The organism is Chryseobacterium sp. JUb7 (genome assembly GCF_024806495.1).
Lineage (GTDB): Bacteria > Bacteroidota > Bacteroidia > Flavobacteriales > Weeksellaceae > Chryseobacterium.
Window position 1 is genome coordinate 1 of the sequence record NZ_JANUFF010000005.1, and the last position, 57671, is coordinate 57671.

General features: G+C 34.3%; 55 protein-coding genes and 1 tRNA gene. 22 read left to right on the forward strand and 34 right to left on the reverse strand.

What is annotated here, in order from left to right; all coding sequences use genetic code 11:
- Positions 1 to 545: 545 nt before the first annotated feature.
- The 8 genes from M2373_RS10800 to M2373_RS10835 form a co-directional block, all read right to left on the reverse strand.
- Positions 546 to 905, reverse strand: coding sequence for a VanZ family protein (locus M2373_RS10800; protein ID WP_259111080.1), 360 nt, complete (start codon positions 903 to 905; stop codon positions 546 to 548).
- Positions 898 to 1275 (reverse strand): glycine cleavage system protein GcvH, encoded by a 378-nt coding sequence (gcvH, locus tag M2373_RS10805; protein WP_259110523.1) that lies wholly within the window; start codon positions 1273 to 1275, stop codon positions 898 to 900. The genes M2373_RS10800 and gcvH overlap by 8 nt, the downstream gene beginning before the upstream one ends.
- A gap of 111 nt (positions 1276 to 1386) precedes the next feature.
- Positions 1387 to 8508 carry a cell surface protein SprA gene (sprA, locus tag M2373_RS10810; protein WP_259110525.1) on the reverse strand — a complete coding sequence of 2374 codons (7122 nt, stop codon included), beginning with the start codon at positions 8506 to 8508 and terminating at the stop codon, positions 1387 to 1389.
- 6 nt (positions 8509 to 8514) lie between these two features.
- A complete protein-coding gene (gene ruvA, locus M2373_RS10815; RefSeq protein WP_259110526.1) occupies positions 8515 to 9099 on the reverse strand; it encodes a Holliday junction branch migration protein RuvA in 585 nt (194 codons plus the stop codon).
- 183 nt (positions 9100 to 9282) lie between these two features.
- Positions 9283 to 9927, reverse strand: coding sequence for an HAD family phosphatase (locus M2373_RS10820; RefSeq protein WP_259110528.1), 645 nt, complete (start codon positions 9925 to 9927; stop codon positions 9283 to 9285).
- A 29-nt stretch (positions 9928 to 9956) separates the two neighbouring features.
- Entirely contained in the window at positions 9957 to 12251 is a 2295-nt protein-coding gene (locus tag M2373_RS10825) for an NADP-dependent malic enzyme (RefSeq protein WP_259110531.1), read from the reverse strand.
- Between the two features lie 17 nt (positions 12252 to 12268).
- Entirely contained in the window at positions 12269 to 13120 is an 852-nt protein-coding gene (locus M2373_RS10830) for a BadF/BadG/BcrA/BcrD ATPase family protein (RefSeq protein ID WP_259110533.1), read from the reverse strand.
- A gap of 85 nt (positions 13121 to 13205) precedes the next feature.
- On the reverse strand, positions 13206 to 13469 hold the full coding sequence (locus M2373_RS10835) for a hypothetical protein (protein ID WP_259110534.1): 264 nt from the start codon (positions 13467 to 13469) through the stop codon (positions 13206 to 13208).
- Positions 13470 to 13711: 242 nt separating this feature from the next.
- Between M2373_RS10835 and M2373_RS10840 the strand changes: the two genes are divergently transcribed.
- The 4 genes from M2373_RS10840 (at position 13712) to M2373_RS10855 (ending at position 17438) form a co-directional block, all read left to right on the forward strand.
- A complete protein-coding gene (locus tag M2373_RS10840) occupies positions 13712 to 14170 on the forward strand; it encodes a GtrA family protein (RefSeq protein WP_259110536.1) in 459 nt (152 codons plus the stop codon).
- A 3-nt stretch (positions 14171 to 14173) separates the two neighbouring features.
- On the forward strand, positions 14174 to 14902 hold the full coding sequence (locus tag M2373_RS10845; protein ID WP_259110538.1) for a 1-acyl-sn-glycerol-3-phosphate acyltransferase: 729 nt from the start codon (positions 14174 to 14176) through the stop codon (positions 14900 to 14902).
- A gap of 42 nt (positions 14903 to 14944) precedes the next feature.
- Positions 14945 to 16390 carry a sugar MFS transporter gene (locus M2373_RS10850; RefSeq protein WP_259110540.1) on the forward strand — a complete coding sequence of 482 codons (1446 nt, stop codon included), beginning with the start codon at positions 14945 to 14947 and terminating at the stop codon, positions 16388 to 16390.
- A 91-nt stretch (positions 16391 to 16481) separates the two neighbouring features.
- Complete coding sequence (locus tag M2373_RS10855) at positions 16482 to 17438, forward strand: DUF3810 domain-containing protein (protein ID WP_259110542.1); 957 nt, start codon at positions 16482 to 16484, stop codon at positions 17436 to 17438.
- Between the two features lie 399 nt (positions 17439 to 17837).
- On the opposite strand, the gene M2373_RS10860 is transcribed toward M2373_RS10855, so the two are convergent.
- The 5 genes from M2373_RS10860 to M2373_RS10880 all read right to left on the reverse strand — a co-directional run bounded on the left by M2373_RS10860 (position 17838) and on the right by M2373_RS10880 (position 25393).
- Positions 17838 to 18926 carry a hypothetical protein gene (locus tag M2373_RS10860; RefSeq protein WP_259110544.1) on the reverse strand — a complete coding sequence of 363 codons (1089 nt, stop codon included), beginning with the start codon at positions 18924 to 18926 and terminating at the stop codon, positions 17838 to 17840.
- Positions 18927 to 19250: 324 nt separating this feature from the next.
- Positions 19251 to 20888 carry a CocE/NonD family hydrolase gene (locus M2373_RS10865; RefSeq protein ID WP_259110545.1) on the reverse strand — a complete coding sequence of 546 codons (1638 nt, stop codon included), beginning with the start codon at positions 20886 to 20888 and terminating at the stop codon, positions 19251 to 19253.
- A gap of 229 nt (positions 20889 to 21117) precedes the next feature.
- A complete protein-coding gene (locus tag M2373_RS10870) occupies positions 21118 to 23298 on the reverse strand; it encodes a CocE/NonD family hydrolase (RefSeq protein WP_259110547.1) in 2181 nt (726 codons plus the stop codon).
- Positions 23299 to 23377: 79 nt separating this feature from the next.
- Entirely contained in the window at positions 23378 to 23575 is a 198-nt protein-coding gene (locus M2373_RS10875; RefSeq protein WP_259110549.1) for a hypothetical protein, read from the reverse strand.
- 129 nt (positions 23576 to 23704) lie between these two features.
- Positions 23705 to 25393 carry a helix-turn-helix domain-containing protein gene (locus M2373_RS10880; protein ID WP_259110551.1) on the reverse strand — a complete coding sequence of 563 codons (1689 nt, stop codon included), beginning with the start codon at positions 25391 to 25393 and terminating at the stop codon, positions 23705 to 23707.
- 362 nt (positions 25394 to 25755) lie between these two features.
- On the opposite strand from M2373_RS10880, the gene M2373_RS10885 reads away from it, so the two are divergent.
- The 8 genes from M2373_RS10885 (at position 25756) to M2373_RS10920 (ending at position 30913) form a co-directional block, all read left to right on the forward strand.
- Positions 25756 to 26022: a hypothetical protein gene (locus M2373_RS10885; protein ID WP_259110552.1), complete on the forward strand. Its 267-nt coding sequence runs from the start codon at positions 25756 to 25758 to the stop codon at positions 26020 to 26022.
- A gap of 46 nt (positions 26023 to 26068) precedes the next feature.
- Entirely contained in the window at positions 26069 to 26710 is a 642-nt protein-coding gene (locus tag M2373_RS10890) for a hypothetical protein (protein ID WP_259110554.1), read from the forward strand.
- Between the two features lie 482 nt (positions 26711 to 27192).
- On the forward strand, positions 27193 to 27600 hold the full coding sequence (locus tag M2373_RS10895) for a hypothetical protein (protein WP_259110556.1): 408 nt from the start codon (positions 27193 to 27195) through the stop codon (positions 27598 to 27600).
- Positions 27593 to 28492 carry a hypothetical protein gene (locus M2373_RS10900; protein ID WP_259110558.1) on the forward strand — a complete coding sequence of 300 codons (900 nt, stop codon included), beginning with the start codon at positions 27593 to 27595 and terminating at the stop codon, positions 28490 to 28492. The genes M2373_RS10895 and M2373_RS10900 overlap by 8 nt, the downstream gene beginning before the upstream one ends.
- Entirely contained in the window at positions 28485 to 29162 is a 678-nt protein-coding gene (locus M2373_RS10905) for an ATP-binding cassette domain-containing protein (RefSeq protein WP_259110560.1), read from the forward strand. Before M2373_RS10900 ends, M2373_RS10905 begins: the two co-directional genes overlap by 8 nt.
- Before the next feature lie 9 nt (positions 29163 to 29171).
- Positions 29172 to 29705 carry a hypothetical protein gene (locus M2373_RS10910; RefSeq protein WP_259110561.1) on the forward strand — a complete coding sequence of 178 codons (534 nt, stop codon included), beginning with the start codon at positions 29172 to 29174 and terminating at the stop codon, positions 29703 to 29705.
- Positions 29706 to 29707: 2 nt separating this feature from the next.
- The gene (locus M2373_RS10915) at positions 29708 to 30034 is read left to right on the forward strand and encodes a thiol-disulfide oxidoreductase DCC family protein (RefSeq protein ID WP_259110562.1); all 327 of its coding nucleotides are present in this window, start codon (positions 29708 to 29710) and stop codon (positions 30032 to 30034) included.
- Positions 30035 to 30055: 21 nt separating this feature from the next.
- Positions 30056 to 30913: a GLPGLI family protein gene (locus M2373_RS10920; protein WP_259110563.1), complete on the forward strand. Its 858-nt coding sequence runs from the start codon at positions 30056 to 30058 to the stop codon at positions 30911 to 30913.
- A 185-nt stretch (positions 30914 to 31098) separates the two neighbouring features.
- Here the strand turns inward: M2373_RS10920 and M2373_RS10925 are convergent, their stop codons facing one another.
- Genes M2373_RS10925 through M2373_RS10935 form a run of 3 tightly spaced genes read right to left on the reverse strand, consistent with a single transcriptional unit; the run spans position 31099 to position 36395 of the window.
- A complete protein-coding gene (locus M2373_RS10925; protein ID WP_259110564.1) occupies positions 31099 to 31935 on the reverse strand; it encodes a thiopeptide-type bacteriocin biosynthesis protein in 837 nt (278 codons plus the stop codon).
- The gene (locus M2373_RS10930; RefSeq protein WP_259110565.1) at positions 31936 to 34149 is read right to left on the reverse strand and encodes a lantibiotic dehydratase family protein; all 2214 of its coding nucleotides are present in this window, start codon (positions 34147 to 34149) and stop codon (positions 31936 to 31938) included.
- Between the two features lie 5 nt (positions 34150 to 34154).
- Positions 34155 to 36395: a CocE/NonD family hydrolase gene (locus tag M2373_RS10935; RefSeq protein ID WP_259110566.1), complete on the reverse strand. Its 2241-nt coding sequence runs from the start codon at positions 36393 to 36395 to the stop codon at positions 34155 to 34157.
- A 457-nt stretch (positions 36396 to 36852) separates the two neighbouring features.
- Here M2373_RS10935 and M2373_RS10940 point away from each other — a divergent pair, with 457 nt between their 5' ends.
- From M2373_RS10940 to M2373_RS10970, 7 genes are all read left to right on the forward strand, one after another.
- Positions 36853 to 38364 (forward strand): thioredoxin domain-containing protein, encoded by a 1512-nt coding sequence (locus M2373_RS10940; protein ID WP_259110568.1) that lies wholly within the window; start codon positions 36853 to 36855, stop codon positions 38362 to 38364.
- 149 nt (positions 38365 to 38513) lie between these two features.
- Entirely contained in the window at positions 38514 to 38690 is a 177-nt protein-coding gene (locus M2373_RS10945) for a bacteriocin-like protein (RefSeq protein WP_259110569.1), read from the forward strand.
- 34 nt (positions 38691 to 38724) lie between these two features.
- Positions 38725 to 38916, forward strand: a complete 192-nt coding sequence (locus M2373_RS10950) for a bacteriocin-like protein (RefSeq protein ID WP_259110571.1) — start codon at positions 38725 to 38727, stop codon at positions 38914 to 38916.
- Positions 38917 to 39006: 90 nt separating this feature from the next.
- Complete coding sequence (locus M2373_RS10955) at positions 39007 to 41199, forward strand: peptidase domain-containing ABC transporter (protein ID WP_259111083.1); 2193 nt, start codon at positions 39007 to 39009, stop codon at positions 41197 to 41199.
- A 70-nt stretch (positions 41200 to 41269) separates the two neighbouring features.
- Positions 41270 to 41491, forward strand: coding sequence for a bacteriocin-like protein (locus tag M2373_RS10960; RefSeq protein WP_259110573.1), 222 nt, complete (start codon positions 41270 to 41272; stop codon positions 41489 to 41491).
- A 34-nt stretch (positions 41492 to 41525) separates the two neighbouring features.
- Positions 41526 to 41714 carry a bacteriocin-like protein gene (locus M2373_RS10965; RefSeq protein WP_259110574.1) on the forward strand — a complete coding sequence of 63 codons (189 nt, stop codon included), beginning with the start codon at positions 41526 to 41528 and terminating at the stop codon, positions 41712 to 41714.
- Positions 41715 to 41753: 39 nt separating this feature from the next.
- Positions 41754 to 43052: an HlyD family secretion protein gene (locus tag M2373_RS10970; RefSeq protein ID WP_259110575.1), complete on the forward strand. Its 1299-nt coding sequence runs from the start codon at positions 41754 to 41756 to the stop codon at positions 43050 to 43052.
- A 61-nt stretch (positions 43053 to 43113) separates the two neighbouring features.
- On the opposite strand, the gene M2373_RS10975 is transcribed toward M2373_RS10970, so the two are convergent.
- From M2373_RS10975 to greA, 7 genes are all read right to left on the reverse strand, one after another.
- Positions 43114 to 43187, reverse strand: a tRNA-Met gene (locus M2373_RS10975).
- Between the two features lie 44 nt (positions 43188 to 43231).
- Positions 43232 to 44518: a TlpA disulfide reductase family protein gene (locus tag M2373_RS10980; RefSeq protein ID WP_259110576.1), complete on the reverse strand. Its 1287-nt coding sequence runs from the start codon at positions 44516 to 44518 to the stop codon at positions 43232 to 43234.
- Between the two features lie 60 nt (positions 44519 to 44578).
- Positions 44579 to 44788, reverse strand: coding sequence for a signal peptidase (locus M2373_RS10985; RefSeq protein ID WP_259110577.1), 210 nt, complete (start codon positions 44786 to 44788; stop codon positions 44579 to 44581).
- A gap of 5 nt (positions 44789 to 44793) precedes the next feature.
- Entirely contained in the window at positions 44794 to 46743 is a 1950-nt protein-coding gene (locus M2373_RS10990) for a T9SS type A sorting domain-containing protein (RefSeq protein WP_259110578.1), read from the reverse strand.
- A gap of 78 nt (positions 46744 to 46821) precedes the next feature.
- Positions 46822 to 48009: an ATP-dependent Clp protease ATP-binding subunit ClpX gene (gene clpX / locus M2373_RS10995; RefSeq protein WP_259110579.1), complete on the reverse strand. Its 1188-nt coding sequence runs from the start codon at positions 48007 to 48009 to the stop codon at positions 46822 to 46824.
- Between the two features lie 73 nt (positions 48010 to 48082).
- On the reverse strand, positions 48083 to 48472 hold the full coding sequence (locus tag M2373_RS11000) for an HIT family protein (RefSeq protein WP_259110581.1): 390 nt from the start codon (positions 48470 to 48472) through the stop codon (positions 48083 to 48085).
- 84 nt (positions 48473 to 48556) lie between these two features.
- Positions 48557 to 49027 carry a transcription elongation factor GreA gene (gene greA, locus M2373_RS11005; protein ID WP_103294252.1) on the reverse strand — a complete coding sequence of 157 codons (471 nt, stop codon included), beginning with the start codon at positions 49025 to 49027 and terminating at the stop codon, positions 48557 to 48559.
- Between the two features lie 109 nt (positions 49028 to 49136).
- Between greA and M2373_RS11010 the strand changes: the two genes are divergently transcribed.
- The 3 genes from M2373_RS11010 to M2373_RS11020 are packed head-to-tail and all read left to right on the forward strand — an operon-like array spanning position 49137 to position 50755.
- Positions 49137 to 49589 (forward strand): hypothetical protein, encoded by a 453-nt coding sequence (locus tag M2373_RS11010; protein WP_259110584.1) that lies wholly within the window; start codon positions 49137 to 49139, stop codon positions 49587 to 49589.
- Entirely contained in the window at positions 49589 to 50038 is a 450-nt protein-coding gene (dtd, locus tag M2373_RS11015) for a D-aminoacyl-tRNA deacylase (RefSeq protein WP_259110585.1), read from the forward strand. The genes M2373_RS11010 and dtd overlap by 1 nt, the downstream gene beginning before the upstream one ends.
- 30 nt (positions 50039 to 50068) lie before the next feature.
- A complete protein-coding gene (locus M2373_RS11020; protein ID WP_259110587.1) occupies positions 50069 to 50755 on the forward strand; it encodes an FKBP-type peptidyl-prolyl cis-trans isomerase in 687 nt (228 codons plus the stop codon).
- Positions 50756 to 50838: 83 nt separating this feature from the next.
- Here the strand turns inward: M2373_RS11020 and M2373_RS11025 are convergent, their stop codons facing one another.
- The 11 genes from M2373_RS11025 to M2373_RS11075 form a co-directional block, all read right to left on the reverse strand.
- Complete coding sequence (locus M2373_RS11025; RefSeq protein WP_259110588.1) at positions 50839 to 51351, reverse strand: hypothetical protein; 513 nt, start codon at positions 51349 to 51351, stop codon at positions 50839 to 50841.
- Positions 51352 to 51403: 52 nt separating this feature from the next.
- Positions 51404 to 51943, reverse strand: coding sequence for a hypothetical protein (locus M2373_RS11030; RefSeq protein ID WP_259110590.1), 540 nt, complete (start codon positions 51941 to 51943; stop codon positions 51404 to 51406).
- A 232-nt stretch (positions 51944 to 52175) separates the two neighbouring features.
- A complete protein-coding gene (locus M2373_RS11035) occupies positions 52176 to 53549 on the reverse strand; it encodes a DUF4153 domain-containing protein (RefSeq protein ID WP_259110592.1) in 1374 nt (457 codons plus the stop codon).
- A 33-nt stretch (positions 53550 to 53582) separates the two neighbouring features.
- The gene (locus tag M2373_RS11040) at positions 53583 to 53873 is read right to left on the reverse strand and encodes a hypothetical protein (RefSeq protein WP_259110593.1); all 291 of its coding nucleotides are present in this window, start codon (positions 53871 to 53873) and stop codon (positions 53583 to 53585) included.
- 5 nt (positions 53874 to 53878) lie between these two features.
- The gene (locus M2373_RS11045) at positions 53879 to 54364 is read right to left on the reverse strand and encodes a ubiquinone biosynthesis protein COQ4 (RefSeq protein ID WP_259110594.1); all 486 of its coding nucleotides are present in this window, start codon (positions 54362 to 54364) and stop codon (positions 53879 to 53881) included.
- 20 nt (positions 54365 to 54384) lie between these two features.
- Positions 54385 to 54651, reverse strand: coding sequence for a hypothetical protein (locus M2373_RS11050; RefSeq protein WP_259110595.1), 267 nt, complete (start codon positions 54649 to 54651; stop codon positions 54385 to 54387).
- 20 nt (positions 54652 to 54671) lie between these two features.
- Positions 54672 to 55514 (reverse strand): metallophosphoesterase, encoded by an 843-nt coding sequence (locus M2373_RS11055; RefSeq protein ID WP_259110596.1) that lies wholly within the window; start codon positions 55512 to 55514, stop codon positions 54672 to 54674.
- A 42-nt stretch (positions 55515 to 55556) separates the two neighbouring features.
- Positions 55557 to 55847, reverse strand: a complete 291-nt coding sequence (locus M2373_RS11060; protein ID WP_259110597.1) for a hypothetical protein — start codon at positions 55845 to 55847, stop codon at positions 55557 to 55559.
- Between the two features lie 65 nt (positions 55848 to 55912).
- Positions 55913 to 56203 carry a transcriptional regulator gene (locus M2373_RS11065; protein ID WP_259110598.1) on the reverse strand — a complete coding sequence of 97 codons (291 nt, stop codon included), beginning with the start codon at positions 56201 to 56203 and terminating at the stop codon, positions 55913 to 55915.
- 1 nt (position 56204) lies between these two features.
- On the reverse strand, positions 56205 to 56822 hold the full coding sequence (locus tag M2373_RS11070) for a hypothetical protein (RefSeq protein WP_259110599.1): 618 nt from the start codon (positions 56820 to 56822) through the stop codon (positions 56205 to 56207).
- Between the two features lies 1 nt (position 56823).
- Complete coding sequence (locus M2373_RS11075; RefSeq protein ID WP_259110600.1) at positions 56824 to 57441, reverse strand: hypothetical protein; 618 nt, start codon at positions 57439 to 57441, stop codon at positions 56824 to 56826.
- Between the last annotated feature and the right edge of the window lie 230 nt (positions 57442 to 57671).

The window sequence follows — 57671 nt, forward strand, 5'->3', positions numbered from 1 at the left end:
TAAAAGCTCTTCTGCGCTACTGACATACTCTCGTTTTCAGTGGGGCAAAAGTACACCCTTTAACCCCATACTTCCAAATCTATTTAACATAAAATATTCAATTGTGGGGAAGTATTTCATGTAAAATACTGATTTGTAAAATTTTATAACGAACCCAATAGTTATCCACAATGAGTGGATTGTATTTTGAAGGAGTTCTGAATGCGTTTTAGATGCTTTAGAAGAGGTTTACAGAATGATAAATCGATCTATTCATGTATTATTTTCAAACTTTGCAGATTTTTGAGGCTTTGGAGGTCGGCAATCTTTAATATCTATTATAAATATACACTAGTGTTGATTGAAAATACTGAAATGTCTTTTATCACAAGGACCCTAGCCACGATAGGAGCATTTGTCTGAGCTCATTTTGATTATTTCGGCGAGCCAAAGGCTCGCCGAAATAATCAAAATAGCGAGTGCGGATAGCGGGATCAAGCTTCTAATAAAAAAGCAGATGTTTTTTATATCGCTACCTCATCGCAATGATGGCAATTTTTGTTTGATTAAAAGAATCGTTTGATAAGTACCTTATATATATAGTAGCCGATGAGACAACCAATCGTGTCTGCTACGACATCCAGAGATTCCATAGATCTCCCCAGGCCCATTTCTTCCTGAAGGATTTCTGTAAGGAAAGCGTAGATAAGGATAATTTGAATGAAATAAGAAAATTTGATTTTGGGAAAGGCAGCCATAAAGCAAAATCCCAGTGCTGCAAATATACTTAAGTGCAGGACTTTGTCGATGCCGCTGAACATAAACCAATATTCGTGGTTTTCTTCACCAGGTTTCAAGAGCATATAAGTAAGAAATGCCCAATAAATGGGCAAAATCTTACTGAATATTTTTGAAATACTATCCAATGATAGCTTGGTATTCTTCTGCAGAAAGTAATTCTGAATGATCAGCACCGTCAGCAAGTTCTAATTTGATGATCCATCCGTTTCCATAAGGATCTGTATTCAATAGTTCAGGCTGAGCTTCCAACTCTGAATTAAACTCAATCACTTTTCCAGCGATTGGCAAGAATAAGTCTGAAACAGTTTTTACCGCTTCTACACTTCCGAAAACTGCGCCTCCTTCTAGATCATCATCTACAGTATCTACATCTACATAAACGATATCTCCAAGCTCGCCTTGTGCAAAGTCTGTAATACCAATTGTAGCAACGTTACCTTCGATCTTAATCCATTCGTGATCTTTCGTGTACTTTAATTCTGATGGTGTGTTCATTTTTAAATTTTTATTTTGTACAAATGTATTCAAAATTCTATAAGGTTCAAATATCAGATATAAAAAATGTCCTTCAAAATTGAAGGACATTGGAATTAAATATATTTTGTTTTATAATCCACCTGAATCACCAAATGTAAATGTCGCTGAGATTCCGGCTCTTATTGTTGATAGCGGGAACGCAGTGGAGATTTTATATTTGGAAGTCATCTGTTCGTAGAATACTCTTAAGTTAAGATTTTCCGAAACATTATAATCGGCAGAGACTCTTACATTCAGTAATTTCTGACCTCCTGTAATCTGAGAGTCATCCAACAATATATTGGTGATACTCGTTTTACTATCTCTCAATGAAAAGTCTCCCCTGATATTAAGATCACTTCCTTTTGCCTTTCCTCTTCCTCTTACATTTGTCATTCCGAGTCTGAAGTTTCTGATGATATATCCTACTTTCACCACGTATTCAGTATTGGCATCTTCAGTAAGCGTATGGTTTACCAAGCCTAACAATAATGTTCTGATTCTGTTGTACTGCAATCCGAACTGGAAATTGTTTCTCATGGTAACATCTACTCCGATCAATGGGGAGAAGTTCTCTACATATCCTACCTGAGCAAAAGTAAACGGATTGATATAATCATTATTAATATCTCTTCCTGTACTTAAGTCTGAAGTCAGTGTATTGAAATAATCTATACTCGACTGAATACCTGTTGCAGTGTAAGTTGCTTTATACCCATGTAAAATATCAAATTTGGAGAACTGACCATTGATAATCGGAACATTTCTTAAACCTGAATAAGTGATATTCCAGTTTGGCAATGGCAGACCTGCTTTTTTAGGGTTCCCCATCTGTTTTGGAGATTTTCCTTCTACCGCAGCTCTAAATGCAGGAATCAAAACATAGGCATTGGCAATACTATGTCCTTCTGTAAATCCGTCTGTTCCGATAGGACCTCCCATTTGCTGAGACAATACTCTGGCATTATCTCTAATGGTCTGATAAATTGCCTGCCCATCGCTAAATGCTGTCTTCAGAAGAATAACAGAATTCGAATAGGTTACCATATCGCTGGCAAAAGTATAGTCTGGATTCGGATTTCCTGCCGCATCTCTGTAATTGAAACCTGTATGTGTAAAGTTTCGGTTGTAGGTATGCAAGCCATTAAGATCTATTCTAAAATCATTAATCGGTACAACCTGCAAATTCGCCCGGAGCTCTTTTGTTGACATCTTGACGTATGGATCCGTCATATACTGGGAATCACTCACCCAGCCATTTTCCATCACCAGTCTTCTGATATCTGCCTGTGATCCTAACAGGAATCCGATGGAAGGACCTCCTAATGTCTGACCATACCCATACCAGTTCGGTGCAGATAACAATCCCGGAAGTACTGTACCATTATTTTCAGAATAATTAATATCTAACTGTTTGAATGAAGTTAACAAATATGCTGCGCTCTGAAGCGGTGTCAGTCTGTTTTTAAACTTATACTGTTTGTAGTTATATCTTTTCTTTTCCCATTGCTGAGTGTAGGCATTATTCAGGGAATCAATCTCCTGTTTACGCTTCTGAAGCTTAGCCGTAATATTTTTAAAATACTTAAACTGTCCGAAGAACTTTGTAAAGTCTGCCGTAGCAGTTCCCTGAATAATATTTGTATTCTGACCGATAGACCCCAAACTTGCAGGTCGATTGGTATCCGGATCCACAAACCCTAACAATGAAGTAGACCTTGCATTCCAGTTGTAGGTAAACCCATACTGTACCTCAGCATCGATAAAGTCAAGATACGGCAGATACTGGAAAGGTAATTTATAGTTCAACTGCACTTTATGATTATATAGAACAGGTCTTCCGGCTCTGAAAACATTTCCGAAGATCGAACTGTTATCCATCATATTCACATCCATATTATCATTCAGTGTTCTTGTCACTGAGTTGATTTCTAATTTCAATGATTTTGTAAAATTAAAGCCTAATCCATACTGCCATCCAAAATAGAAGTTTCTGTTTTTGATTGCTGCGAAATCCTCTGCCATATTTCCACTTAGAATCGCTTCAACATTTCTGAACTCAAGCTCGTTATAATTTCTGTCGATCTCGGTTCTGAAAGAAAGTCTTGTCGGAATCGGGTTAAAATTAAATTCTTTCACCCATTTCAGATATTTTGTAGACTTTGCCGTATCGCTGATCATTTTATTAAACGGCTTCAATACCCAAGGTTTGAAAGTGTAGTTGTAATCAATATATCCTCTAAGATACTGTCTGTAATTTTTCTTAGTATAGATATCTCTGAAATGATCATCATTATACATCGCCGTTACAGAAATATTTTCAACATCATAGAACTTAGGTTTCTTATTTTGGTTCACCCTTTCTTTATGCATGTTTACAACCCCAAGACTTCTTTGCTGAGTATATGTTCTGGCTACTTTTTTCAGCTGGGCTTTATTCGCTGCCTTATTAAATTCAACATCTGTATCCAAAGGATTATATTTCGGATCTTCAATGGTCTGCGAATAAGAGTAATTAACCGGAATTTTCATTCCGCTCTTCTCAGGAAGGAATTTATCTACATTCACTGCCGTATTGATACTGAAAGCAGACTGTGTAGACTGGTTTCTTTCTGCAGGTTTAGAATCAATACTACCAAAACCTACCGAAGTATATGAGGCACTTGTATTTACCGTTGCAAAATCTCCAAGGTTGAAATTCAAGCTTGCATTTCCTGCATAACCGCCATCATTTTCAATTTCTGAAAGACGGATTTCATTTACCCAGAGAGTTCTGCTTATAGAAGTACCTCCGGCTCCTCTTTCGGATCCATTTCTGATACCTACCATAATAGTCGTTACGTTTCCTAAACTTGGTCGTCCTTTGATATATAATTTTTTAAACGTATCCCCTTCTTCAAATAAAGGGTCCATTCTTCTTTTTGCAATATCATTAGGGAAGCTTTTATCTCTTCTTATTTTCGCATCTACTAAATTCTGAATTTCCAGATCCACTTCGTTTTCAAATGGCCAGATATCCATTGGCGCTGTAGCATTATTCGCTGTAATTTTCAAAGAAGCTTCATATTCATAATAGTTATCTGTAGCATCACTTCCTAAACGGATAAAGAATTTTGTTTTTTTATCGATTTGTCCACCAAGCGGATCACCGTTTCTAGGATCAGTATGAGCATGTACAAAAAGTTTTAATTTTTTATACCTTCTCATATCAAGAGTTGTATTTTTAAATACCCCTTTTGCCTCGGTACTTACCAGATCTTTTACATTTAAGTATAGAGAAGCTTCATTCTGTCTCTGTGCACCTGCATTTCCGCTTAATACCTGTCTGTCGATTCCCGGAGGCAAAACATATGGAGGCTGGTTTAATGCATTCTCTTCAATGTTTACACTTCCTACTTCAAAATTATTAAGATCTGTTACATCATTTAATCCTTCATTGGTAGCTTCATCTGCCACAGTATCTGTTCCATAGACTGCAACATTCTTAGGATATCTTCTCCAGTCTGATCTTACCAAATCCATAGTTCCGAATCTCAAGGTTGATGTCTGATCAAAGCCTTTTAAGATCATTCTTGCAAATCTTACGTTATTAAGAACAGACGGATCATGATCTCCCTGAGCATCAGGCTCATTGTATTTAGAAACCGGAACTCTGAATAAATACCATTTTACATCAGCACTCTGTCCATTTTGGAACTGAGCCTTTACTGTCTTAACATCAACAACATTATTTTGTCCCAATGTTAAACTTCCCTGATCCAAATTAACAACGTATTCGTTATAGTTTTCATTCTGATCCAGGTTATAATCTTTATTGATATCTTCTGCATCCGGGGTCTGAGTAGACACCTCCAAAGAGCCACTCTGAGAATTTCCTTCCGGACCTCTGAAATATTTATATCTCTGAATAAGTGATGAAGCCTGACTTCCTGTAAATTTATCCGACATGTAGAATACAAAGTCATCTACTGCAGGGTCAGCAATATTAGTCACAGGGTTTACAAAAGTATTCCCGAATTTCATTGCTTCCTGATCAGAGCTTAAACCATCATATCCTAAATCCTGCGCTCTTCTGTCATCACCTTCACTTGCGAAAGCATACAAAATTGGAGGCTGTTTAGGCTGGGTTCCCCAATTTGAAGTCGTCGTAGTAGATGGAGCTGAACCTGTTGGTAATCCGTTTTCGTATTGCATTAATCCATCTTTCAGGATATCTTCAGAAACGTTTCCTAAGTGAAGTAGTAATTTAGGATTTGTTCCTAATGTATTTCCATCAGCATAAGGATCCATTAGCCAGAATTCCACATATTCGATATTCGAATTCACAAAGTTGGAAACACTGATCGGTCTCATGATACCAGCCCATCTCTGCTGAGTAGTTTCACTTCCCGGATTTACGTTATACGGTCCTTTTTCCTGTGGATAATATGAAACATCAAATGTGTTGGTGAAAGTCTGTTCACCCGCCACAAAATCTCTGTTATTATAGATTTCTGAGAACTGAACCCTTCTTGAGGCGTGATTCGAAACCGACTGCGGAGTAATTCCTGCAGGCGCTCTCCCTCCTACTCCCCAGAATCTAGGGTCAATATTATACCAGGACAATAACCCTCTTCCATAACCATTGGTAAGGTTATCGTTGGAACCCGCTCCCTGGAACAGCGGATCTCCCTGATTCTTTTCAGGTTTTGACGCCAGACTCCATGCTGTTGGTTCTTTTAAGGAAATTTTAGAGGTGGTCTGTTCAAAATCGTCAATATAGGATTGATCGTTGGTACCTTTATTCAGTCCCGGTAATAAATAGGCTGCTTCCATTTTAAAGTTCAAATTGGAAGGTGCTTCTGTATTGACGAACGGAATTTTATCTGTTAATCTTGTCAGGAATGGCAGCTGATTATTATACATCAAATTGATTCCCGCCATGGTATTGTTAACCGCTTCCTGTCCGAAGTTTACTTTTTGAGTAAGCGGAGATTCTGAATAATTAACTACGGTTCCTCCTAAAATAAAGTTTTCACTGAATCTTCTTTCTAAGTTTAATCCTAAGAACCTTTTTCTTTGTGTATTAAACGTTAACTGGTTTTCTAAAGACACGTTGATCGCCTGTCCGGATTGTTTTACCGCTTCATTAATGATCGTAACGGTACCCAACATATAATCCACCGTATAGTCAATACCTTCCGTCAGCTGAACCCCATTTGCAGAAACCTTTACAGATCCCTGAGGAACGTTTACTGCTCCTAAAGAAATCCCTTGTCCCTGAGTTCCTTTATAACGACCTTCCATTGTATATCGCTGAGCAAGATTACTGGAAGTCGCGACCTGTTTTTGTTGTGAATAAAGGTCTGAGAAAACATATTGCGGGTTATTACTTCCCAGCACACTGGCCATATAGCTACCAAAAGGCTGAACTTTAGTAAAGATTATCCTGCCGGTTTCGGGCCGTACCGTAATTCCGTTGACAAAGTCAAAAATACCGTCACCTGTTGAGCTTCCGTTATTCTGTAAATCGCCGTTCATATTCAGACGATCCCAGTTTAATAGTTTCAATAAATTGGTATCCTGAACATTCGTATTCGGAAGGTAATTTACTTTACCTCCGGTTTGTGGATCTCTGTAGAAAACATTAAGGATAAACCCATCCTGATTCACCTGTCCGGCATCTAATGCATAAATGTTTTTCATCATTAGATTCCACATTGGTGATGTAGTTTTTACAGTAGTGTTCGGTTTCAAAACTTTGGTCATCAAAACCTGGCTTTCTTCCGAAAACTCCCCTACTTTATAAACCTGGTTGCTTCCGTTAACTGTATATGAGTAAGAAACCGCTAAAAGCTGGTTGTCATTTAATTTCTGGTTTAATGAGATATACCCTAACTGCGGCTGGAAAATAAATTCATTAGAATTTAACCTTCGGGCTTTTCTGTTGAATATAAAATGTTCACCATCCTGATAAGTTTCGTTACCCCCAGTTGCTACGGGTAAATTGACTCCTTTAATTGCGTTATAAGCCGTGTTAGCATCTCTAAGACCACTTCCTAAGCCATTAATTGCAGAATAAAGGTTAAATCCTGGCTGATCATTATTAGGCAGTCCGTTTCCGTCTCCTAAATCCCTGATCCCAACGATGCTTTTCTGGTAAGATAAATTACTGTTTCCCTGATCCAGCACCCATACTTCTATTCTGGTGATGCTTACTTTGGAATTGATCTGAGGATAGTTGAGCAAAGCTCCATCATAGTTATTCAGGAAATAATGTCCTAAAAAGTAGTGTTGATTATCTTCATAATCTATAGCATTCATTTTGAAATTACTCATGGTACCACCACCCTGCACAACAATATTTCGGGCCTCTCCCTGCTGTTGGGACAATACAACTGTACCATATGTTTTACCAAGCTGAAATTCAGTTTTAACCCCGAATAACGATTGAGAACCACGTATCAAACTAGTTGACAGTGGCATGTTTACGTTACCGAATTCTACTCTTTTGATGATTTTATCTTCACCTCCCGAGTTGGGCTTATCAACATCCTGAAGACCTTTTGTCTGCAGATCTTTCCAGCTTCCTTTCGCCTGCCACACCAAATTCATTCTGTTTTCAAAAGCAAAGCCACTTTGGGTATCGTAATTAGCTTTTAACTGAAGATTTTCACCTACCTTACCCAATAAACCTAGCTGAATTCTCTGATCGATATCAAAGGTAAAGCTGGTTCTGTTTTGAGGTAAAATAAGCGGATTATCGATTTTTTGATACAAACCAGCAAAATCGAAAGATGCATATCCGTTAGGAATAATTTCAATCTTATTACTTCCGAAAATCGTTTCAAAAAGTCTGTTGTTGATCGTTAAGGATGGTATTAATCCTTTTTTGGCAGCACCGCTTTTATCTTTCCTGAACATTAAATTGTACCGGTCAGATTTTTCCTTATAATAATCCCTTGACTGCGTTGCCAGCATGAATTCTTTATAATCCTGCGGAGACATTGCCGTCGGTGGCCCCGTAATTGTATTACCTACTTTAGGATATACGTAATACATTCCTGTTTTTATATCATAAAAGGCTTCATACCTGGTAGGATCTGCCAGTTGATAGTCTTTCTTTATAATTGCTGTGTCACGCGCGGGCGGCCTCTGTTGTGCAAAAACAGTTGTCGAAACGCATAAGAACGACAGAAACAAAAATATTTTAAGATATTTATTATTTTTCACCAAATGTTAAATGTTTTTTAAAATTTGTTTAACCAATTCTTCTACAGAAATAGCCGGATCCTGCTTTAATATTCTATCAGCAAGCTTCTCACTCATTCGCTTAGGAATTCCTAAAACTTCTAATGCAGATAACGATTCTTCCTTGATTTTATTATTTACAAATGTAGAAATATTTTCTTCCGGATTGCTGAATTTCTGCACTTTGTCCTTAAGGTCTACAATAATTCTTTCAGCAGTTTTAGCACCTATTCCTTTGGCTTTTTGGATCAGTGCACTGTTTTTGGAAAGAATGGCTGAAGCGATCTCTTCGAGGCTTAAGGTAGAGAGTAAAATAAGGGCAGAAACAGCTCCCACTCCATTAACACTTATTAACAAATTAAACATTTCTTTTTCCGAACGACTGTTAAACCCAAAAAGCAAATGGGCATCTTCGCGAATGATCTGTTGAATAAAAAGAAAAGTTTCCTGATTTAGGGTCAGCACTTGTGAGGTCATCAAGCTAATACCTACATAGTAACCAACTCCTTGTACATTGATCACTGCGTAAGTAGGCGTAAGTTCCTGGACTATGCCTTGTAAAGAAAATATCATTATTAATTTTTAAAACTCCCAAATATAGTAATTTAAACTAATTAATGTTTTCATTTCACGCGCGAATGATTTTTAACTTAATTTTGATATAAGATTTTAAAGAATCGTGCTAAAAGCAAAAGACTCCAAAATTTGGAGTCTTTTACAAGTATACTGTTTTGAAATTATTTAATTTGAAACGTTTTAACTGATCTCAATTGCAGAATAGTCATTGATCACACAGAAACAGCCATTATCCATTAATTCCTCTTCAGAATGGGTTGTTGTAATTCCCAGAACTTTCAAACCGGCATCTTTAGCCGCTTTTACTCCTCCCATTGAATCTTCAACAGCCACTGCCTCTTTGCTGTCAATCTGCAGTTTTTCCACAGTTTTTAAAAATATTTCAGGATTAGGTTTTCCCTTTACCACTTCAATTCCTCCGGTGATTTCCTGGAAATAATTTTTAATATTCAATCCGCCCAAAATAAAATCAATACTGGAAGGAATCCCCATCGTGGCGAGTCCCGTTTTGATCTTTTTCTGGCTTAATTTCTGAAGAAAAGGTGTTAAACCATTCACTTCTTTAATATGATTTTTATATAGATTCTGATAAGCTTCTTCTTTTTTCAGACCCAGCTCATGAATTCTGTCTTTGGATAAATCATTTCCGAAAAAACGAACGATCATCTCATCCAGTGTTCCATGATTTTGGGCTGAGAAATTCTCGGGCTCTATAATAATATCATGTTGTTTTAAAAATATAATCCAGGATTCTTCATGATAAGGGATGTTATCAACAAGAGTACCATCCATATCAAAAATAATCGCCTTTTCATTAAACCTCATCGTTTTCAAAATTTGTGTTGTGTTTATAATTATTTACTTTCCTTTTTTTCTCTTTTTTGAGCATCAAGAACAGCAATTGTAGCTAAGTTTACGATTTCGTCTACGCTTGAACGCATCTGTAAAACATGTACAGGCTGTTTTAATCCCATTAAGATCGGTCCTATAACCTGAGCAACTTTCATACCTCTGATGATTTTGTATGATAAATTAGCACTCTCAAGATTCGGGAAGATGAAAGTATTTGCCGGTGTTGTTTCTAATTTTGAGAAAGGATAATCACTTAAATGATCGGCATTCATTGCAAAATCCGGCTGGATTTCTCCATCCACGATCATTTTAGGATATTTCTCATGAAGAATACCTACTGCTTTAGCTACTTTTTTAGAAGTCTCGGAAATCGCTGCAAAGTTTTCGAATCCTAGCATCGCAATTCTTGGTTCGATAGCAAAAGATTTCACGGTGATTTCTGCCATTTTAGCAATATTCACAAGATCTTCAGCGGTCGGATTCTGATTGATAGAAGTATCTGCGAAGAAAATAGGTTTCTTTTCAGACAAAATCATCATCATGGCCGCCACTTTATCTACTCCTTTATCTTTTTCGATTACTTCCAGAACAGGACGTAAAACAGAAGTATAGTTTTTAGAAAACCCAACAATAAGTCCGTCTGTATCTCCATGCTTCAGCATTAATGGTCCGAAATAATCTCTCTGGCGTACAAATCTTTTCGCTTTGTATTCGTTCATTCCTTTTCGCTGACGAAGTTTCCAAAGAGTCTCTCTGTATTTCTTTCTGTTTTCTTTCTGGTCGTCATCACTCGGATCGATAATCGGAACATCCAAATTGATTCCGTAACGCTCCATCTGTTCCTGAATGTATTTTTTATTTCCTAAAAGACTAGGATAAGCAATTCCTTCTTCATAAAGAATCTGTGCTGCTTTCAATACATTATATTCTTCTGCATTTCCTAAAGTAATTCTCTTAGGATTGGCCTTAGCGCGGCTCTGCATCATTCTTACCAACTTCTCATCTCTTCCCATTCTGTCGAGAAGACTGTTTTCGTACTCATCAAAGTCGGCGATAGTTTTTCTTGCAATTCCACTGTCGATAGCTGCTTTTGCTACAGCACTCGAAACTTTTGTTATCAATCTGTTATCGAACGGCTTCGGAATAAAATATTCTCTTCCGAACTGTAAATTCTGAACATTATATGCTAAAATTACCGCTTCAGGAACCGGTTCTTTTGCCAAATCTGCAATAGCATGAACTGCTGCAAGCTTCATCGCTTCATTAATTCCTCTCGCCTGAACATCCAGCGCTCCACGGAAAATATACGGGAACCCAAGAACATTATTAACCTGGTTAGGATAATCACTTCTCCCTGTTGCCATGATTACATCTGGACGAGTTTCAATAGCAAGATCGTAAGCAATTTCCGGATCCGGATTCGCCAAAGCGAAAACGATTGGATTTTCGTTCATGCTGTTCAGCATTTCAGGAGTCATTACATTTCCTTTTGACAAACCGATGAAAATATCCGATCCTTTCACAGCATCTTCCAGTGTTTCGATATCTGTCTGTGCAATAAAATCTATTTTTTCAGGAGTAAGATTTTCTCTTTTGTGATTAATTACCCCTTTGCTGTCGCACATTAAAACATTTTCTCTTTTAAGACCTAAAGAAATATACAAATTAGTACAGGCAATAGCCGCCGCTCCTGCTCCGTTCACTACCATTTTTACTTCTTCAATATTCTTGTTGGCGATTTGTAATGAATTAATCAATGCAGCTGCAGAAATAATGGCTGTACCATGTTGATCATCGTGCATCAAAGGAATATCCAGTTCTTCTTTTAATCTTTGCTCGATGTAGAAAGCTTCCGGAGCTTTAATATCTTCAAGATTGATCCCTCCAAATGTAGGAGCAATACCTTTTACAATTTCAATAAATTTATCCGGATCTTTTTCATTAATCTCAATATCAAAAACATTGATATCCGCAAAGATCTTAAATAAAAGACCTTTTCCTTCCATTACCGGCTTCGAAGCTTCTGCTCCGATGTCACCCAATCCTAAGACAGCAGTACCGTTAGAAATTACAGCTACCAGATTTCCTTTTCCTGTATAATCATACACCGTTTCAGGTTTTTCGTGGATCTCCATACAAGGAACTGCAACCCCCGGCGAGTACGCCAATGACAAATCTCTCTGAGATGAGTGTGGTTTTGAAGGGATCACTTCAATTTTCCCTTTAGGTTCGGCTTTATGATAATCTAACGCGGCCTGATTAAAGTTCTTTTCGTCGCGGTGGGTTTTATTTGACATAGAATTTTATTTTTTATTTAAAGTATATATTTAATATGGTAGTTGACTAAACTTTCAATCGGTTTCTGTACAACGTGCCCAATATTTAAATTAAGCTCTGCGGCTGCAGAACGAAGTATATTTTCGTAGTAATAAGCAATGGAACCAATAAAATTGATCTCCACCTCTTTTGATTCTTCGTAGGGAAGAACCTGATAATCGAAAAAGTTTTTCATTTCCTCATATACCATATTCTGGAAATAAGGATGATCTTTTCTTTCGACTACAAATTTGTTGAAATCTGCCAGATATGCATTTGGTCTTGCCTTATGATACATATTTTTTAAGGCTTCTTCTATCGTTAACTGGTAGGTTTGCTGAAACTGAAGCTGTAAATCTTCGGGAAGTTTTTGCATAAAGAATCTTCTTACCAATTGTTTACCAATGGCACTGCCACTTCCTTCGTCTCCCATCAGAAACCCGAGGGAGGGAAGTTTTATTTTTAGATTTTCACCGTCAAAATAGCAGGAATTCGATCCTGTACCCAGAATACAAACGATTGCAGGCTTTCCGTTATAAGCAGCATATGCCGCTGCCATAAGATCTTCTTTGGCGATCACCTCTGCCTGGGTAAAAAACTTATGAAGTTCACGCTCGATAGTAGCACAGTTTTCAGGTATCCCACAGCCTGAGCCATAGAAGAACACTTTCGTAATTGAATTTCTGACAGAACCCAGGCTGATATTTTTTTCAATCTCAGGCACGATCAATTCTGCAGCAATATTATTAGGATTGAAACCGATTGTTTCAGTTTTTAAAAAGACTTTGTTAAAGTCATCCAAAATCACCCAATCACATTTTGTGGAGCCACCATCTACAATAGCAACCATATTTTACATTTTAGTTTAAGGATGCTAAATTATGAATTTATCTTTAAACAGCCTTTAAAAACAACCCGGAAGCTGTCTAAAATCATTAATGTTTAATATCAGCTTTTTTTTCATTGAATTGTATTAGCCAATCTTCTATTTCGTCTTCTAAATATGAAGTCTGAAGAATCATTGCATTAATAAAATCATCCGGAACAGGGTCTCCTTTAGAATTTTCAAGATTCCAAAGTTCGTTTGACATATTTTCATATTCAGAATACACCCGTTTGAAACGAGAGTTCTCTTTTTCAAGAGCCTCAATATTTGTTTGTTGAAGCTGGAATTTTCTGTATTTGTTTTGACGTTTCATACAAATAATTGTTATTAAGTAGCGGTAAAGTGGTTATAGTTTGGTATAGAATGACGCTTGGTCATGCTTTACAAGATAGAAAAGACCATCAACGCAAAGAGTTGAAAATGAATTTATTATCAGGTGTATCGTTCGTTAATTAGTTTATTAAAATTAGAAATATTTTTTAATCTAGAAAAATATTTAACATCTTTTTTTACTGTTTAACATATAGTTATAAATTTGCACATTATATAAATTGGATGAGAGAAATACTACTACGCCAAAAACAGGTTTTGTTCTTCATAATAGCGGGAGGACTCAGTGCTATTGTAGAAATCGGAAGTTTCAAGATCTTCAGCACCTACCTTCCTCATATTATTTCAAAAGAAATTAATTTTCATGGAATCCACTATCCCTTAAGCAATATCTTCTCTACGAGCTGTGGAATTATAAGCAATTATTTTCTGAGCATCTGGTTTGTTTTTGAAAGAGGGAAACATTCTAAGAGAAAAGAGTTTGCTTACTTCATGGGAGTTTCTTTTATTTCTACATTATTAAGCCTTTCTTTCTTTCAAATTTTCTACAGTTTTATATTTAAAGATAATATTGATCTTATTTTTTATACCTTAAGCCCGGAAATAATCAGTAAAATTGCTGCAATTTTATTAGTTTCCATTCTTAATTATTCGATTAAAAAGAAAGTAATATTTAATGGTTAACCTGTGGTAAAGATTTTAAATTATCTCTGGAGATTCTGGCTGTTGTTATTGGCATTTGTTTTAACAATCACTTTTGGGATTCCTGTATATATCTTATCCTTTAATAAAAAGCATTACAAGTACGCTTACAAATTCATCCGATGCTGGAGCTACGGGATGTTTTACGGGATGGGTCTGCGCTATGAACTTACGAACCTCAGCCCGCAAAAAGTTGATAAAAACCGACCTTTTGTTTTCATTTCCAATCATACTTCCATTATGGATATTATGCTGATGTGCATATTAAGTTCGAAACACCCGATTTGTTTTGTCGGAAAAAAAGAACTGGTAAAAGTTCCTATTTTCGGAACAATATACAAAAGGATCTGTGTCATGGTAGACAGAAGCAGTGCCAGAAGCCGCGCAGATGTTTACAGAAGATGTGCAGAAAAAATGGAAGAAGGAAACAGCATCGCAATTTTCCCGGAAGGAGGAGTTCCTGATGACACTTCTATTATTTTGGATGAATTTAAAGACGGCGCTTTCACCTTATCTTCAAAACACAATTCTCCCATCGCCATCTATACTTTCATTGGATTAAAGAAAATTTTTCCGTTTGATAACTCAAAAGGTTATCCAGGTAAAGTAAAAGTTTATTTTAACGGAATTTTAGAACCTTCAGACTCACCAAAAGAGCTGAAAACAAAGGCTTTTGACGAAATAAAAAAAACATTGGCACAATACTATAATTAAAAGAAATAATATATATTTGTTATTAAGAAATTTTCAACAAATATGTCAAATTATTCCAAGCAAACTAATTGGGGACAATTTATTCCATTAGTTACTGTATTTTTTTTCTGGGGATTTGTAGCGGCAAGTAATGACATCCTGATCCCAGTTTTCAAAAAGGCATTTAATTTAACTCAAACCGAAAGTATGCTGGTGCAAATATGCTTTTATGTAGCATATACTGTAGGTTCTTTAATTTACATGGCTGTTTCAAAAGGTTTGAAACAAGATTTAATCAACAAAATCGGTTATAAAAACGGTCTTATCATAGGCCTTCTGATTTCTGCAGCGGGAACATTACTGTTTTATCCGGCTGCCAATATGGGATCGTTCCCATTAATGATATCCGGTCTGTTCATCGTGGGACTGGGATTCTCTTTACAGCAAATTGTTGCCAATCCGTTAGCTATTGAAGTGGGACCTTCTGAAACAGGTTCTCAGCGATTAACAATGGCAGGTGGGGTGAATAACCTTGGAACTACCATTGGTCCGCTTATCGTTTCTTTTGCGATTTTCGGTTCAGCAACAGCTGCAAGCAATGACATCAGTGTTGAAAGTGTAAAAGTACCTTATCTTATTTTAGGAGTTGCTTTTGTTTTGGTTGCCATTATGCTGAAGTTTTCATCACTTCCGGCAGTAACGCCAACCAATGTTGAGAATACGGATGATACGACTCCGGGTGAACATAGAAAATCTGCATTCCAATATCCACAGTTGATTATGGGAATGATTGCCATTTTCGTGTATGTAGGAGTGGAAGTATCTACAGCGAGTAATCTTCCTGCCTATATGGAAAAAGATTTAGGTTTCGAAACAAAAGATGTGGCTCCCTATATCTCTCTTTACTGGGCATCGATGATGATCGGACGTTGGACGGGTGCAGTAGACGCTTTTGATTTCAATGCAGGATTCAAAAAGATCTTAAGGTTCCTGGCTCCTTATTTAGCTTTTGGAGTATTTCTTTTGGTCAATGCAATTGCCAATCACGATTTAAAACCTTTCTATGTATACGGTTTAATCATTATTGCAATGATTATCTGTGATATCATGAGTAAAGGAAATCCGGCGAGAATGCTGTTGATTTTCTCTGTGGCAGGAATTGCGGCTTTATTAATCGGTATGTCTACCAAAGGAATTGTTTCTGTTTATGCTTTCACAAGTGTAGGTCTATTCTGTTCTACCCTTTGGCCATGCATTTTCGCTTTAGCGATTAACGGTCTTGGGAAGCACACCAATCAAGGTTCCGGATTATTGATTATGATGATTATGGGTGGAGGTATTGTAAGCCTTATCCAAGGATATGTAGCAGATTTAACAACAATTCATGTAAGTTACATCGTGGGAGTTATCTGTTTTGCTTATCTTGCCTTCTACGCAATCCGTGTAAGCGGAATTTTAAAATCTCAGGGAATTGATCTTGATAAAATAGCAAAAGGCAGTGGTCACTAAGAATATAAAATTTATACATAAAAAAAGATTTTGGGCGGGTTTATTACTTGCCCAATTTCTTTTGTTCCTTACGTTCTCAAAACTGAAACCAATGATTTCTTTTTTTGAATCTTTTTTTGAAATTCAGAAAAGCATTCATCAGCTGCTATTCTCCTGGGTTCCGTTTTCGTCAGGAGATATATTATATGTTCTTCTGGGGTTTTTCCTTCTTTACCATATCATTAAATGCTTTAAAAAGAAAGGCAGGAATAAATCACTACTAAAAATATTACTTGCAGCTAATATCTTCTATTTTGCCTACCAGATATTCTGGGGTATGCTATACTTTCAGACACCGGTTATCAAAAAACTGTCTTCTCAGGAAAAACCGACTGTCACAAAAGCAAAAGTATTGGCCTTGCGGTATCTTGAAAGATGTAAACAGACCCGTGAATCTTTAAAAGAAGATAAAAATGGAGTTTTTGTTATCACCGATCTTCAGGCTATCCAAAATGAGATTCTTTTGCAGCAATCCAAATTACCCTCTTTCATTTCCGGTAAAAAAGCTCCTGGCATCAATTCTTTTAAACCCAGTTTATTTAAGAATGTAATGAGTTTTACAGGGATTCTGGGCTATTACAACCCTTTTACAGCAGAAGCTCAATATAACTCAGAATTGCCCTCTACTTTCCTTCCATTTACATCAGCCCATGAAAGCTCACACCAGTTTGGTTTTGCCAGAGAGCAGGAAGCTAATTTTGTAGGCTATTTACTGGGAATTAATTCTAAAAATGCAGAATTAAGATATAGCACAGAATATTTTACATTAAAAAGTCTTTTAGGATTTATTTTCGATGAAGATCCTGCATTTGTCAAAGCTGCTTTACTTCACTATTCACCTGCTATGAAAAGAGACAGAGCTTATGAAAAAGCATTTGTTCTGAAGCATCAGGGCGTACTTGATGATTTTTTTGCTTTTACAAACAATTTGTTTCTTAAAAGCAATCAGCAGGAAGGATCCATCACATATTCTTACTTTATCGATCTTCTTCAAAACTATGAACAATAGAGGGTATACAAAAAAAAGAATCGTATCAGGCGATACGATTCTAAAAACACAAATGATGAAAAAAAATTTATTACCTTGACTTGTTCCCTCATTCAAGGCGATGTAAAAGTACAACATATTTTGTAATTACAAAAACTTTTGCCTTCTTTTTTAAAACTTTATGAAAACTTTAAGATTTTTTATGTTCGTTAAAGTTTACTCCCACTTAAATGACTTATTTATAAACAATTAAATGAATTAATTAATTATATTCAAAATAATATTTTAACTAAAAAAATTCAAAGAATCAAACAATCGATTGGGAATAAATTATTTCAAATCTTATTATCTCAAAAAAGGTAAATAAATATTTTTTTCGATCACAAAAACATTATCCAACATCTTAATTTTGACTTATCTTTAAAAAAGTCTGGTAAGGATTACTTTATATTCTAAACTTGTATCTCCGTTATTGATAAGATTTAATGTTCCAGCCGAAGGCATCGTTAAAGTATAATTAAATGCTGTACCTGCACCTCCTCCTGCACATGGGGGTAAACTTGACCATGTAACAGATGTTGTATTTCTGTTAACTTCATTAAAAGCAGGTCCTTTAGCCGTCGTATCAATATTTACCAATCCGTCTACCCCTTTAATAGCGTAGGAATTATTAAGAACAATATTGGTAATATAATAGTCTGCCATTGCAAATCTCCCACATGAATTCCCCACAGAAACTACGGCTTTATATGCTGAATTATTAGGAATATTATTTATTAAAGTTGATGTAGCCCCAGATGCTACAGTAACCGTATTATTAATAACTGTCCCGTACACACCACTAACAGCTTTGTTCAAAACCCCATCCGTATCTGAATAAACAGGCGTAACAACTGTAGCTCCCGGAGCAATATTTAAGGTTCTTATTCTACCAGAGCCATTCACATCCAACTTAGTCGTTGGCGTATTTGTTCCAATACCAACATCACCAGTTTCTAAAATTCTTAGTCTTTCAGCACCTGACGTATGCAATCTCAAATCAGAAAGGCCGCTCGTTCCGTCACCCTGATAATAAGACATAATTCTTGAACCTCCGTTGTAGTTATATGCATTATTTGCCCTGGGAATAAAAGTTACAGCACCAATCGGATCATCTTTAACAAGATTTTCCTGAGCCTCATAGCTGCCGTTTGCTCCAGAAAAAATAAGAGCAGGAAGCTTAGAAGTACCAAAGCCTCTGAAGTTGAAATCATTAATTACGCCTTCACCTTGGTTATCAGCAATTATTTCAATTTTAGATGAAGGTGTAGTGGTACCAATACCTACATTCCCGTTTCCTAGAACTACAAAATCATTGAGTTGTTGGTCCCGGCTTGGAGCTCCTGCCGAAGCGTTATCTTTTGCACCATCCACATGGAAAGTACCTATCGGATTAGAAGTGTGTATACCTACTTGGGAAAACACAGCCATTGACAACAGTATTGTCGATAAGGTAATCATTTTTTTCATGTTCTATTTTTTTGAGTAGTATTTTAATATTTCTGTATAACTCTAATATTTCAGCAAGCAGTTTATTGATAATAACTCCAACTTTCCATATCTGTTTTGCAAATTTAAAACCACCTACTAAAAAATAGCATACTATAAATATACTTAAAAATCACATTCAACTAAATATCAATTAAATACAAAAATAATTAAGTAATAATACAGTATATAAAATGATTAATATTCTCCTTAAAAAATCAATTTCTATTTTTGGAACACAATAAAAATTTAAGTAAATACATTATACATTTACGATGATAAACTCATCATTTTTTTATCGTCAACTTAATCTTTAATTATGGGTATCTCTATATAACTATCATTATAAAATTTAATTTCCACAGGCTCTTTTGCATCATCAATCGTTTCATCGCTTACTGCCTTTCCGGTTCCATAATTTATTTCCCAGAAGGGGCTTTTTACAAGCCCTATCATTAAAACCAACCTACTTCCCTTTGCTATCCTTTTACTTATGAATTCTGAATTATATATTGAAATTATTTCTTTTCTCCCTGGAACTAGAAGATCACGTTTTTTATTATTTGCAGAATAGCTTGCCCTTGAAAGATTGTTTGACAGCAAAAAGTACTTTCCGTCATTCATTAATTCATACAGATTCATATAAATGTCAACATCTTTTTTATTAACAGAAAAATTTAATTGACCGGTAAAATTCCCTGTAAGCTCAAAAGGCTTAACAAAAGGTTTCGAAGTAAATACAACATTGTTTTTTTCATAAATATGGCTGTCAATGATGTTATATTTAAGATTTAACAGCTCATCTGTATCCAATCTGTTTTTTAAATCTACCTGTATTTTGGTAAAATTTGCTTTATCAGATCGGGTATCTGACAGAATATTTCCATCAGGTGTGTGAGTCATGTATAATTTTTGTCGTGCAATAGCATTAAAAGAGCTGATACTCTTCCATTGATTATCTCCGATCACCTGATAGTTGATTTTATCTTTCAGAAAGGAGGGTTTGGGTTTTCCGTTTAATATATAATCAAACCACTCAAGGAAAATTTTATGCAGATCTATTTTTGCAACAGGATCTATGGAAAAATTTTTAATGGTTTTATTAATATTTCCTTGGCTCCCTGCATGATCGTATGGACCAATGATTAAATAATGTTCCGCATTTTTGTTAAACTTTGTATGCTGAAGGAAATAATGCATTGCTCCACGCTGATTCCAGTCAAAATATCCGGTTGTAGAAAGAACAGGAATATTAATTCCTTCAAAATCCTTTTCATCCGGAATCATACGCTGCCAATATTCATCTTCATCAGGGTGGTTTAGCCATTTTTGAAAAACAGGATTAGGCTTCCCGCTTATCGAATCCAATTTTCTGAATTGTTTTCCACTTTCATACCAGCTCTTATAAACTGAGTTCCATTTTTGGGTATTATTAAAATCAGTATTATCCGTCATCTTGCTATTCATCACCTGATCAAGCCAACGGAGCGTATAAGACATAAAAATATGATTGCGCATCGGAAAATCCATTACCCCAACACCTACGGATGCCTGAGGAATAATCGTTTTAAGCGCTGGGTTGAGCTTCTTTGCAGCAGCCCATTGGCTAAATCCAAGATAACTTCCGCCAATCATTCCGACTTTTCCGTTGCTCCATGGCTGCTCTACAATCCAGTCTATAACGGTATTGATATCTTCGGTTTCATGCTCAAAAGGTTCAATCGGATCAGGACTCAGATATTTTCCTCTTGTATTAAGAATAACTCCGGCATAACCTTTTTGTGCAAAATACTTTGCTCTGTCAATATTTTTTGGATCAGCATAAATGGTGTTGATAAGAATCGTATTTTTTGGATTTCCGGTTGAATTTAAAACAACACTTACTGTGACAATTCCGTTATCTTTCGTCCTGATATTAATGCTGTCATAGACCTTGTAGCTCATCTTTTGAGAAAAGATAAACGTAAAACACACCAGAAAACAGATCAAGAAAACTTTTTTCATCATAGTAACTTCTATAACAAAAGTAAGCTTCCTGTAAGAGTTTTTCAAAAAAACAAGCCGAATGATCACAATGAATGTTCATTCGGCTTTATGTATAATGGGTATTAGTTTTTATTTTTTTTGAACCCTGCAATACAATATATCGTCTTTAAAAAAGGAAATAAGAAAATTACTGCCTTACAGGGATTTCAATATAGCTGTCATTAAAGAATTTAATATCCAAAGGTTCTTTTGCATCATCGATTGTTTCATCGCTTACATCTTTTCCGGATCCGTAATTGATTTGCCATAACGGACTTTTCAACACTCCCACGATTAAAACAAGTTTACTTCCTTTTTCTATTTTCTTACTTACAAAATCATTATTAATGATTGGAATAATTTCTTTTTTCCCCGGTGTAAGAAGATTTCTTTTTTCATTATTTTTCGCGTAGCTCGCACGGGTGACGTATTTTATCAATTGGAAATACTTTCCGTCTGGCATCAGCTCGTATAGGTTTATATAAAGATCCACATCTTTTTTATTGGTTAAAACTTTAAGATCTCCGGTGAAATTTCCGGAAAACTCTACCGTTTTATCAAATGTCTTGGTAGAAAAAATCAGGCTGTTTTTTTTATAAACCAATGTATCTATGATATTATTCTTCTGGTTGATGATCTCATCCGCATCAGTTCTGTCTGAAAAATTAATTTTCAATGCTGAAAAATCTTTTCCATTGGACTTTACATCAGAAAGAATCAGTTCTTTCCCATTATTATCAAGGTAGAGCTTCGTTTTATTTTCTTCAAACGTTTCAATGGAACTCGTACTTTTCCATTGATTGGCACCCATCACCTGATAATTGATTTTATCTTTTAAGAAAGCCGGTTTTTGTTTTCCTTTAAAAATATAATCAAACCACTCCATCCATATTTTATTCAGATCTACTTTTGCAACAGGATCGATGGTATAGTTTTTAAATTCATTTCTAATATTCCCTTCTGCACCTGCATGATCATATGGACCTATAATAAGATAGTGATCTGCATTTTTATAATATTTGTTATGCTCTTTAAAATAATATAGCGCTCCCGGCTTATCCGGATCATAATATCCTGTTGTTGTCAGTACCGGAATATTAATTTTTGCATATTCTTTTTTATAGGGCACCATCCCTTTCCAGAAGTCATCATAACCAGGGTGTGCCAGCCATTTCTGGAAAATAACGTTGGTTTTTCCACTTATTGAATCCAGCTTTCGAAAAGATTTCCCACTTTCATACCATTTCTTATAAACAGAATTCCAGTGATCGGTATTATTAAAACTGTCAAAATCCGTCATCCTGTTGTTGGTCACATTGTTCAGCCAACGCAGAGCATAAGACATAAATACATTATTGGTCATCGGATAATCCATTGTTCCGATTCCTACGGAAGCCTGAGGAACAATTGTTTTAAGAGCCGGATGCAGCTTCTTGGTAGCTGCCCACTGACTAAATCCGAGGTAACTTCCTCCTATCATCCCAACATTTCCGTTACTCCACGACTGTTTGATTATCCAGTTGATAGCTTCAGAAATATCATTTACTTCGTGCTCAAAAGGTTCAATACTGTCTGTACTTAAATACTTCCCTCTTGTATTGAGAATAACCACTGCATATCCATGACTTGCCAGTTCTTTAGCAATACCGATATTTTCTTTACCCGAATAAATCGTATTTAACAGTATCGTATTATCTGGCTTTACGCCTTTTACATTATTTAATACAACACTTAGGCTCAGTACAGCTTTATCTTTTGTATAAATTTTTATACTGTCATGTATAACAAAAGCTTCTTTATCTAGTTTTTTGATCAAAGGAATGGCTATTCCGATGCTTTTTTTAGCGACATTGTACGTATTGTATTTTCTGCATAACTGTAATGCATCTGCTACATCTATATCGTTTTTTTCAAGGTGTTTTTTTATAAATTCTGTAATTTCTTTTTCTAAAGAAGAAACATTAGTCGCAAAAAACTGGGGCAGAAATGCTCTTGAACCTATGGACAGCTGATCATATTTTTTAATAAACTCTTCTTTATATATTTTCTCAAATTCAGTCGTCGCTTTAGTTCTTTTAAGGGTTTTATTATAGATTTCAAACTGTACTCCTACCACATCGGCCAGTGTAGGATTACTCTTTGCAAAACTCTTAAGCGAATCTAATTGGATGAGAGACAAATTATAATCTTCATTGAGCATACTTATTCTGAAAATATTATCATAATAAGTTGCCTTGTCTTTTTCTTTGTATTGTACTTTTAATTCCTTAGCCAAATATTTAATCAGGCTTTCAGGATTTGAAACTGTATAATCACTGATTTTATTCAAACTGATTTTTTGACAGAAAACAATATTAATACAAAGGATAAAATATAAAAAGAAGATTTTTTTCATTTAAAAAATTAGATTAATCCAACGTCATGGTTGGCAGAGTTCTGATGGTCCATAGTGTATGATCTACAACCGTATGAGTATCCCCTTCATTTTCAAAAGCATTTGCAGGGTTTCCTTTTCCCCCTTTTATAGCATTCGTTCCGGTTGTTATTTTTGCCATTTGCAATTTCTTCAATGACAGTTTTTTCTCTTTGCGTGTGTCTTTTTTCATTGTTATAAGTATCTTAAATTTTGTGATGCAAATTAATCTCGATTATTCGGTTTTTCAAAAATATGCATCCCAAAATTTACCAATTTCGTACTCGAAATTTCACAACTACTTAATTTTCAACACTAATTATTAAGACTGCTCTTGCAGGAGTTTAATGTAATAAGAAGGCAGAGTTCCTGTAATTTTTCTGAAAGCATTCGAAAATGACTCAGAATTGTTATATCCAATATCATCCGCAATTGATGCAATGGTATGCTTTCTTAGCTTTTCATTTCGGTTCAGTTCTTCGATGATATAATGTATTCTTACCTCATTAAGATACTGCGAAAAATTTTTCCCTTTCAGTTCGTTTACAGATTTGGATAAATAATCACGATTCGTTTCAAGGTCTTTGGCCAGACTGTCAACAGTAATATTCTTACGCAGAAAATCTTTATTATTTTCAAACGCCTCCAATTTTATTTTTATATCCTGAAGTTTCTGATCAGACAATATCTTTTTGCCTTTTTCTTCTTTGACCACATTTTGTTCTGCGGGTTTATTATCAGAAACAGGTATAATCTCTTTTTGTTCTTTTGATTTTTCCAGCAGAAGATCTGCCTGCCTTTGATATTCTTTAATCCTTTTTTTATTTTTCCTATAAATATAACCCAATGAGAAAATGATAATTGCCCCAATTCCCAGAAAGCAATACAGCAAATAATTTCTGTTATCGAGATCTTTTATAAGCTGTTCTTTTTCTTCCATCAAAATGGGCGTATCATATTTCCTGTAGATCTCTTTAGACAAATACTGTTTATTATTATTAACAATACTGTCTGCATAAAAAAGCTTGTCGATGTATTTCAACTGATTCTCCTTGTCGCCATTTTTTTTATAATAATCAATCAGTACTTCGTACCGGTCACGGGTGATCGGAATAAAATCATTGGAAGCAAAAGAAAGTGAATCCGATTTTATAAAATATTCGATCGCCTGCTTTTCTTTTTTGCTGTCTTTATTAATTTTTCCCAGAAAGTAATAAGCTACTGACAGATTAGAAAAATCTTTATTCTTAATCAGTTCTTTTTCTATTTTTAGAAGATGAGTTGCCGCAGCGGTGTAATTTTTAAGATAATAGTCCGCTATTCCTTCAGACATTACAAAATAGATATAATGGGTATAATCATTATACTTCTTACACTCTTCTATTCCTATTTTATTATACAATTTACTTTGCTGATACTGCTTATTCTTACTATAAGAATTGGATACCGAAAATATAGATCCGATATAGCTTTTTACATCTTTATCTTTTGTTTCGACTTTCTTCTTTTGATATTGATAATATTCCAGAAAAAGCGGAAGAGCTTCTTCATTTTCTTCCGTTGCTGTTTTTAAAATTCCCACTAACTTTTTAATGTAATAAAACTGGTCAGTATTCCTGTTTCTTGATAAATTTTGAGCTTCAATATAGCTATCCAAAGCATTCTTATATTTAAATTCATAATTATATAAGATTCCTTTTATGATATATGCTTTTGCCGGATAATCTTTATCATTCGTAATGTTTTTAGTCAATGCCAGCAAAGAATCTGCATACGGATGACCTTTTTGACCTTCCAGACCTCTTACATGAGCTATTTTGTAATAACCATCATAAATAAGCTTATTATTTTTCTCCAGTTTCCCTTTTTTCAGGATGGCATTGGCGTAAAACTCGGCTTTATCATTATCAATTCGGAATACTTTACTATATTCTTTCTCTAATTGTTCAAAGTTTTTGCCCCGTAACGAATCAGGAATATGGAAATTCTTTATACTTTGGCCAAAGCACATACCCTGAAAAAGTAAAAAGAAAAAAAAGAGGGATATTTTATACATATTTTTCCAACAAAACAACATTAATATTTTACTGCTTTTTTAAAAATAAAATTTAAAAAGCACATTTTCGAGCCACAAAAATAATCCAATTACTGGCTTTTTACCAAATCCGATCTTACAATAGCCGAAATTTATCAATTCCGATATCCTTTGTTTGTGAAAAATCCTGATCCTTCACATCTTTGCTCCAGGGTAAAGACACAAACCCAAAATTTTTGTATGTGCACAGTATAAGAATTAAAAAAAATTATTTCGATTAAACCCACGTCAGGGATTGTATGACAAAAAAATTATTAATCAAAAAAAGTTAAATTATTATGAACAAAAAAATTAAAAACGCAGTTTTCGCCGGTGGTATGTCTTTCGTATTAGCATTAAACTTCTTAATGCCTAACGTAACTAAAGCACAAGGAATAGCATATGCTAACCAAACTCAGTCTTCAAATACTTCTCGTGAAGCACTTCCACCAGGATCACAAGTATCATATGTAGCTATAGCTGCTGTATTCCTTGTAGTAGCAACATTAAAAGGTCTTCAAGTTGCTGAAGGAGAATCTATAAGCAATCTAAACAATCTAGATTAATAAACAAAAAAATGGCTCATTTCCGAATGAGCCATACTTTTAGCTTATGAAAAAGATAATTAAAATTATTTTATTAATATTTATTTCCTTTTATTGGATTCTTACACTAATATATAATTCGCCCAATAATTACATTAGAATAAAGCTGGAAAAAGAAATAAAATTCTTCAGTCTTTTTTTTGAACAAAAATGGAATTTTTTTGCTCCTCCTCCACAGGATAATTACAAACTTTACTTTACTTATTTAGATCAAAACAAAAATCAGATAGCCGTATACGAGGTATTTTCTTCCATTATTGAATCCAAAAGGAATACCAGGCCCTTTAACTTAAGAGCTGAAATGATAGACTATACCATTTATGGATCTTTAGATAATATAATGCAAAGCCTTATACGAGAAAGAGAAAAAGAAAAAATTAAATATCCTGAACTAAGCCTTGAAAAACTCAACAGTATTGCAAGAGAAGAAATCATTAGGAGCCCAGAAAGTATTGAAGGATTTTTGTTATTAAAAAACTATTCTAAAATCATTGGTACAGAACATCTTAACAAGAATCAATTAGCCTCTGTGAAATATATTGGCATAACAATAAATAGCGAAGAAATTAAAAAATTTGCAGAAAGAGATAACAATAAACCAAAACTAGAGTCTAATTTAATTGATTTTAATCCTTATCCTTTACAATGAAAAAACTTTTCCAATCCAATCACTACATATACCTTTCTATTTTCAGGATATTAATCTCAATTCATATTTTTAAAAAATATTTACAGATCTTTTTTAATAAAGATTTAATAACTGATATTAGATTTTTACAAGGATCTCCACAGGATCCCCTCCTTAATATGTTGGGAATACAGCAGGTTTTAATTTTACAGAATATAAATATATTACTCAGTATTATACTTATATTATGCATTTTTTTTGCTTGTGGAATTTTCAGATACATCACTCCTTTATTATTATTCATCTCTGTGGACCTAATCCAAAGATCATATCCTTTAATACTAAACGGAGGTGATAATTTACTGAAGTTCATTTTACTTTATATGATTTTCACAGATTGCTACAGATATTTCACAATTAATAATAGTAAAGAACAAAAAAAGGACAGCATCTCATATTTTTTAAATCAAGTTTCGATTTTATCAATAAAAATTCATCTATCTTTGATTTATCTTGTTTCTGCACTGTTTAAATTTAATGCTAAGGTATGGTTTAGTGGTGTTGCTACTTATTATACATTACAGATAGAAAGATTTAAAGGAACTGAGCTAAATAATGTTTTAGCAAATAACGGAATTTTTGTAACGTTTTCTACTTACATAACTTTACTTTGGGAGCTGGTGTTTCCTTTCCTGGTGTGGCACAAAACAGGTAAATATGTAGTTTTCGCAATCGGGATAGCCATTCATTTAGGAATTTACATATTTATGATGATTCATGATTTCGAGATCTTATTTATGATGTGCTACGGCTTTTTCATTACCGATGAAGAATTGAAAAAAGCAGGACTATACTATCGAAAAGGTATCATTTTATTAAAAAATAAAGTATTGAAAAAACAATATGCTTGAGAATTATTTAAAATTGAGACTACAACTATTATTAAAAGCATCAATTCAGAATCTTGACATCGGTGCTTTGGTTACCGGTTTGCTTCTTTTTTTAGTATTTTTTAAAACAGATAATGCAATCTGGTATGGTTTAATTTCTTCCTCAATTTTATTACTCATTCATTTTTCAAGAAAAGACACTGATTTTCTGAAGAATATTTTAGGAAAACAATTTCATATCGGCCTTGTCACAGAATATGTGTTGATATGGGTGATTATCAATCTATTTTTTATATTTAAAAGTAATGATTTTATATATCTGGAAACTGTTTTATTATGTTTTATCTTACCTTTTATAAGGTTTAGGCAATTTTTTATAAATCCGAAATTCATTTACAAAATACCTTCAATTCTACTAGAATGGAGAGCTTTTATCCGAAAAAATATAATTTTGTCAATATTTTTTTTCTTAAGCTCTTGTTTGCTGGGATACCATCCTGCTACACTTATTCTTTTTCTAGGCATTTGGATTCACCTTTTATTGAAAGTGTATTCATTTCAGGAATCAAAAGAGCTTTTGATTATTCAGTTTTCAAATATCAGACTACAAAAGAAACTGCTGTATTCTTCAGTATTTTGTCTCATTTTTTCATTACCAGCAATGATTACTTTTATGATGATAAACCCATCAATAAAAATATATAGTGCTTATTTTATTTTATACATTTTCATAATAAACTATGTTATTATCCTTCATAAATACAGCGGTTTCAATGAAAAAATTAAAAAAAATGAAGCCAATGAAATGGAGTTTTTTAAATTCTCTATTATGATTTTTCTAGTTATTCCTGCACTCATATATATTTTATATACTAAAAAAACCGTCTCAAAAAAAGTAGCTCAATATGTTTGAAATACGAAATCTATCATTACAATTTAAATCAAAGATCATATTAAACAATCTTAATTTAGAGGTGAATCAGGGAAATATATTCGGGATCTTAGGGAAAAACGGAGCCGGAAAAACCACCTTCTTTGAGACCATTTTTCAGAATACAAAATATACCGGGCAAATATTATGGGATCATCAAAAACTTGAAAAAAGAAATATCTCTTATCTGGAATCAGAAAATTACTTTTATCCCTATCTCTCTGTAAAGGATATTCTTGATCTTTTTATCAATGAAAAGAATAAAAAAAATGTAAAAAAGCTTGCTGCATTTCTTAATATTCCAGACAACACTGTTATAGAAAAACTGTCCTTAGGAACAAAAAAAAAACTCGCCATACTTTGTAACATTTCGATTGACAGGCCTATTTATTTGCTTGATGAACCTTTTAACGGATTGGATTTTGAAAGTGTAGAAAAAATGTACTTTCTATTACAAGAACTCAAAGCCAATAAAAAAATAGTGTTTATAAGTTCTCATGTTCTGGAAACCCTCACCCTCTGTTGTGATACCATCGGACATCTTCAAAACGGGACTTTTCATACCTTTTACAAACCAGAAGAATTCAGCCTTATTCGTTCTCAACTGACAGAAGAAATCAAACAGGACTGGATGACATATACTAATTTTTAATTTATAACAATGAATAACAATAATTATCTCACACTAGAATATATTTTTATAACATCAATAAGTATTGCAGTTTCGGCGCTTGCATGTATCTATGGTATTGCTTATTATTTTGTTTCTGATGGCTTTACTTTGCTGGAGGTTTCCTCACTTCCTTTAATATCCTTATTGGTCGTATTTACTATTTCGTCAATCTGTTTATTTTTAGCCCTTAAGAGATATCATGACATAATTAATAAAATAAAAAATGTGCCCTATATTCTTGGTACGGTTGCCATAACGGGTATTTTTATTTTTATTATAGATATTTTCATGTATGCGTTTATAGATAAAACCCTATCTAGCCAATATATTCAACAGCTAGAAGTTGTTTATAAGCAGTATGGAAAGTCTGCCAAAGATGTTAATAATTTAAAAAGTCTACCCTTTATTCTTCAAAACTGGATATTGATTTTCATAAGTCTGGTTTGTGGATCTTTTTCTTCATTAATACTTTTAAAAATATATAAACGAACTAAAGCTAAATCAGAATTAATGACCGCATAAACATGAAAACAATCATCTATGATTCCGAATGTAAATTCTGCACGCGCTTTTCCACCTGGAGTCAGTCTAAAGTAAGTTCAATTGAAATTCTTTCCGTAAGAAGTAAGGAATCAAGGAAAATATTAAGAGAAAAAGGAGTGAAATTTGTAGATCTTCAGACCGTTTATTTCATTGATCATGATGAAGTTCTGGTACGGTCAAGAGCCGTATTCAGAGTATTTTCGAATTTCAGATTCCCCTGGAAATTTGTGTCTTATTTTAAATTTCTCCCTTTACAGGTTACAGATTTTGCGTATAAGCTATTTGCAAAATACAGATATTATTTTTAAAATTCATATCCTTCATTTACCATGAAATACTTATTAATTATTCCAATATTTTTTTTAACAGTTATAAAAGTCAAGTCACAAGAGATCAACAGGTTTTTCTATGAAGTAACCTATATTCCTAAGAAAGATTCTCTCAGAAAAGAATCTGCGCTAATGGTTTTAGATATAAAGAAAGATCAGTCGGAATTTAAAGATTATCAATCAATCATTGCAGATTCTATTGCTAATGAATCTTTCAAAAAAATGCAGAAAACAGGAACTTTTGAAAATCCGCCTGCCACAAAAAATGCCAGCTTTTCATATGCCATCAGCAAAACATATCCTTCCATGGAAGTACAGTTTACAGAAGGAATGATGAACGGATTGACTCCCATTATGCTTGGCTATAAGGAAAATATCAAATTTGACTGGAAAATTGAAAAAGAAAAACAAAAATTTGGAGAATATATGGCTCAGAAAGCAACTCTGAATTTTGGTGGAAGAAAATGGATTGCCTGGTTTTCTACAGATTTACCCTTTAATGACGGTCCTTATAAATTCCATGGCTTACCCGGTCTTATCATAAAAATTGAAGATACCGAAAAAAACTATTCCTGGATTTTGAAAGGCAATAAAAAAGCTGCAGACGACAGCAGCAACTCTCTGATGGCAAAATTCACCAGTGGCAATGTAAAAATTGTCGATAAACAAAAATTTATCAAGACGTTTGATAATTACAAGCAAAATCCTTTATTGGCCATGAGAAGTGAACTCACACCACAGATTCTCAATATGAATATGCCGGGGACCGATATGAAAATAAGCGAATTTGTAGACAAGCAGGGAAAGGAAATGCAGGAAGCTTATAAGATGATCAATAATCCTGTAGAAAAACAATAATAGTTAAAGCGGAAGCCTGAGGTGGGAAGTCGGAAGTTTTCCCAATAGATATTATCTTTATTTGAACCTCAATTCAGGAAAGAGTTTTATTAATGATACCTCGAAATTCCGAGCTCAGAAATAACTTCCCTCTTCCAACTTGAAACCAACTAATCCCTAAATTACGATGTTTAAAGAAATTTTATTTATCTATTCTTTTGAAAAAAAAGCGTTTTGTAGTATCGATATAAATAATCGTAAACAATCATTTCAAATAATCTTTGATTGGACACAAAAAGTCTGTTGATATTCATATGAAAAATACTCTGGAAAAAATTCTGAACAGAACCTTCGTGAAGTTCATTGATTTTTTCCAGAGTTTTTTTACATTCCCCGATATTTAAAGCAATATTATCCCTGAAGTCTGCATAATCATCGGATTTCAGAAACTCCAGATATTTGGGTTTAAAGAGTCTGTATTTTTTATCGAGTTGAGCATTTAAATGTTTATCTGCATTAAATTCTTTTTTAAAAGATTCATTGCTTTCTTTTATCCATATTAACTTCTCATCAATCGGAAGATTTATTGCATTTAAAAATTCATCAATATAAAAAAGCGATGTGATTATTTTATCTTCATCATCAAATTGAATACAGTTCAGTGTAAATTCACTGTTTTTATAAAAAAGATCTTCTGCAGGTTCCATAGTTTTTTCACCATATCGTTCGATCTCACGATGATAGGTTTCAAAAACAACATTAGAAATCTCCCCGGAATTCATATAATGTTCAAGCGAATCATTAATCCGGGCAAGAACCTCATCATTTTTCGTTGAGTCTGTCAGTTCAAAACGAATTCTTATATGATTTTTCGGATCACTGTAGCGAATAAAAAACCATTTTCGAATATGATGGTTGTCCTGTAAAGCGCTCACCAATGGTTGTATTACATCTTCCAGAATAATGTCAGCAGTTTTCACGCCTGTATATATTTTGCAATACAGCCATCTGCTTCCCGGCGCAAAATTTCTTATCAACTCCATTTAATCATTTTTATATAAAGAGAAAATAAATTCATGGGTATGGCTCCCATTTTCATCAAACAGAAATTCTTCCAAGACTACATTCTTTTCAGTTTTCACAGTTTGAATAAACAGTTTAGCCATCTCAATATTTTCTAAATTTAAGGTCAGGGTATTATCAAATTTAACCAGCTGTACCCATTGAGGAATTCTAAGCTTCTTTCTCCAATCATTCAGAGCAGGTAAAAATTCATCATAGTCTTCCCCTATAGAAATTACAGATGTCATATTTTCCTCAGAAACTTTCCAATGTGCTTTTGAAAGGATGATATTCTGATATTCTACTCTTGGTAAAAAAGTGTACATATTCTTCAGACCACCCCACTCGAAATAAAGTCCTGTACGCTTATCCTGAGTCAGATCACATAAAAAATGATACATCGGTAATGAATTTGATGCATAATTATGGGCATTCGTGAGATAAGGTTTTATTTCCTTATTCAATTTTTTTGATCGCAAAACAATTTCATCATTTCGTAATGAAATATAAAGATCATCCACCGAAATCTGATTTTCCTTCGATAAAACAGACTGAGCCAGATAAGTAATTTCATAATCCCGCAACAGTGGCCGTCGTATCACATTTCCGATTCTGGCTTCCGGTAAATGAACGATTTCAGCTAAAATCTTGTTTGAATTCAGTTCTTTTTCTTTAGCTGTAATTTCTCGGGTAAAGTTTCTGATTTCGGCTTTTTCAGAGCAGAATCTTGCCAGAAGATTGGCAGCACTCCGTCCTCCTCCACCTTTCAGAAAAAGTTTTTTCTCTCCCTGATCAGTAACAAGATCACCCATACACGAAATCGTATCAGGCAGATCTCTCCAGTCAGCATCAAAATCTTTAAAATCTTCATCTTTCAGCTGAATTACCAAATCATTTTGCCATAAACACTGCTGCAATTTTTGATTCAGAATGACCTGAACCGCATTCAAAGTAATCTTTAAAGATTGTTTTTCTTTGCCTGCAGGAATAAAAACATCATCAAGATAAGGATGAACACCTTTTGGACTAACATCCTGTCGATATCCAATTCCTATTTCGGTATCCATAACATAGGCTAAAGAAACTTCCTCATATTCGAATCTCTCGGAAAAAGCTTTTTTAAACTTTCCGAGTTGGGCATTCTTATTAATCTGACTTAATTTATTTAAAAAGCTAAGCCCTTTTCTGATTTCTTTTTTCCATTGAGCATCTATATTATATTCTGATTTGTCATATAAATCAGTTTGGAAAAGATATTTCTGTTCGTAAGTAACGTCCAGCTCTTTTATTAATTTTTCAATTTCAGCATATCTATTAATTGGATTTCCGATATTTTCATCCAATTCTTCCAGCTTAGTCCGGACGTCAGTTAAAGCTTCCCATTCATCTTCAGCTTCGGTCTTTCTTAAAACATCAATGATAGTATTTAAAAAATCATCTCCCGAAACATTAGGTTCCAGTTCACTCACCAGCACCTGATTTTCTATCAACTCCTGAATAAACTCCACTGCATCATCCTTGGTTATTTCATCATCAACCAGGATACCTGAAATTTCAGCGATTGTTTTACCGTCTTTTGAAAATTCCAGTATTTTTTCCAGTTCATCAGAAATAGGCGCGGACGAAATAATATACTCTCTTTTTCCTTCGGTATATTGATATTCGATATAACGGATGGTATTTCCAATAGGGTATATACTGTTATTAGGGAAAAATAAAAGCTTATGTTGAATTGACGGATTTTTTTCCAGATTTTTTGATAGAGCCACCAGAAAATGCATATCCAGTTTGGTATCCCGAACCTGGTTATCAGTTGATTGTTGATTGTTGCCGATTTCTTTATTGAGGGTATCAGGAATTTCTAGCACGAACTTGCCTGACCCAATTCCCGCAAACAAACCGAACGGCGTACAGCGTGTACTCATCCGGCTATAATATTTCAGTAAAGTATGTATAAGCTTCTGCTCTTCTTTCGATGAAAGCTTTTTTTCAGCATCCAGCCAATGTCTCATTTCCGAATACAAATAAGGAGAAGCCAGATAAATTGCTTCCTGAAAAACAGAATCTGAAATTATCTTTATTAAATCTTCTTTCAAAAACTCTTTTTCAGAGAATTTCTCCTGAAAATATCGATTTGAAAGTATGGGAGTTCGGACAATATATTTGTCGAAAAATTGATAAGGAAAACGGGACATTTTATTTATTCTTTTACAGGAATTTCAATATAGCTATCATTGTACCATTTTATTTCTAATGGCTCTTTAGCGTCTGCAATGGTTTCAAGACTGACATCTTTTCCTGTTCCGTAGTTTATTTGATACTCCGGGCTTTTATTTATACCTAAAACAACTATTAGTTTGCTTCCCTTTGGTATCTTTTTACTCACAAACGTGGAATTAGTAATAGGTATAATCTCATTTTTACCCGGCTTTAAGAGGTTTCTTTTTTCTTTATTTTTTTCATAACTGGCACGTCCCAGATAATCTGATAAATAAAAGAAAGTTCCATCCGGTTCTATCTGAATTAAATTTATTTTGATATCAACATCTTTCTTATTTATAAGGATATTAAGTTGAGACGTGAAAGTTCCACTAATGATTATATCTTTATCTAATACTTCTGTCTGATATACAAGAGCGTTATTGGCAAGTATTCTATCTTTTTGTGTCTTGAAATAGACATTTTCTTCTTCCCTATCTTTAAAATTTACAGTCTGTCCAGCAAAGCCTAAATTTTCAGGTTTTTCTTTTGTTAAAATAAAACTCTGTTTATCTGAACTTTTTTCATTTTGAAAGTAAAGTTTTAGTTTACTATTATGAGTCTGTTGTATAGTAGGAGCATGATACCATTCATTAGCTCCCATAATCTGGTAGTTAATTTTATCCTTTATTAATTCTGGCTTTTTAGCACCTTTTAAAATATAGTCAAACCAAGAAAAAGCTAAATCTATAACACTAATTACTGCGACTTTATCAAGTTCATAGCCGCGTAATATATTGGAAGCATATCCTTGAGCTCCTCCATGATCATAAGGACCAATCACTAAATAATGTTCAGCATTTTTATTATACTTATAATGTTCTTTCAAATAGTATAAAGCTCCTGGCTGGTCAGAATCATAGTAACCAGTTGTACTTAAAATAGGAATGTTTATTTTTGAAAATTCTTTTTTATATGGGACCATCTTTTTCCAATATTTATCATAACTTGGATGGTCAAGCCATCTTTGGAAAATTTCATTTGATTTGTCATTAAGAATACCTAATTCCCTAAAAGATTTTCCACTTTTATACCAAGCTTGGTTAATAGAGTCCCATTTATTATAATTTTTAAAATCTGATTCGTCTGCAAATTTATTATTGGTAACATAGGAGATCCATTGGAGCATATAACTCATAAATACATTGTTATTCATAGGAAAATCCATTGCCCCTATTCCTACAGAAGCCTGAGGAACAATAGTTTTTAATGCCGGATGCATTTTTTTTGTAGATGCCCATTGGCTGAAGCCTAGATAACTTCCACCAATCATACCTACTTTTCCATTGCACCAGGGTTGCTTACTTGTCCAATCAATAATTTCATACAAATCCTCCGATTCATGCTCAAATGGTTCTATTTTATCAGGACTATCTCTTTTCCCTCTCGTATTAACCACAACACCTACATAACCGTATGCTACCGCTCTCTTGCCTGTCGAATAATCATAGCCTCCTGCATAAATATTATTTGTTAAAATTACGGGTAATGGCTGCTGATCTCCCTTTCTCCGAGTGACCATTACATTTACCGTCACTCCTTTTTTTATTTTTAAATTGTGGGATTCTACAATATACTTGCCTTGGTCTTTTGACTTTAATAATCTTGCAATTTGAGACTGAATACTTGAGAAAGTTTTATAATTTAGATAATTAAGACATAGATTCAAAGCAGAACTGTAAGTTATACTATCTTGATTTTTTTGAAGCTGTAGAGACTTTTGAAGCTTATTTTTATAGCTTAATATATCTTCTTCAAAAAGTTCTCCAATACGAAACGAATATTTTTCAGGGAGATCTCGATACTTTATATCGAATGCTTTATTCAATGCAGTTGAAAAAGAAACCTGATCGTTTTTTTCAATTTCTTTAGCTAAAGAATACAATTCAAAAGTAATGAGCTTAGTACAAGCATTGGTTCTGTTTGCAAATACTTCTCTATAATTATCTACGGTAGATAATGACTTGTTATAATTTCCCGCCAGAATCTCAAGTTTGAATAATTTCTCCAGAGAATCCGAACTTTTAGAACTTTTATATTTTTTTGAAACTTCAGCAGCAATATTGGATATTGTCTTATCCAAAATTGTAGTATCTGATACTGCTATTTTAGAGAAGTGAAATTTTTGAGCCGATAGCAGATTAACAAGAAATACTGCTATTATGAGAAATCTGAAGTTCATTGAAAAAATTATAACTATTATTTTTTTGTGTTATCCTTTGGCTGATAATCTGGGTGACCCAGTTGCCAAAATGCAAAGGCAAATATATTACTTAAACTTGAATATCATAACAGTTAGTCCAAATATCAAAAAAGTCAGTTTGCTAATTATAAATTAAGCAAGTTTATGGATTCCTAATATAATAATTAATAACATCAATCGTCTTGAAACAGAATATGGTATATTTTAGCATTCTGATGATCCAAGTTTTGATACTTTGAAAATTAATCAGAGAAGAAGGACAATAGGATTTCCCAGTTTAAAAAAGTCAACAAAAATTACTAGAGATTTTAATCTAAAAAACCATTAAAAGCAGTTCTTACTAAATAATTTATTAACGATAAATTATAAATCACTATTTCAAGAAAAAATATTTGTTTTTTTAAAACATCTGCGTATTTTAGTTAAAAAAATTAATATGTTATTTGATAAACTAATAAACTACTTAAAACTTGACAAGCAAGAGTTTCTTTTTCAATTTAATTCGCATCCCAATTATCCATCAGCACTGGCCTTTAGCGATACGCTGAACTTTATGGGTGTACGCAATGATGCCTATGAATTAGATAAGGAATACTGGGATGAGCTGCCGGAGGAGTTTATTGCGATTGTTGATAATTCATTTTCTCTGGTGAAAAAATCGGGAGCTCAGTATTCAATTTATTCAGAAAAAACCAAGACTTTAAATAAAGAAGACCTTCATAAAAAATCAACAGACTTCGTATTGCTGTTTGAAAAAACGGCTACTACTGAAAGCAAATCTGTTTCCAATTACAAGCCATTTATATATATTATTCTGGCTATTATTGCTATTTATTCTTTAGTGAGCTTGGCGTGGTTTGAAGCCATTTTCAATATCCTGTCATTAGTAGGAGTTTATATTTCTCTTGAAATTTTCAATCAGAAGTTCGGAACAACTTCTATGGTTATCGGAAGTATTTGTGGAGGGGCTCCTCAAGGGGCTCAAACTGTAAATTCCTGTAATAAAATCATCACTCAGGACAAAACGAGTATTTTAGGATTGAAGTTTTCAGACTTTTCACTGATCTATTTTGTGGGAATAGCCGTATTGGGATTATTTCTTCCTGCAACCTCTTTTATTATTAAAGGATTTACGTTCGCATCAGTAATAGCCATTGGATATTCATTATATGTACAGGGATTCGTTGAAAAAACATTCTGCCGTGTATGTCTTTTGATTATTTCTGTTTTGGTAGCACAGCTGGCAGTAGGGGTTTTATTTTTTGAAAATGTTTCTTTCAGTGCTGAATCTCTTTTGCTGACCCTTCTTCTTTGGGTTTCTGCTTTCTCTGTAATCCTGTTTCTTAACAATACTTTGGAAGAAAAAGAAACACTACAGAAGTCCAATGCAAAAAATTTAAGATTTAAAAGAAATTACGAACTTTTCAAAAGAGAACTTACCGATAACGAAAAGATTAATTTCACAGATAAAGAAACCTTCTTTGTCGGAAATAAAGAGTCAAAACTTCATATCTCCATCGTTTCCAATCCTTACTGTGGTTTCTGTAAAGGGGCCCATCAAATTCTGGAAGAGATATTGGATAAATATCCTAATGATGTATCTGTTCAGATGAGATTCAACTATACTCCTGACCGAGCTGATGATAAATATACAGAGTTGCTTTCCAACTTTATGTATCTGTATAAAAATAAACCTCAGAAAGAATTCCTTAACGCCATCGAATTATGGTATGAAACAAGAGATGAAAATAAAATCAAAGAAAAAGTAGCAGGAAAATCTATTCAGGAAAATCTGGGACCGCTGATCAATATGTCAAGAGAAAACAGCGAAGCAGGATTAAACTTTACTCCGGTTTTCATTATTAACGGCTATCAGTTTCCGGAAAAATATGACCGCGATGATATCAAATTCTTTATCAATGAATTATTAGAAGACGAAGATCTTTAAATAATTATATTCACCTATTACAAAATTCACTAATTTAGGAAAAGTTAAAAAACGATCTAACAGCCATCTATTTAACCTTTTATAACAGTGTATATAATTAAGTATTAAAAACTTTAAACTCATATATTAATCACAAAATTAAAATTACTATGAAAAACTTAAGAAAAATCACAAGAGACAGTTTAAAAACAATTAAAGGAGGTTTACGCCAATGCCCTGAAGACGGAGATTGCGGACCAAACTGGTGCTGTGCAAACGGTGCATGCAGACTTATTTCCGGTGCCAGCCCAAGTACTTATCTTTGTACTTATTACCCGATAGACTAAAAACTAATACTATAAATCAAAACCATTTTTAACTATGAAAAATCTAAGAAAACTTTCAAGAGAAAACCTTAAAACCGTAAAAGGGGGAATCACTGAAGAATGTGCAAGAGCACAGGCATCAGCAATTGCATGCTATTCTACTATGGCTGCCTGCCAGGCAAATGCTCCTTCTGATCCTGATTTTGGAGATTTGTGCAGACATCTTTGTAATAGATATTGCTACTAATACATTAAAGGTTATTTTTAATAAAAAAGAAAGGTTGTCGCCCAAAAAACGGCGGCAACTTATTTTAAACCCATAGATAGATAATTGAAGTTGAAATCTTTTCCTTTCTACCGCCAGCCCGATTCAAAAGACTGCGGTCCTACATGTCTTCGCATCGTAAGTAAACACTACGGAAAATCTATTTCCTTACAACAAATCCGTAATCTTTCGGAAACCACACGAGAAGGAAGCAGCCTGCTTGGTCTTAGCGATGCTGCAGAAGACCTGGGATTTCGTTCCTTAGGAGTACAGATTGATTTTGAAACCCTTACAGAAGAAGTTCCTTTTCCATGTATCGTACACTGGAATAAAAACCACTTTGTAGTGGTTTATAAAATTGATAAAAATAACAAAGTATATATTTCTGATCCCAGTTATGGATTAATTACCTACACCAGGGAAGAATTCATTAAGCTATGGATCGGAGAAAATGCCAATGAAAAAACAGAAGAAGGGATTGTACTTATCCTGGAAACAACGCCTGCATTTTTCCAAACCGAATTCGATGATCAGGAGAGTAAAGCGAGTTTTAAGTTTCTTTCCAGATATGTCTTCAAATATAAAGCTCTTGTCATACAACTGGCAGTCGGGCTTTTGGCAGGAAGTTTACTATCCCTTATTTTCCCTTTTCTTACCCAAAGTATTGTCGATGTCGGAATACAAAATCAGGATCTTAATTTTATTTATCTTGTTTTAATAGCCCAAATCATGCTTTTCATGGGAAGAATGGGCATCGAAATGATCCGAAGTTGGATCTTACTTCACCTTTCAGCAAGAATTAATATCTCCATTATTTCGGATTTCTTTATTAAGCTTATGAAACTTCCCATCAGTTTCTTTGATACAAGAATGACGGGAGATATCATGCAGAGGATTAATGACCATCACAGAATAGAACAGCTTTTAACGAGTTCATCCTTAAACACTCTGTTTTCATTGGTAAACCTGATCATTTTCAGTATTGTTTTATTACTCTATGATTACAGATTATTTATAGTTTATCTCGTAGGAGCCATAGCCTATATTGGCTGGATCACTTTTTTCCTTAATAAAAGAAAAGAGCTTGATTATAAAAGATTCTCTCAGGTTTCTCAGGAACAAAGCAAGGTGATTGAGCTTATCAACGGCATGCAGGAAATCAAAATGCATAACGCTGAAAAACAAAAACGCTGGGACTGGGAATTTTTACAGGTAAAACTGTTTAAAATAAGAATAAAATCTCTTTCCCTTGAGCAATGGCAGTCTGTAGGTGGAAATTTCATCAATCAGATGAAAGATATTCTGGTAAGTTTCTTATCTGCAAAACTGGTTTTAGAAGGTAATCTTACGCTCGGTATGATGCTTTCTGTTCAGTACATTATCGGACAGCTTAACAGCCCATTGCTACAGCTGATCGATTTTATCAAACAAACCCAGGATGCAAAAATCTCCTTGGAAAGATTGGGAGAAATTCATGACAAAGAAGATGAAGAGAGTAAAGACGAACAGTACGCTCACGAAATTCCTGAAAAGGACATTGAAATAGAAAACCTTTCATTCAGATATATTGGTTCTGATGCTCTGGTATTTGAAAACTTAAATTTAAGTATCCCTTATCAAAAAACAACAGCCATCGTAGGTGCCAGCGGAAGTGGAAAAACCACTCTTTTAAAATTATTAATGAAATTTTATGAACCTAATACCGGGGATATCCGAATTGGAAATACAAAACTTAAAAATGTTTCCCCAAGATTCTGGAGAGATCATTGCGGTGTGGTAATGCAGGAAGGTTATGTTTTTAATGATACCATTGCCAATAATATCGCTGTAGGGGAAGATTATGTTGATAAACAAAAACTGAGGAAAGCCGTAGAAATTGCCAATATCAAAGATTTCATCGAAGAACTTCCTCTGAGCTATAATACCAAAATCGGAAACGAAGGAGTGGGAGTCAGCGGTGGACAAAAGCAGAGACTTTTTATCGCCAGAGCCGTTTACAAATCTCCGGATTATATTTTCTTTGATGAAGCTACCTCCGCTCTGGATGCCAATAATGAAAAAGTGATTATGGAAAACCTTGAGCAGTTTTTTAAAGGCAAAACAGCGATTGTTATTGCCCACAGGCTTTCAACGGTAAAACATGCGGATAAAATTATAGTACTGGACAGAGGAAAGGTTGTGGAAGAAGGAAGTCATAACGATCTGGTTGCCTTAAAAGGTGAGTATTACCGACTGGTTAAAAATCAACTTGAATTGGGTAACTAAAATAAATGATCACAAAAACAGCGGAATCCGAAAAGCTTACAGAGTAGGAAATAAAAACAAACTATTACATATGAAAAATCTAAAAAAAATTTCAAGACATGCATTGAAATCAGTAAAAGGAAGCGGCCCTGGTGAGAGCATAGGCGGTGGAGATTGCGGAGAATATATTCCTAACGATCCTCCGATGCCGGGAACTCCATATAACTGCTCTTGTAATTATTTAGCCTGGTGCGAGAAAATGTCAGCTTGTGTACATATGAGTTTTTACAGCCCTGAAAACTGCCAATGGTAGTCAAGGTAATACCATAAACAAATTCTAATTAATTATGAAAAATCTAAAAAAACTTTCAAGAACTGAGCTTACATCAATCAATGGAGGGAACTCTGAAGCATCCAGATGCTGCGGATCTTGGTGCAATGGTCTATGGCAATCTTGCTATATGGAACATTTGGCCTGCCCACCAGACGGAGAAACTTCTCCACCTCCGGGATGGGATGGCGGCTGTCCATTTTAAAATTTCCATCCCCTTCGGGGGATTTTTTATATTTGAATTATGAAAGAAGATATATTAGACAATATTGAACTACGCTCCGAAAGCGTTCAGGATATCCTTACACAACCACCCCACTGGATGATCCGATGGGGAAATACAATTATACTACTGATTCTTGGGCTCATTTTAATAATGAGTTATTTAATTAAATATCCTGAATTTATTCCGGCCCCAATTATTGTAACCTCTCAAAATCCCCCTGAAAAACTAGAGGCAAGAACTAATTCCAAAATTGAAAAAATATTCATTAAAGATCATCAGGAGGTTAAAAAAAATGATGTTTTAATGGTCATGCAGTCTGCCGGAAATTATAAGGACGTTTTAGAGCTTAAAAAACTTGTAGATTCTATTAGCCCTAGCCAACTGGGCTCATTTCCCGTTCATGAGGCTTCTCATTTTAAATTAGGAGAACTACAGGGCGATTATAATAATTTTGCAAAAGCATTTCAGGATGAGGAATTATTTACCAGACTTCAGCCTTACGCTCCTGAAAATTTAGCAGCCAATCAAAGTATTTCAGAATACAGATTGAGAATTGCTACACTTAAGCAGCAAAAAAACTTAGAAAAAGCAAAATACGAATTAACGAAGAAAAACTATCAGCGTTCACAGGAACTGTTCAGCCAGGGAGTCATTGCTTCCATGGAGCTTGAAAACGAAAAAATTAAATATCTTCAGGCCCAGCAAAATCTGGAAAACATTACGATTTCTTTATCTCAGATGGAAGAAGGTATTTCCAATCTTAATAAAACAAAAAGTGGTACTGCTATCAATACCGAAAAAGATAAAATTACTTATTCATCACAAACTTTACAACTGTTTGAGCAATTGAGAAAATCTTTAAAACAATGGGAGCAAAATTACTTGGTTATTTCATCAACAGATGGTGTTGCCAGCTTCCAGCAGTTTTTCGGCGAAAATCAGTTCATAAAAACCGGTGATGCTATCTTATCTATCCTTCCAAGAAATAAGGAGAAATTAGTAGGCAGAATGTCCGTTCCTGCGACTAACTCAGGTAAGATTACACCCGGCGAAAAAGTTTTAATCAAATTAGACAACTATCGTTATCAGGAATACGGCATTGTGGAAGGTAAAGTTCAAAATATTTCTCTTTCTCCAGACAGTCAGGGAAACTATTATGTAGATGTAGTCCTTCCGAAGGGTTTGAAGACAAGCTACAATAAACAACTTACTTTTGATAAAGAACTTAAAGGAAATGCAGAAATCGTTACACAGGATTTAAGATTAATCGAAAGATTTTTCTATCAGATAAGAAAACTATTAGGATATCAAAGTTAATATCCGCTATTAGATAAAATAAAAAAACCGAAACAAATGTTTCGGTTTTTTTTCGCTATTGTAGCGAAGACGGGAATTGAACCCGTGACCTCAGGGTTATGAATCCTGCGCTCTAACCAACTGAGCTACCTCGCCGTTTTGGTGGTGCAAATATAGAAAATATTTACTTTCCACCAAAATTATTTTAACTTAAAATATTCTAAAACATCACCAACATGATCTGGTCTACTGATTATCTTATTGTTAGCATCTAAAATAAAATACGTCGGAGTTGCATGAACATTGTATGTTTCTACATAACTGCTGTTCCATCCTCGCAATTCTGAATCATTGATCCAAGGAAATGCAGAAATCTTTTTGCTATAAGAATCCTTATCAACATCCATGGATAAACCGACCACCTGAATATTTTTAGCTTTCAGATCATTATATTTTGCCAAAAGCTGAGGAAGTTCACTCTCACAGTGTGAGCATGTTGACGACCAGAAAACAACCACTTTTTTATCCGCTTTTATATCATGAAGAGATTTTGCAGTAGTTCCAACAGCAGACTGAAATTTGTAATTAGGAAAAACAGCGCCAATTTCCACATTTTTATTTGAATTGATGGTAGATGCCAATCGATCAGTGATCGTACATTTAAGATTCTTAGCCTGCGTCAGGTATTTATCTTTAAGATCTTTCATTTCATAGACATCAAAAATATCTATTAATTCAGAAAGTACCGTTTGTCCTCTTGGAGTTTCAACTTTTAATCGGTCTAAAAGTTTATCTACTGACCCTGCCACATTGGTATTGCCACCTGAATTAAGATAACCAACTAATAAAGGTCTTAATAACGATGATGATTCCAACATATCATTTGACTTATCTATAAAATTGATAATATCATCCTGGCTGGCTTTTTTTGAGTTGTCATTAGACAGATATTTATTATAGTTTGTATTGTAATAATAAATAAAAGGGTGATTGGTCTGGTCTATTTCACCAGAATTACCAGAAAGTCTGTTGATCTCAGTTTTTAAAGCCTTACCAAAGTCTGTATTATCTTTATAATATTCTTTGATTTGAGACAAAGCCGGAAGTATCAATTCCTTTTTCTGAGAACCTTCCTGTGTTTTACTCATCAAATCATTGGCTTCATCCAGATAAGTGATGTCTTTGATTTTACTATTTTCAGTCAACAGTTTTATATTCACATTCTTATTTTCAGAAATGAAACTAAAAGAATTATTAGTTCCCGGAAAATAAATTTTCATCATCCCCATATAATTAGTGGGATACTTGAAAGTTAATGTGTTATTTTTCAGCTTCTCTTTTGAAGCAATAATATCTTTTGAACCGTTTAATGAATATAAGATAGCGTCCTGATCTTTAAAATCAGCCGGCGTCTGAACCGTTACTGTAAATTGAGCCTGCAAAGAAAATGCAGTTAATACTGTAGATAGTATATAAATCTTTTTCATAATGTAAAAATAAAAAAACTCCCTGACTAATCAGAGAGTTTCAAATATTTTAATAAAATTTTATATTTTTTGATTTTTGTACTTTTTTGTAAAAAATGCAATAAACATTACCGCCACAATTCCCAGTACATAAACATACATATCAATTGGCGCAGAAGGAACTCCGGGTCCTACCCCTCCACCACCTCCTCCTGGATCTGGTGGTTGAGCATTAATTAGTAAAACCGATAAAAAGAAAAAAGCGTATACTAGTTTATTTATAGTTTTCATATATTTTATTTTAAGATTTTGGTATTAACAGTTTCTCCCTTGTCTGAAACAATTTTAACGATGTAAGAGTTTTTAATAGAACTATCTAATTCAATTACGAAATCTCTTGATGCATCAACTGCTTTTTTAGAAATAACAAGTTTACCACTCATATCATAAACTTCAATATCTGCCTTTTTCCATTTAGGATCAAATCTAACGATATAATTTGTGATTTCAGGATTATAAACAACCATTGTTCTAGAAGGTGTAGCAACTGGTTTTTCAACTGCTAAAACATTCGTGTTGTTTGGCTCTCCGTAATATAGATCATACTCAGCTCCTGCAACAGCAACTACATCACCTTGCTTAGCTTGTTGAGCAGTTCCGTTTGGTGCTTTATAATAGAAACCAGTTCCTGAAGATAGCGCATGTGTACCTGTATTTACAAGCGTTCCATTTTCTCTAACTTCAAATTTGTAAGATTTAACCTTATTAAGGTCATAATTTACTAGCTTAATATTTTTACCTTTAAAGTTGGTTTCGTTAGCTTCATTGATATATAACCAATACTGACCAGTGTAGTTATTGTCATAACCTCCGTTTGGAGCCTCCTCAAAAGTACCGATAACGTTAGCAGAAACGGCAGAAACCTGAGATTTAGCAGTAGCAGAGTGCCCTGTTGTTCCATCAGGATATACTACATAATATGTTCTTGCAACTTCTTTACCAGTACCATCAAGACCAATAACACCTAATTGTTTTACAGTACCTGCTTTTGCAGAATTTTTTGCAGCAGTAACGCTGTAATCAGTACCATCAGTTCTAGGAGTATAATTGAATCTTCTTAAGTTACCAACATTAAGAGTAGCATTAGCACCTGTAGCTGAATTATTATCCAACTTCACTACGAAAGTACCCATTGGTCTTACCATAGTATATTCAACGTCACCGATTGGCTCACCACCTGCAAAAGTGATGAATTTGTATGATGTAGAACCTGTTCCGCCACTAGTAGTCGCAACATTTACAACATCTACTCTTACCCCACGGATAGTTGTTAAGTTATTACCATCTCCCGCTCCAGATTCAGCGAACGCAATTTTAGATAAATCTAAATTGGTCATAAAAGGATTGGCAAACTGATAAATATTTTTACCGTAAGTACCTGTCCAAGCTCCTGAAGGTGCATCCCAGCCATCCTGCAGATAACTGTAATACTTTTCATTATACTGATTCATGTTGTTCCCTGTTGCTCCAAAATTAACATTTGCACCAGCATTTGTTAATAATACAGAAGAACCTTGATCAGTTAAAGGACGCCCTTTTATTGTTTTAGTAGTCGTAAGATCAAGTCCTTGACCACCTAACATATAATAAGCATTTCCCGGATTAGTCACTCCCAATTTAGAATAAACCGGGAAGTTTTGAGAAACTACCGTAGCATTATTCCAACTAAGGATATCATTTTTAGAACCTCTTACATTAGTGAATGTTTTTCCTAGTTCAGTACTTAGTGTCGAAGCTGTTTTATCATAAAAAGGTAAACCAATCTGCTGATAAGATCCATGATTCGCAGCTGTAAGCTCCTGATCAACGATACCAGTGATATTTGTCTGAGGAATACCCGAAATATAAAGCTGACCATAAGTATAACTGTTGGAAACTCCTGGAGTACCATAAGCTGTAGGTTCGTTCAATTTATTAACAAAATTGCTTCCTCCGTTCGCTTCTGTTTTATCGACATTAGAATTGTCAATAGTTTTAAAAGAATCTGTGGACGCACCTGAAACCATAAAGTTACCATGATTTTCAACTGCTCCAGTACCTTTCATCTGTAAGCCACCACCACTGTAAACCAGTGTGCCTTTACTTACATACGTAGTAGCAGCGTTATCTACGTGTAATAGAACATTCTGCGCCTGAACAGAATAAACGCCTGCTAATAAACCAATAGCAAATAAACTTTTTCTCATTGTATATAAATATTTGTGTGTTAATACAATATCTTCAACTGCAAAGGTATCATTTTTTTTCTAACAAAAAAAATTATTTCATTTATTAACAAAAATATTATCTTCAGTTAATATAATTTCTTTCTCTTCACCTATCGAAAACATATAGTCTTCAAGGACCTTTTCCGTGGTTCCACGTAACCCTCTAGCTCCTAAACCTTTCTCCATAGTTTCCTCTACAATTTTCTCAATCGCTCCGTCCGTGAAAACCAAATTCGTGCCATCCATTTTGAAAAGTTCCACAAATTGATTCACGATAGAATTTTTAGGCTCTTTCATGATTCTTACCATCGTTTCTTTTGTGAGTTTTTCGAGGTAAGTGATGATTGGAAATCTTCCCAAAAGTTCGGGAATTAATCCGAAAGAACGTAAATCAATTGCATTAATATTTGTTAATATATCTTCGTCTTCTTCAACTTTATTGATTTTTTCAGCGCTGAAGCCGATTGCCTGCTTATTCATTCTTCTTTCGATGATCTCTTTGATACCGTCAAAAGCACCTCCTGCAATAAACAGAATATTTTGGGTATTCACCTGAATATATTTTTGATCAGGATGCTTTCTTCCACCCTGCGGCGGAACATTCACAATACTCCCTTCAAGCAATTTCAGTAATCCCTGCTGAACTCCCTCTCCGGAAACATCTCTCGTAATGCTCGGGTTATCGGATTTTCTAGCAATCTTATCAATTTCATCAATAAACACGATTCCTTTTTCAGCTTTCTCTACATCATAGTCTGCCACCATCAGAAGTCTGGATAAAATACTTTCGACATCTTCCCCTACATATCCGGCTTCCGTTAAAATCGTTGCATCTACAATACAGAAAGGAACATTAAGCTCTCTGGCAATGGTTTTTGCCAATAAGGTCTTTCCGGTTCCTGTCTCACCGATCATGATGATATTTGATTTTTCCAGCTCGACTTCTCTGTTTTCGTCCTGAGCGTGAAGTAATCTCTTATAGTGATTGTATACTGCAATCGAAAGCTGTTTCTTGGCCTGATCCTGCCCTATTACATATTGATTAAGAAATTCTTTGATTTCTTTAGGCTTTTTAAGTTCGTCTATATTTTCTGCCGGAGAATATTCGTTTTTTGAAATACCGTCTTTTACGATTGAGTGAGCCTGCTCGATACAGTTCTCACAGATAAAACCATTCTGACCAGAAATCAGCATCTGTACTTCATTTCTTTTTCTGCCACAGAAAGAACATTGGTTTGAATTCATTTTTTATATAATATATATAAGTATATGATTAAAGAAACTCGTAAAAGTTAATTTTTACGAGTTTCTGTTATTTTTAAGAATTAATAATTGAGTTCTGAATCTCAGTATACTCTTCGTTTGATAACTTCAGTCTTTCATTTCTAAAGTTCATATCTTCCATTTTGTTCAATGGGATGAGATGAATATGAGCATGGGGAACTTCCAATCCAACAACAGCTACTCCTACCCTTACACATGGGATTGCACTTTTAACCTTTTTAGCAACTTTCTGGGCAAAGCTCCATAAGTTTTTGTATTCTTCGCTATCCAAGTCAAAAATCAAATCAACTTCTTTTTTAGGAACCACCAGGGTATGTCCTTTTACTAAAGGCATTGCATCCAGAAATGCAATAAAGTTTTCATCCTCGGCAATTTTATACGATGGGATCTCGCCGTTAATGATCTTTGTGAATATTGTGCTCATCTTTTTATAAAAATTAGATTGTAGAAGTTAGAAATTAGTAAAAAAATTGTTCTAACAATTTAATTATTAACTGTTAATCTTTAATTATAGAGTAATGTCCAGAACTTCGAAAGATAATTTGTTTCCGTTCGGTAAAGTAATTTCAGCTGTTTCACCTACTACTTTTCCTAATAAACCTTTTGCAATAGGTGTATTGACAGAGATTTTCCCTGTTTTAAGATCACTTTCGTTGTCAGGAACCAATGTAAATACCTGCTCTTGTTTTGTTGCATTATTTTTAAGTTTCACCGTAGTAAGGATTGAAACTTTTGAAGTATCTAATTGGCTTTCATCTATAATTTTAGAAGTAGAAATAACATCTTTCAGCTTTGAAATTCTCATTTCAAGCATACCCTGAGCCTCTTTAGCCGCATCATACTCTGCATTTTCAGACAAATCTCCTTTATCTCTTGCTTCCGCGATTTGCTGGGTAATTTTAGGTCTTTCCACAGTTTCTAACTGTTCCAGCTCAGCTTTCATTTTCTCTAATCCCTCCTTTGTAACATAGCTTGCCATAATTTTCAAAATTTAGTTTTAGTATAAAAAAATAATCCGACATTTGCCGGACAATGTTTTCGAGTTGTAATCGTTTAATTTTTACAAATATATAAAAATTTAAATTGAAATGAAAAAAACTTTCTCAATAATAAGTATTTTTACATTGCTGATATCCAGTAGTTTAACCATAAATTCATGCGGAAGCAGTGCAGATACAGTCAACTGCTTTCCCAGCTCTCCTATCAATGTATCGATCAATCTGAACCAACCGGCTTACTACAATCTGAACCAAGTTGGAGGGTGGGTTTATCTTGATCTGGCACAATCCGGAACAAGAGGGCTAATCGTTGTCAGATCTTCTGACACTACCTTTAAAGCCTATGACAGAAATGCACCTCATATCTGTCCTGATGCCAATACAACTCTTGAAGTAAAAGATAACTTAAGTATTATATGTCCAAAGGATGATGCAAAATGGATTTTGCTGACCGGGCAGCCTACTGCCGTTTCAGGCGTTCCTCCAAAAACATATTTATATAATTACAACCCTTCTACAAAAGATTTAAATATCTATTATTAATGAAAGCAGTTATTCAGAGGGTTTCGGAATCCAGTGTAAAAGTTGACGGAAAAACAGTCGGAGAAATCGGAAAAGGCTTGATGCTTTTGATAGGTATTGATGAAAATGACGAAAAAGCAGATGCAGAATGGCTTGTACAGAAAATTCTGAATTTAAGGATCTTTGGAGATGATGAAGGAAAGCTCAATTTATCGGTTTCGGATATCTCCGGAGAAATATTATGCATCAGTCAGTTTACTTTAATTGCCGATTATAAAAAAGGGAACCGCCCTTCTTTTATTAAAGCGGCAAAACCCGATAAAGCAATTCCTCTTTTTGAGTATTTTAAAGAACAGATTTCAAAATCAGGATTGAAAACCGAAAGTGGAATTTTCGGAGCGGATATGAAAGTTTCTTTAGTAAATGACGGTCCCGTTACCATTGTGATGGATTCCATTACAAAAGCTTAAATTTACAGCAAAATATATTTAGATTAAACAATGAAAAAAACCTTAATTACCTTAGTTCTTCTTACAGGAGTAAGTTTTTCTTTTGCCCAGAACGCCACCTATACCGATGAGCAAAAAGCATCATATTATATCGGAATGGATATTGCCCAAAATATGAAAAGACAGGGCTTGTCTATAGATCCTAACCTTTTGGCTCAGGCAATAAAAGACGAATTTTCGGATAAACCAAAATTGTTCCCAAAGGAAGAAATGGGTACTTTCATGCAGAATTTCATGCAGAAACAAAATGAAAAAAAGCAAGCTGAAGCCAAAGTAAAGGCCGAAGAAAACAAAAAGAAAGGCGCTGAGTTTCTTGCTAAAAACAAGCAGAACAAAAAAATAACTACCACTGCCAGCGGACTTCAGTATGAGGTACTGAAACCTGGTGACGGAAAAGCAAAACCAACAGCTTCAAGCACGGCCAATGTGACCTATACAGGAAAATTGATGGACGGAACCGTTTTTGACACTACGGATAATCGTGGCGGACAACCTATGGAGCTACAACTTTCCAGCGTAATAAAAGGGTGGACTGAAGGAATTCAGCTGATGACAAAGGGCGCAAAATACAGATTTTACATCCCTTCTGACCTTGCCTATGGAGATAACGGAGCTGGCGGAGTAATTCCTCCCGGAGCAACGCTTATTTTCGATGTCGAGCTTGCAGATTTCAAATAAGAAATTAAATTCACCTTACAATAAAAACGTCTTTCAAAATTTTTTTGAAAGACGTTTTCTTGAATAATAAACTTTTATAAAAATTATTTCGCAGGAACACTGCTGAAATTAAGTGCGATTTTAAGGTTCATATCGGAAGTCGTCTGATTTTTCAATTCATAGACTGTTCTTACCGTAAGACCTGAACTTTTTACAACGCTGTCTAAAAATCCTGTATCATTAAGATCTAAATTGAGACTACCAGCATTGGAAGAAATATTGGAGCGGGAAGCAACCAATCTTTCACTTGTTCCGCTGGATGAAACATAAACCTTAATAGATTTTACAGCGCTTAAATTTCCTCCTGCCGGGCTTACTACAGAAACTTTTGCATCAGAAATTCTTACATCTTTTATTTTAGCATCGTTATTACCTCCAAACCATGTCTGAACGTTGGAAGCGGTAGATGTTGATGAAACCTCTTTATCTGCAGGTACTCCCGTAGAAACTAAAACATTGGCTGTATAAGGAAATGTATTCTGGACCAACGACTGTACTGTTCCACAACTTACAAGTGCCACTGAAGCGACTGCCGCTGTCAAAAATATATTTTTCATAATCTTTAAATTTTAATTTTAGTTTGCAGAAATTGTACCAAAATGATTAAAACTATTCAACACTTACTGTAAAACTTCCCTTGGTATTTCCGGAAGCCATATTACTTTTTCCTATAATCAGCCATACTTCTCCTTTTCCATCAATTTCATGGGTGATCTCCCGCCCGAAAGGTCCGTCATAATCGCCATTTGGAAGCTTTATCTGATTAATACGGATATTAAAATCTTTAGCTTTTGTAGAAACTTTAGCTTTAATAGTCGGTTTATCAAAATCTGTTATTTTTAAAATCAATTCCTGACCGTCTTTTGTAAATTCTTCCCCCAGTGTGAAAGGCAATTGCCCGGCATCGGCAGTTCTTACGATCTGATCCTCTTTTAAATTTCTCATCACCCCTGTACGTAACACTTCTTTAGTTGCCGGAGCGTTGTTAATTATCGAATCCTTCTTTCTCAAAGCAACAGAATCAACAACTGCAGCTGAATCAGCTTGTTTCGTAAGCGCCATTGAGTCTTTATTTTGTGTCTCGGTTACGGCCGGATCCTTTTTACAGGAAATTATGATCAATGGGATTAGTAATAAGGATTTTTTCATAACAGTTATTTTTTTAACATTTGAATATATTGAGAAGCTAAAATTGTTCCATATGCTTTTTAAAATATTAAAAAAATATTAGTTTGTAAGGAATTAAGGATGCCTGAAGCATAATACAGGAGGTTATCGCAGTGAAAAAATATCTTATGCATTTTGAGTCCCGGTCACCCTTATGTCGCATCCACTTAGTATTACTACTTGCCTATTTCAACTTTCAGCTTACTTTACAGCATTAGTCTCCAATCGTCTGATAATAAATAACCTTAGACAGAAAATTTTCATTTTTCCAGGTTTTTACATTGTGTATAATTTCCTGTTTTAATTTATTATCGTGCTTTTCTTCAGCATATTTTATCAGCGCTTTTTCACTGAAATTAATTCCACTTTTATGATAGTTTACAGCAAAATCTTTACGTTTCATATTTTCGGAAGTAATCATTCCGCCCCAATTGATATAACTACAGATCAGAATTGTTCCGTAAACATACCAGGCCATAGAATTGAAAAGGAAAGCATTCCTTTTTTGGTACTGAATTTTTATGAACGTCATCACCAATCCTATTAATGATAAAATCAGGAACGCATAAACTCCCAGACGTTTATAAGTGAAACCATAATTAGTGATATATTCTGAATTTTTCACCATTGCCGAAATAACTAAAACTGCATTCAGAAAGATCCATATTTTAACCAGGATTTTCATCCACCTGGCTTTCGGATCAAAATTAAAATTAGATTTAAAGTAAAACATAATTACCAATATGGCCATTACAATAGATGCAATCACCGCATTTACTCTTTCGTGGGTTTCTTCTGAAAGCTGAACCGGAGATTTTACAGTTTCGTAAAACTGCTCATAATTATAGGTAATGATAAAAAATACCAACAAAATATTTAAGGAAAAAAAAGATATCACACCGCTCATTCTTTCTGCGTTCAGATCAAGAAAAGAATACGTGGGTTTCTGGATTTTATCTTGATCCCGAAAATCGTTATCCATCACATGGTTTTGTTTGTAGATTATTTTTTCAACTGAATGATTCCAATAATTGAAAGCAATAAAAAATCCTAAAATACAAATACAGAAAAGCTGCCAGACATTGATATCAAACTCGATATTATTAAAAAGATTGGCGAAATGATCACTCCCCACAGAGTATATTCCAAAGAAAACTGAAATAAGCACCAGAGGAATTAATATAAAGGCGAGTATTTTCTGCCAAAGCCCCGGAATATTCTTTTTGGGAAGCCATTGGTCAAAACTTAAAGAACGGCACAGAAATGTAAAACAGTTGACGATAACAACGGGAATTAAAAATAAAATTTTCATTCTTCTGTTTTTTGATCGGTAAGAAAGCAGTAAAAGGGAACTTACAACCGCTAAAAACGATGGAAAATCACCATACCAGGCAAACGCAATACTAGAGAGTATACTCGTCACAAAGAGAAAGAAAAACGTCTTTGTTTTGTTTTTTTGATCGGTTTTAAAGAAAGTAAGAAATGAGTAGACCAACCCCAGAATACCAAGATTGAGTCCCATGTTTTCATCATAAAATAATACGATGAACAAAGCGGTTGTAAGGAATATATAATGATGTGTTTTCATATTTTTTAAATTAAAGATTAGATAATCAGAGATCTACAGATTACAGAATATAAAAAAATACAGTATTGCTATGGGAATATTCAGCAAAATCAGCAATGCTGAATTTCCATGAGCCTTTTGATCAGCTACATCGATGATAAAAGCCAAAAATTCGTGGAAAAAGGCAATTGTATTAATGATAATTGCCAGGAGCACATAATAAAATCCTGCGCAGACAAAAAACCATAAATCTGTAAACACATACCCCAACAGTATGACTGTTCCGAATATCCAAGAGGCAAGAAATAAATTTCTCCCCGCAGCACTGAATTTTATATTTTTCATAACCATTAGTATAATACCGTTGGATTTTTCTGTTGAATAAAATCTTTCAGATGGTCAAAATTCTGCCAAAGGAGTGCTTCAAAATCCCAGTGATAAAACGGGCGCATACTCTTTCCTTTTTTATAGGCTTTGACATAGATTTTCAAATATTCCGGTAAGATCAGAGTTCCCAAGACAATCGCAGCCAAAAGATGCGCATTGAGTTTTCCGTTTCCTAAAAGAAGAAACTGCATGGCGATCTCATCTTCAAAATGGGTTCCACAACCTGTAATCAAATGATGAACATCGTGATTTTCCATTTTTGGAATCATGCTGAAACCATGTTTTTTATAAAACTCTCCAAGCTTTCTCCCCAAAGAATCTTCCTGAAATTCCAGCAATTGTTTTTCTGTAAATTGCCATTGTCTTTTCTTCTTTTTAAAATATTTCCTGTATAGTTTTTGAGTTTTATCATACACAAAAAGAAGAAATTGAACACGTATTTTTTTCATAGTTTATTTTTATTTTTTAGTTAATTATAAAAAAGGAATGAGTAAATAAGTAATACAGGGAGGTTGATCAGAATAATCAATATAGATTGTAAGCAGACTTTAAGCTTATGCGGATAAAAACTTCCGTAAACAAAAAGTGCAAAAAGTATAATCGTATTTATTAAACTTCCAATTCCTACAAATAGAATAGCCGCTACTGCAAATTCTATGATCATACTCCCTATAAACCCCCAAAGACAAATATTTCCCAACAGAAAGGTGATCCCGAAAGTTAATTTTCCAATCATTAAAATATTCCGATCTTTCATCACTTCCCTTGCGTTAGAGTAAAAACTGTAATTTCCGGTCTTACCATAAACCTCAACTGAAAAGAATGCCCGATAGCGCGGTTGATATACAACATTCTTCCGTCTTCCAGATTAATTTCTCCGGAAATATATTTTCGATTATTCACCGGCAGAATTGGAGTGACCACTCCCGGAATTCTACATTGTCCTCCGTGAGTATGCCCACTGAGAATCCAACCCTGATAGCCATTCCAGATATCTTTATCACAAGCGTCAGGATTATGACAGAGAACCAGATTAGCTTTTGAAGGATCATAATGTTTCATCACTTTCATAGGGTCGAAATTGGCTGACCAGAGATCTTCAAACCCTATAAAATTTAATCCGTCACTTTCTTTCTGTTCGTTTTTAAGCATGGAGACTCCAAAGCTTTCAAGAATTTCACCTATATCTTCAGCTACCTCAAGTTCTTTCCATTTTTTTCCGTAATCGTGATTTCCTAAAACTCCAAAAGTTCCAAGGTTTCCGTACACAGCATGTTGCATGACTTTTTTTAAATCTTCCCGCTCTTCCAGAGTGCCGTGATTAACAAAATCTCCGGTGTACACTACAAAATCAGGATTATATTTTTTCGCTTTCTTAAAAGAATCAATCAGAAATTTCCAATCGAATCTGTTTCCTACATGCAGATCTGAAACTTGCATTAATCTTTTTCCCTCTAAATTTTCAGGTAGATTTTTGATCGGCAGTTTCCTTTCAACAAACTCTAGCCAGAACGGCTCCACCTGCCATGAATACAGCATCGGAAAAGCTCCAACAACTGACAGTTGAAATATTCTTTTTAAAAAAGTTTTCCGGTTCATTTGCATTTTTTTCCAATAATTTTAAAATATTTAAACCCAACATCAGCTTCCCGCAAATGGGCTTCCGAAAATTCCCACAGCCAATTCAATCCAGATTAAAGCCAATACGAGTAAAATGCTAAAGGAAATCATCAGTTTGAAACGTGGACTTTTTTCCGACCGGATGACGAGATTAATGAAGAAAGCAGTTCCGAAAAGTAAAACAGCAGCAATGATAAAGTCTGAAGAAGACCAGTTCCAACCTTCTACAAAAAGGTTTGCAAAAAAAGCTACAGATATTAATAATGCCGGTAAAGCGAAAATAATTGTTGTTTTTTGGTTTGTTGAAATCATATTTTTATTTTTAATTTTTAAAAGTACTTTGTAATTCAAAGTTTATAGATAAAAAAATATAGTCTTTATTTTCCTATTAATTTTTCAAGTGCATTGATATGCTCTGTAAAAGCTTCTCTTCCGGATTGTGTCACACGGTAAGATGTTTTAGGCTTTTTGCCTACAAATTCTTTCTTCACTTCAATATAATTCGCTTTTTCCAAAGCATTGCTGTGGCTTGCCAAATTACCGTCTGTAATTTCCAGTAAACTTTTCATTTCTGAAAAATCAACCCAATCGTTTACCATAAGAACAGACATTATGCCTAACCTTACACGACTTTCGAATTCTTTGTTGAGTTGATTTATATTGACCATTTTACTTTTTATTACCTGGAAAACATTGCGGACCTACCGCACCTCCTCCATATTCTAATGCTAGTTTATTATTTACTAAAATATATTGGCAGCCATCATTATATATACTTCTTTCAGTTTCTTTTTTTTGAAAAATATTAAATGAGTACATTCCCAATCCACTCCTTTTAAAGCCTATTTTCATGGGCTCTCCATCTTCTACTGAAATGCAATCTGCACGATCCAATTTCTCCTTTAAACTTTTAATGTCATCTTCACTCCAGTTTAAGCTCTTCATTAATTGAGACTTCGCTACATCTGAAACACTTACATTCCACAACTGATCAGAACTTTGATTTTTATCTTTAGGAATAATACTCAGTCTTTCTAAAATATTATCATCTTTAAATTCAATTTTCACAATTTTATCCTGAGGTTTAATCTTATTAAAATATTGAATTACTTCATCAATCTTCTCCTCATTCTCAGAATATTCATTCTTAAGCTCTTCAACAGAATATGCTTTATCAAAGCCTCCAAACAAAGAAAACATTGAAATCAAGACAATAAAAAAGTATAAAAAAATTAAGCTCCCAAAAATAACCAAACCAATTAAAATATACTTAGAAAGTCCAGACATTTTATTTATATTTTTTGTGCATAATCATCCCGTAGACAATATGAAGCACTCCAAAACCAATAGTCCAGAAAAGTAATCCCCATCCTAAAAAGAACAAGGAAATTAATCCTAAAACAATTTGGCAGTATCCTAAATATTTAATATCCGTTAAAGTATATCGTTCTGCACTTACTAAAGCCAATCCGTAGAAAATCAAAGTAGCAGGAGAGATCATGACAAAAAGATGATGGTATAAAAGTCCCAAACAAACGAACCCTCCTGTCACCAAAGGAATTGCAAAGGTAGCTAAAAGACGTTTTGTAGTCGCATCCCAAATTTTCAATCCTTTCTTTTTGCTTTTATTTGCAGTAAAAATATATCCGCTGAGAACGGCAACTACTAAAATACAGGTTCCGATCAGTACAAGTTCTTTTACCAATGATGGTCCGAAAATATTTCTGTCACCATCAAAATAGCTGATTCCTTCTCTCTCAAATACAAAATAAACATACACTGCACCAATAATTGCCGCTAAACCTGCGACAACTCCAGACAATCCGCTCAATGAAATAAACCTAGAAGATCGCTCCATCATAGAACGAATGTGTAATAAGTCTTCGTGATAATTTTTCGAATCCATAAAAAGAACTTTGAAATACAAAGTTATAATTTATTTTTAACCGACAAAGATTTTTTTTGAAAAAATGAAAGAGACAATGACAACCAACGAATTTAAATCTTGCATAAAACCGATATAATACAACTCGAAGGAGTCTACAGATTACTGTTAGTCTCCTGTCAGGATTTCTATGAGCTCCGAATTGTCTTAAAGTTCCTGATTTTGGTCTCAACAGCTTCAAACTTTCTCAC

What these genes read in the sequence shown, in the direction of transcription:
- gcvH (WP_259110523.1), bottom strand. Translation starts at nt 1,275, where the DNA reads ATGAACACACCATCAGAATTAAAGTACACGAAAGATCACGAATGGATT.
- ruvA (WP_259110526.1), bottom strand. Translation starts at nt 9,099, where the DNA reads ATGATATTTTCTTTACAAGGCATAGTCCAGGAACTTACGCCTACTTAC.
- M2373_RS10820 (WP_259110528.1), bottom strand. Translation starts at nt 9,927, where the DNA reads ATGAGGTTTAATGAAAAGGCGATTATTTTTGATATGGATGGTACTCTT.
- M2373_RS10825 (WP_259110531.1), bottom strand. Translation starts at nt 12,251, where the DNA reads ATGTCAAATAAAACCCACCGCGACGAAAAGAACTTTAATCAGGCCGCG.
- M2373_RS10830 (WP_259110533.1), bottom strand. Translation starts at nt 13,120, where the DNA reads ATGGTTGCTATTGTAGATGGTGGCTCCACAAAATGTGATTGGGTGATT.
- M2373_RS10835 (WP_259110534.1), bottom strand. Translation starts at nt 13,469, where the DNA reads ATGAAACGTCAAAACAAATACAGAAAATTCCAGCTTCAACAAACAAAT.
- M2373_RS10840 (WP_259110536.1), top strand. Translation starts at nt 13,712, where the DNA reads ATGAGAGAAATACTACTACGCCAAAAACAGGTTTTGTTCTTCATAATA.
- M2373_RS10850 (WP_259110540.1), top strand. Translation starts at nt 14,945, where the DNA reads ATGTCAAATTATTCCAAGCAAACTAATTGGGGACAATTTATTCCATTA.
- M2373_RS10855 (WP_259110542.1), top strand. Translation starts at nt 16,482, where the DNA reads ATGATTTCTTTTTTTGAATCTTTTTTTGAAATTCAGAAAAGCATTCAT.
- M2373_RS10860 (WP_259110544.1), bottom strand. Translation starts at nt 18,926, where the DNA reads ATGAAAAAAATGATTACCTTATCGACAATACTGTTGTCAATGGCTGTG.
- M2373_RS10865 (WP_259110545.1), bottom strand. Translation starts at nt 20,888, where the DNA reads ATGAGCTACAAGGTCTATGACAGCATTAATATCAGGACGAAAGATAAC.
- M2373_RS10875 (WP_259110549.1), bottom strand. Translation starts at nt 23,575, where the DNA reads ATGAAAAAAGACACACGCAAAGAGAAAAAACTGTCATTGAAGAAATTG.
- M2373_RS10880 (WP_259110551.1), bottom strand. Translation starts at nt 25,393, where the DNA reads ATGTGCTTTGGCCAAAGTATAAAGAATTTCCATATTCCTGATTCGTTA.
- M2373_RS10885 (WP_259110552.1), top strand. Translation starts at nt 25,756, where the DNA reads ATGAACAAAAAAATTAAAAACGCAGTTTTCGCCGGTGGTATGTCTTTC.
- M2373_RS10890 (WP_259110554.1), top strand. Translation starts at nt 26,069, where the DNA reads ATGAAAAAGATAATTAAAATTATTTTATTAATATTTATTTCCTTTTAT.
- M2373_RS10900 (WP_259110558.1), top strand. Translation starts at nt 27,593, where the DNA reads ATGCTTGAGAATTATTTAAAATTGAGACTACAACTATTATTAAAAGCA.
- M2373_RS10905 (WP_259110560.1), top strand. Translation starts at nt 28,485, where the DNA reads ATGTTTGAAATACGAAATCTATCATTACAATTTAAATCAAAGATCATA.
- M2373_RS10910 (WP_259110561.1), top strand. Translation starts at nt 29,172, where the DNA reads ATGAATAACAATAATTATCTCACACTAGAATATATTTTTATAACATCA.
- M2373_RS10915 (WP_259110562.1), top strand. Translation starts at nt 29,708, where the DNA reads ATGAAAACAATCATCTATGATTCCGAATGTAAATTCTGCACGCGCTTT.
- M2373_RS10920 (WP_259110563.1), top strand. Translation starts at nt 30,056, where the DNA reads ATGAAATACTTATTAATTATTCCAATATTTTTTTTAACAGTTATAAAA.
- M2373_RS10925 (WP_259110564.1), bottom strand. Translation starts at nt 31,935, where the DNA reads ATGGAGTTGATAAGAAATTTTGCGCCGGGAAGCAGATGGCTGTATTGC.
- M2373_RS10930 (WP_259110565.1), bottom strand. Translation starts at nt 34,149, where the DNA reads ATGTCCCGTTTTCCTTATCAATTTTTCGACAAATATATTGTCCGAACT.
- M2373_RS10935 (WP_259110566.1), bottom strand. Translation starts at nt 36,395, where the DNA reads ATGAACTTCAGATTTCTCATAATAGCAGTATTTCTTGTTAATCTGCTA.
- M2373_RS10940 (WP_259110568.1), top strand. Translation starts at nt 36,853, where the DNA reads ATGTTATTTGATAAACTAATAAACTACTTAAAACTTGACAAGCAAGAG.
- M2373_RS10945 (WP_259110569.1), top strand. Translation starts at nt 38,514, where the DNA reads ATGAAAAACTTAAGAAAAATCACAAGAGACAGTTTAAAAACAATTAAA.
- M2373_RS10950 (WP_259110571.1), top strand. Translation starts at nt 38,725, where the DNA reads ATGAAAAATCTAAGAAAACTTTCAAGAGAAAACCTTAAAACCGTAAAA.
- M2373_RS10960 (WP_259110573.1), top strand. Translation starts at nt 41,270, where the DNA reads ATGAAAAATCTAAAAAAAATTTCAAGACATGCATTGAAATCAGTAAAA.
- M2373_RS10965 (WP_259110574.1), top strand. Translation starts at nt 41,526, where the DNA reads ATGAAAAATCTAAAAAAACTTTCAAGAACTGAGCTTACATCAATCAAT.
- M2373_RS10970 (WP_259110575.1), top strand. Translation starts at nt 41,754, where the DNA reads ATGAAAGAAGATATATTAGACAATATTGAACTACGCTCCGAAAGCGTT.
- M2373_RS10980 (WP_259110576.1), bottom strand. Translation starts at nt 44,518, where the DNA reads ATGAAAAAGATTTATATACTATCTACAGTATTAACTGCATTTTCTTTG.
- M2373_RS10985 (WP_259110577.1), bottom strand. Translation starts at nt 44,788, where the DNA reads ATGAAAACTATAAATAAACTAGTATACGCTTTTTTCTTTTTATCGGTT.
- M2373_RS10990 (WP_259110578.1), bottom strand. Translation starts at nt 46,743, where the DNA reads ATGAGAAAAAGTTTATTTGCTATTGGTTTATTAGCAGGCGTTTATTCT.
- clpX (WP_259110579.1), bottom strand. Translation starts at nt 48,009, where the DNA reads ATGAATTCAAACCAATGTTCTTTCTGTGGCAGAAAAAGAAATGAAGTA.
- M2373_RS11000 (WP_259110581.1), bottom strand. Translation starts at nt 48,472, where the DNA reads ATGAGCACAATATTCACAAAGATCATTAACGGCGAGATCCCATCGTAT.
- greA (WP_103294252.1), bottom strand. Translation starts at nt 49,027, where the DNA reads ATGGCAAGCTATGTTACAAAGGAGGGATTAGAGAAAATGAAAGCTGAG.
- M2373_RS11010 (WP_259110584.1), top strand. Translation starts at nt 49,137, where the DNA reads ATGAAAAAAACTTTCTCAATAATAAGTATTTTTACATTGCTGATATCC.
- dtd (WP_259110585.1), top strand. Translation starts at nt 49,589, where the DNA reads ATGAAAGCAGTTATTCAGAGGGTTTCGGAATCCAGTGTAAAAGTTGAC.
- M2373_RS11020 (WP_259110587.1), top strand. Translation starts at nt 50,069, where the DNA reads ATGAAAAAAACCTTAATTACCTTAGTTCTTCTTACAGGAGTAAGTTTT.
- M2373_RS11025 (WP_259110588.1), bottom strand. Translation starts at nt 51,351, where the DNA reads ATGAAAAATATATTTTTGACAGCGGCAGTCGCTTCAGTGGCACTTGTA.
- M2373_RS11030 (WP_259110590.1), bottom strand. Translation starts at nt 51,943, where the DNA reads ATGAAAAAATCCTTATTACTAATCCCATTGATCATAATTTCCTGTAAA.
- M2373_RS11035 (WP_259110592.1), bottom strand. Translation starts at nt 53,549, where the DNA reads ATGAAAACACATCATTATATATTCCTTACAACCGCTTTGTTCATCGTA.
- M2373_RS11040 (WP_259110593.1), bottom strand. Translation starts at nt 53,873, where the DNA reads ATGAAAAATATAAAATTCAGTGCTGCGGGGAGAAATTTATTTCTTGCC.
- M2373_RS11045 (WP_259110594.1), bottom strand. Translation starts at nt 54,364, where the DNA reads ATGAAAAAAATACGTGTTCAATTTCTTCTTTTTGTGTATGATAAAACT.
- M2373_RS11050 (WP_259110595.1), bottom strand. Translation starts at nt 54,651, where the DNA reads ATGATTGGAAAATTAACTTTCGGGATCACCTTTCTGTTGGGAAATATT.
- M2373_RS11055 (WP_259110596.1), bottom strand. Translation starts at nt 55,514, where the DNA reads ATGAACCGGAAAACTTTTTTAAAAAGAATATTTCAACTGTCAGTTGTT.
- M2373_RS11060 (WP_259110597.1), bottom strand. Translation starts at nt 55,847, where the DNA reads ATGATTTCAACAAACCAAAAAACAACAATTATTTTCGCTTTACCGGCA.
- M2373_RS11065 (WP_259110598.1), bottom strand. Translation starts at nt 56,203, where the DNA reads ATGGTCAATATAAATCAACTCAACAAAGAATTCGAAAGTCGTGTAAGG.
- M2373_RS11070 (WP_259110599.1), bottom strand. Translation starts at nt 56,822, where the DNA reads ATGTCTGGACTTTCTAAGTATATTTTAATTGGTTTGGTTATTTTTGGG.
- M2373_RS11075 (WP_259110600.1), bottom strand. Translation starts at nt 57,441, where the DNA reads ATGGATTCGAAAAATTATCACGAAGACTTATTACACATTCGTTCTATG.